Origin of the sequence: Amycolatopsis acidiphila, assembly GCF_021391495.1 — a bacterium.
GTDB classification, from domain to species: domain Bacteria; phylum Actinomycetota; class Actinomycetes; order Mycobacteriales; family Pseudonocardiaceae; genus Amycolatopsis_E; species Amycolatopsis_E acidiphila.
Map to the genome: position 1 here is coordinate 8,002,117 of NZ_CP090063.1, position 55,221 is coordinate 8,057,337.

Annotated in this window: 62 protein-coding genes (2 of these 62 cut by a window edge); 32 read left to right on the forward strand and 30 right to left on the reverse strand. The window is 70.7% G+C overall.

Features of this window, described 5'->3' with window-relative positions; genetic code table 11:
• The 4 genes from LWP59_RS39360 to LWP59_RS39375 all read right to left on the reverse strand — a co-directional run.
• Positions 1-1,519 carry the 5' portion of a Na+/H+ antiporter gene (locus LWP59_RS39360; RefSeq protein ID WP_144636889.1) on the reverse strand. 134 nt of this gene lie to the left of the window's left edge, so the window shows 1,519 of its 1,653 coding nt (coding positions 1-1,519); it begins with the start codon at positions 1,517-1,519; its stop codon lies beyond the left edge, outside the window.
• Between the two features lie 28 nt (positions 1,520-1,547).
• The gene (locus LWP59_RS39365; RefSeq protein WP_144636891.1) at positions 1,548-3,053 is read right to left on the reverse strand and encodes an amino acid permease; all 1,506 of its coding nucleotides are present in this window, start codon (positions 3,051-3,053) and stop codon (positions 1,548-1,550) included.
• Positions 3,054-3,124: 71 nt separating this feature from the next.
• Positions 3,125-4,636, reverse strand: coding sequence for a DHA2 family efflux MFS transporter permease subunit (locus LWP59_RS39370; RefSeq protein ID WP_144636893.1), 1,512 nt, complete (start codon positions 4,634-4,636; stop codon positions 3,125-3,127).
• Positions 4,637-4,797: 161 nt separating this feature from the next.
• Entirely contained in the window at positions 4,798-5,793 is a 996-nt protein-coding gene (locus LWP59_RS39375; protein WP_144636895.1) for a glycerophosphodiester phosphodiesterase, read from the reverse strand.
• 105 nt (positions 5,794-5,898) lie between these two features.
• Between LWP59_RS39375 and purD the strand changes: the two genes are divergently transcribed.
• The 9 genes from purD to LWP59_RS39420 all read left to right on the forward strand — a co-directional run bounded on the left by purD (position 5,899) and on the right by LWP59_RS39420 (position 13,628).
• On the forward strand, positions 5,899-7,161 hold the full coding sequence (purD, locus tag LWP59_RS39380; protein WP_144636897.1) for a phosphoribosylamine--glycine ligase: 1,263 nt from the start codon (positions 5,899-5,901) through the stop codon (positions 7,159-7,161).
• A gap of 87 nt (positions 7,162-7,248) precedes the next feature.
• Positions 7,249-7,632, forward strand: a complete 384-nt coding sequence (locus LWP59_RS39385; RefSeq protein WP_144636899.1) for a PE domain-containing protein — start codon at positions 7,249-7,251, stop codon at positions 7,630-7,632.
• Positions 7,616-8,197: a DUF3558 domain-containing protein gene (locus LWP59_RS39390; protein WP_144636901.1), complete on the forward strand. Its 582-nt coding sequence runs from the start codon at positions 7,616-7,618 to the stop codon at positions 8,195-8,197. The genes LWP59_RS39385 and LWP59_RS39390 overlap by 17 nt, the downstream gene beginning before the upstream one ends.
• Positions 8,198-8,270: 73 nt before the next feature.
• Positions 8,271-9,827, forward strand: coding sequence for a hypothetical protein (locus LWP59_RS39395; RefSeq protein WP_144636902.1), 1,557 nt, complete (start codon positions 8,271-8,273; stop codon positions 9,825-9,827).
• A complete protein-coding gene (locus LWP59_RS39400) occupies positions 9,824-10,597 on the forward strand; it encodes an ESX secretion-associated protein EspG (protein ID WP_144636904.1) in 774 nt (257 codons plus the stop codon). The genes LWP59_RS39395 and LWP59_RS39400 overlap by 4 nt, the downstream gene beginning before the upstream one ends.
• A 96-nt stretch (positions 10,598-10,693) precedes the next feature.
• On the forward strand, positions 10,694-11,035 hold the full coding sequence (locus LWP59_RS39405; RefSeq protein ID WP_229857371.1) for a hypothetical protein: 342 nt from the start codon (positions 10,694-10,696) through the stop codon (positions 11,033-11,035).
• Positions 11,032-12,153, forward strand: a complete 1,122-nt coding sequence (locus tag LWP59_RS39410; protein ID WP_144636906.1) for a transglycosylase SLT domain-containing protein — start codon at positions 11,032-11,034, stop codon at positions 12,151-12,153. Before LWP59_RS39405 ends, LWP59_RS39410 begins: the two co-directional genes overlap by 4 nt.
• A gap of 19 nt (positions 12,154-12,172) precedes the next feature.
• Positions 12,173-13,354, forward strand: coding sequence for a pyridoxal phosphate-dependent aminotransferase (locus tag LWP59_RS39415; RefSeq protein WP_144636908.1), 1,182 nt, complete (start codon positions 12,173-12,175; stop codon positions 13,352-13,354).
• Positions 13,355-13,445: 91 nt separating this feature from the next.
• Entirely contained in the window at positions 13,446-13,628 is a 183-nt protein-coding gene (locus tag LWP59_RS39420; RefSeq protein ID WP_144636910.1) for a hypothetical protein, read from the forward strand.
• Between the two features lie 4 nt (positions 13,629-13,632).
• Here the strand turns inward: LWP59_RS39420 and LWP59_RS39425 are convergent, their stop codons facing one another.
• Entirely contained in the window at positions 13,633-14,211 is a 579-nt protein-coding gene (locus LWP59_RS39425) for an HAD family hydrolase (RefSeq protein WP_144636912.1), read from the reverse strand.
• A complete protein-coding gene (locus LWP59_RS39430; RefSeq protein WP_144636914.1) occupies positions 14,208-15,242 on the reverse strand; it encodes a threonine aldolase family protein in 1,035 nt (344 codons plus the stop codon). Before LWP59_RS39430 ends, LWP59_RS39425 begins: the two co-directional genes overlap by 4 nt.
• A gap of 99 nt (positions 15,243-15,341) precedes the next feature.
• Here LWP59_RS39430 and LWP59_RS39435 point away from each other — a divergent pair, with 99 nt between their 5' ends.
• From LWP59_RS39435 to LWP59_RS39455, 5 genes are all read left to right on the forward strand, one after another.
• The gene (locus LWP59_RS39435; RefSeq protein ID WP_144636916.1) at positions 15,342-15,851 is read left to right on the forward strand and encodes a SigE family RNA polymerase sigma factor; all 510 of its coding nucleotides are present in this window, start codon (positions 15,342-15,344) and stop codon (positions 15,849-15,851) included.
• Positions 15,844-16,509: a flagellar basal body-associated FliL family protein gene (locus LWP59_RS39440; RefSeq protein ID WP_191334792.1), complete on the forward strand. Its 666-nt coding sequence runs from the start codon at positions 15,844-15,846 to the stop codon at positions 16,507-16,509. The genes LWP59_RS39435 and LWP59_RS39440 overlap by 8 nt, the downstream gene beginning before the upstream one ends.
• 76 nt (positions 16,510-16,585) lie before the next feature.
• Positions 16,586-17,161: a TetR/AcrR family transcriptional regulator gene (locus tag LWP59_RS39445; RefSeq protein WP_144642869.1), complete on the forward strand. Its 576-nt coding sequence runs from the start codon at positions 16,586-16,588 to the stop codon at positions 17,159-17,161.
• A 9-nt stretch (positions 17,162-17,170) separates the two neighbouring features.
• Positions 17,171-18,598, forward strand: coding sequence for an adenylosuccinate lyase (purB, locus tag LWP59_RS39450; RefSeq protein WP_144642868.1), 1,428 nt, complete (start codon positions 17,171-17,173; stop codon positions 18,596-18,598).
• A gap of 75 nt (positions 18,599-18,673) precedes the next feature.
• Positions 18,674-19,420, forward strand: coding sequence for a DUF2334 domain-containing protein (locus LWP59_RS39455; RefSeq protein WP_186383427.1), 747 nt, complete (start codon positions 18,674-18,676; stop codon positions 19,418-19,420).
• Here LWP59_RS39455 and LWP59_RS39460 read toward each other — a convergent pair.
• Together LWP59_RS39460 and LWP59_RS39465 are read right to left on the reverse strand one after the other, a co-directional pair.
• On the reverse strand, positions 19,342-19,977 hold the full coding sequence (locus LWP59_RS39460; RefSeq protein WP_144642867.1) for an MBL fold metallo-hydrolase: 636 nt from the start codon (positions 19,975-19,977) through the stop codon (positions 19,342-19,344). The two genes, LWP59_RS39455 and LWP59_RS39460, sit on opposite strands and share 79 nt — an antisense overlap.
• Before the next feature lie 33 nt (positions 19,978-20,010).
• On the reverse strand, positions 20,011-20,229 hold the full coding sequence (locus LWP59_RS39465; RefSeq protein ID WP_191334791.1) for a hypothetical protein: 219 nt from the start codon (positions 20,227-20,229) through the stop codon (positions 20,011-20,013).
• A 287-nt stretch (positions 20,230-20,516) separates the two neighbouring features.
• On the opposite strand from LWP59_RS39465, the gene LWP59_RS39470 reads away from it, so the two are divergent.
• Genes LWP59_RS39470 through LWP59_RS39480 form a run of 3 tightly spaced genes read left to right on the forward strand, consistent with a single transcriptional unit; the run spans position 20,517 to position 23,258 of the window.
• Positions 20,517-22,004 (forward strand): aldehyde dehydrogenase family protein, encoded by a 1,488-nt coding sequence (locus LWP59_RS39470; protein ID WP_144642865.1) that lies wholly within the window; start codon positions 20,517-20,519, stop codon positions 22,002-22,004.
• An 8-nt stretch (positions 22,005-22,012) separates the two neighbouring features.
• On the forward strand, positions 22,013-22,441 hold the full coding sequence (locus LWP59_RS39475) for a L,D-transpeptidase (protein ID WP_144642864.1): 429 nt from the start codon (positions 22,013-22,015) through the stop codon (positions 22,439-22,441).
• Between the two features lie 40 nt (positions 22,442-22,481).
• Positions 22,482-23,258 carry an IclR family transcriptional regulator gene (locus LWP59_RS39480; RefSeq protein ID WP_144642863.1) on the forward strand — a complete coding sequence of 259 codons (777 nt, stop codon included), beginning with the start codon at positions 22,482-22,484 and terminating at the stop codon, positions 23,256-23,258.
• On the opposite strand, the gene LWP59_RS39485 is transcribed toward LWP59_RS39480, so the two are convergent.
• Entirely contained in the window at positions 23,217-24,098 is an 882-nt protein-coding gene (locus tag LWP59_RS39485; protein ID WP_144642862.1) for a U32 family peptidase, read from the reverse strand. The two genes, LWP59_RS39480 and LWP59_RS39485, sit on opposite strands and share 42 nt — an antisense overlap.
• Positions 24,099-24,241: 143 nt before the next feature.
• On the opposite strand from LWP59_RS39485, the gene purS reads away from it, so the two are divergent.
• Both purS and purQ read left to right on the forward strand, forming a co-directional pair.
• On the forward strand, positions 24,242-24,478 hold the full coding sequence (purS, locus tag LWP59_RS39490) for a phosphoribosylformylglycinamidine synthase subunit PurS (RefSeq protein WP_144642874.1): 237 nt from the start codon (positions 24,242-24,244) through the stop codon (positions 24,476-24,478).
• Entirely contained in the window at positions 24,475-25,149 is a 675-nt protein-coding gene (purQ, locus tag LWP59_RS39495) for a phosphoribosylformylglycinamidine synthase subunit PurQ (protein WP_144642861.1), read from the forward strand. The genes purS and purQ overlap by 4 nt, the downstream gene beginning before the upstream one ends.
• A gap of 96 nt (positions 25,150-25,245) precedes the next feature.
• On the opposite strand, the gene LWP59_RS39500 is transcribed toward purQ, so the two are convergent.
• Both LWP59_RS39500 and LWP59_RS39505 read right to left on the reverse strand, forming a co-directional pair.
• Positions 25,246-26,976 (reverse strand): ABC transporter ATP-binding protein, encoded by a 1,731-nt coding sequence (locus LWP59_RS39500; RefSeq protein WP_144642860.1) that lies wholly within the window; start codon positions 26,974-26,976, stop codon positions 25,246-25,248.
• Entirely contained in the window at positions 26,967-28,541 is a 1,575-nt protein-coding gene (locus tag LWP59_RS39505; protein WP_144642859.1) for an ABC transporter transmembrane domain-containing protein, read from the reverse strand. Before LWP59_RS39505 ends, LWP59_RS39500 begins: the two co-directional genes overlap by 10 nt.
• A 115-nt stretch (positions 28,542-28,656) precedes the next feature.
• Here LWP59_RS39505 and purL point away from each other — a divergent pair, with 115 nt between their 5' ends.
• The gene (purL, locus tag LWP59_RS39510; RefSeq protein ID WP_144642858.1) at positions 28,657-30,945 is read left to right on the forward strand and encodes a phosphoribosylformylglycinamidine synthase subunit PurL; all 2,289 of its coding nucleotides are present in this window, start codon (positions 28,657-28,659) and stop codon (positions 30,943-30,945) included.
• On the opposite strand, the gene LWP59_RS39515 is transcribed toward purL, so the two are convergent.
• The gene (locus LWP59_RS39515) at positions 30,942-31,442 is read right to left on the reverse strand and encodes a GNAT family N-acetyltransferase (RefSeq protein ID WP_144642857.1); all 501 of its coding nucleotides are present in this window, start codon (positions 31,440-31,442) and stop codon (positions 30,942-30,944) included. The two genes, purL and LWP59_RS39515, sit on opposite strands and share 4 nt — an antisense overlap.
• Before the next feature lie 31 nt (positions 31,443-31,473).
• On the opposite strand from LWP59_RS39515, the gene LWP59_RS39520 reads away from it, so the two are divergent.
• Entirely contained in the window at positions 31,474-32,061 is a 588-nt protein-coding gene (locus LWP59_RS39520; RefSeq protein WP_144642856.1) for a helix-turn-helix domain-containing protein, read from the forward strand.
• Here the strand turns inward: LWP59_RS39520 and LWP59_RS39525 are convergent.
• From LWP59_RS39525 to LWP59_RS39540, 4 genes are all read right to left on the reverse strand, one after another.
• On the reverse strand, positions 32,055-33,134 hold the full coding sequence (locus LWP59_RS39525) for a hypothetical protein (protein ID WP_144642855.1): 1,080 nt from the start codon (positions 33,132-33,134) through the stop codon (positions 32,055-32,057). The two genes, LWP59_RS39520 and LWP59_RS39525, sit on opposite strands and share 7 nt — an antisense overlap.
• A 124-nt stretch (positions 33,135-33,258) precedes the next feature.
• A complete protein-coding gene (locus tag LWP59_RS39530) occupies positions 33,259-34,128 on the reverse strand; it encodes a lysozyme (RefSeq protein WP_144642854.1) in 870 nt (289 codons plus the stop codon).
• Positions 34,129-34,319: 191 nt separating this feature from the next.
• Positions 34,320-35,126: a lysozyme gene (locus LWP59_RS39535; protein WP_144642853.1), complete on the reverse strand. Its 807-nt coding sequence runs from the start codon at positions 35,124-35,126 to the stop codon at positions 34,320-34,322.
• Between the two features lie 105 nt (positions 35,127-35,231).
• Positions 35,232-35,855, reverse strand: coding sequence for a type VII secretion system-associated protein (locus LWP59_RS39540; RefSeq protein WP_144642852.1), 624 nt, complete (start codon positions 35,853-35,855; stop codon positions 35,232-35,234).
• Between the two features lie 56 nt (positions 35,856-35,911).
• On the opposite strand from LWP59_RS39540, the gene LWP59_RS39545 reads away from it, so the two are divergent.
• Complete coding sequence (locus LWP59_RS39545; RefSeq protein ID WP_144642851.1) at positions 35,912-36,292, forward strand: sterol carrier family protein; 381 nt, start codon at positions 35,912-35,914, stop codon at positions 36,290-36,292.
• Positions 36,293-36,451: 159 nt separating this feature from the next.
• Here LWP59_RS39545 and LWP59_RS39550 read toward each other — a convergent pair whose 3' ends face one another.
• Positions 36,452-37,288 (reverse strand): SAM-dependent methyltransferase, encoded by an 837-nt coding sequence (locus LWP59_RS39550; protein WP_144642850.1) that lies wholly within the window; start codon positions 37,286-37,288, stop codon positions 36,452-36,454.
• A 176-nt stretch (positions 37,289-37,464) separates the two neighbouring features.
• Here LWP59_RS39550 and LWP59_RS39555 point away from each other — a divergent pair, with 176 nt between their 5' ends.
• The 6 genes from LWP59_RS39555 (at position 37,465) to arfB (ending at position 42,384) form a co-directional block, all read left to right on the forward strand.
• Positions 37,465-38,343, forward strand: a complete 879-nt coding sequence (locus LWP59_RS39555) for a helix-turn-helix domain-containing protein (protein WP_144642849.1) — start codon at positions 37,465-37,467, stop codon at positions 38,341-38,343.
• Between the two features lie 236 nt (positions 38,344-38,579).
• Positions 38,580-38,819: a DUF397 domain-containing protein gene (locus tag LWP59_RS39560; protein WP_144642848.1), complete on the forward strand. Its 240-nt coding sequence runs from the start codon at positions 38,580-38,582 to the stop codon at positions 38,817-38,819.
• The gene (locus LWP59_RS39565; RefSeq protein ID WP_144642847.1) at positions 38,806-39,189 is read left to right on the forward strand and encodes a hypothetical protein; all 384 of its coding nucleotides are present in this window, start codon (positions 38,806-38,808) and stop codon (positions 39,187-39,189) included. Before LWP59_RS39560 ends, LWP59_RS39565 begins: the two co-directional genes overlap by 14 nt.
• Before the next feature lie 92 nt (positions 39,190-39,281).
• On the forward strand, positions 39,282-40,805 hold the full coding sequence (purF, locus tag LWP59_RS39570; RefSeq protein WP_144642846.1) for an amidophosphoribosyltransferase: 1,524 nt from the start codon (positions 39,282-39,284) through the stop codon (positions 40,803-40,805).
• A gap of 30 nt (positions 40,806-40,835) precedes the next feature.
• Positions 40,836-41,906: a phosphoribosylformylglycinamidine cyclo-ligase gene (gene purM, locus LWP59_RS39575; RefSeq protein WP_144642845.1), complete on the forward strand. Its 1,071-nt coding sequence runs from the start codon at positions 40,836-40,838 to the stop codon at positions 41,904-41,906.
• Positions 41,836-42,384, forward strand: a complete 549-nt coding sequence (gene arfB / locus LWP59_RS39580) for an alternative ribosome rescue aminoacyl-tRNA hydrolase ArfB (RefSeq protein WP_373299415.1) — start codon at positions 41,836-41,838, stop codon at positions 42,382-42,384. Before purM ends, arfB begins: the two co-directional genes overlap by 71 nt.
• Before the next feature lie 121 nt (positions 42,385-42,505).
• Here arfB and LWP59_RS39585 read toward each other — a convergent pair whose 3' ends face one another.
• The 3 genes from LWP59_RS39585 to LWP59_RS39595 all read right to left on the reverse strand — a co-directional run bounded on the left by LWP59_RS39585 (position 42,506) and on the right by LWP59_RS39595 (position 44,586).
• Entirely contained in the window at positions 42,506-43,396 is an 891-nt protein-coding gene (locus LWP59_RS39585) for a Gfo/Idh/MocA family protein (RefSeq protein ID WP_144642843.1), read from the reverse strand.
• A 2-nt stretch (positions 43,397-43,398) separates the two neighbouring features.
• Entirely contained in the window at positions 43,399-44,259 is an 861-nt protein-coding gene (locus LWP59_RS39590) for a 3-hydroxybutyryl-CoA dehydrogenase (protein ID WP_144642842.1), read from the reverse strand.
• Between the two features lie 141 nt (positions 44,260-44,400).
• The gene (locus LWP59_RS39595) at positions 44,401-44,586 is read right to left on the reverse strand and encodes a DUF3073 domain-containing protein (protein WP_144642841.1); all 186 of its coding nucleotides are present in this window, start codon (positions 44,584-44,586) and stop codon (positions 44,401-44,403) included.
• 196 nt (positions 44,587-44,782) lie between these two features.
• Between LWP59_RS39595 and LWP59_RS39600 the strand changes: the two genes are divergently transcribed.
• Positions 44,783-45,676: a hypothetical protein gene (locus tag LWP59_RS39600; RefSeq protein WP_144642840.1), complete on the forward strand. Its 894-nt coding sequence runs from the start codon at positions 44,783-44,785 to the stop codon at positions 45,674-45,676.
• A 65-nt stretch (positions 45,677-45,741) separates the two neighbouring features.
• Here LWP59_RS39600 and LWP59_RS39605 read toward each other — a convergent pair whose 3' ends face one another.
• Both LWP59_RS39605 and ygfZ read right to left on the reverse strand, forming a co-directional pair.
• A complete protein-coding gene (locus tag LWP59_RS39605) occupies positions 45,742-46,320 on the reverse strand; it encodes an RsiG family protein (protein WP_144642873.1) in 579 nt (192 codons plus the stop codon).
• 64 nt (positions 46,321-46,384) lie between these two features.
• Positions 46,385-47,512 (reverse strand): CAF17-like 4Fe-4S cluster assembly/insertion protein YgfZ, encoded by a 1,128-nt coding sequence (gene ygfZ, locus LWP59_RS39610; RefSeq protein ID WP_144642839.1) that lies wholly within the window; start codon positions 47,510-47,512, stop codon positions 46,385-46,387.
• A gap of 31 nt (positions 47,513-47,543) precedes the next feature.
• On the opposite strand from ygfZ, the gene LWP59_RS39615 reads away from it, so the two are divergent.
• Complete coding sequence (locus tag LWP59_RS39615; protein WP_144642838.1) at positions 47,544-48,392, forward strand: aminodeoxychorismate lyase; 849 nt, start codon at positions 47,544-47,546, stop codon at positions 48,390-48,392.
• On the opposite strand, the gene LWP59_RS39620 is transcribed toward LWP59_RS39615, so the two are convergent.
• From LWP59_RS39620 to LWP59_RS39655, 8 genes are all read right to left on the reverse strand, one after another.
• Positions 48,383-49,234 (reverse strand): 5-oxoprolinase subunit C family protein, encoded by an 852-nt coding sequence (locus tag LWP59_RS39620; protein ID WP_144642837.1) that lies wholly within the window; start codon positions 49,232-49,234, stop codon positions 48,383-48,385. The two genes, LWP59_RS39615 and LWP59_RS39620, sit on opposite strands and share 10 nt — an antisense overlap.
• Positions 49,231-49,842 (reverse strand): 5-oxoprolinase subunit PxpB, encoded by a 612-nt coding sequence (gene pxpB / locus LWP59_RS39625; RefSeq protein ID WP_144642836.1) that lies wholly within the window; start codon positions 49,840-49,842, stop codon positions 49,231-49,233. The genes LWP59_RS39620 and pxpB overlap by 4 nt, the downstream gene beginning before the upstream one ends.
• Positions 49,842-50,471, reverse strand: a complete 630-nt coding sequence (locus LWP59_RS39630) for an FABP family protein (protein WP_144642835.1) — start codon at positions 50,469-50,471, stop codon at positions 49,842-49,844. The genes pxpB and LWP59_RS39630 overlap by 1 nt, the downstream gene beginning before the upstream one ends.
• 206 nt (positions 50,472-50,677) lie before the next feature.
• Positions 50,678-50,986, reverse strand: coding sequence for a DUF1416 domain-containing protein (locus LWP59_RS39635; RefSeq protein WP_144642834.1), 309 nt, complete (start codon positions 50,984-50,986; stop codon positions 50,678-50,680).
• Positions 50,983-51,822 carry a sulfurtransferase gene (locus tag LWP59_RS39640; protein WP_144642833.1) on the reverse strand — a complete coding sequence of 280 codons (840 nt, stop codon included), beginning with the start codon at positions 51,820-51,822 and terminating at the stop codon, positions 50,983-50,985. Before LWP59_RS39640 ends, LWP59_RS39635 begins: the two co-directional genes overlap by 4 nt.
• Positions 51,823-51,858: 36 nt before the next feature.
• Positions 51,859-52,299 carry a DUF4395 domain-containing protein gene (locus LWP59_RS39645; RefSeq protein ID WP_144642832.1) on the reverse strand — a complete coding sequence of 147 codons (441 nt, stop codon included), beginning with the start codon at positions 52,297-52,299 and terminating at the stop codon, positions 51,859-51,861.
• A 199-nt stretch (positions 52,300-52,498) separates the two neighbouring features.
• Positions 52,499-52,939 (reverse strand): TlpA family protein disulfide reductase, encoded by a 441-nt coding sequence (locus tag LWP59_RS39650; protein WP_144642831.1) that lies wholly within the window; start codon positions 52,937-52,939, stop codon positions 52,499-52,501.
• Between the two features lie 4 nt (positions 52,940-52,943).
• Positions 52,944-53,804 (reverse strand): LmeA family phospholipid-binding protein, encoded by an 861-nt coding sequence (locus LWP59_RS39655; RefSeq protein ID WP_229857390.1) that lies wholly within the window; start codon positions 53,802-53,804, stop codon positions 52,944-52,946.
• A 193-nt stretch (positions 53,805-53,997) separates the two neighbouring features.
• Between LWP59_RS39655 and LWP59_RS39660 the strand changes: the two genes are divergently transcribed.
• A complete protein-coding gene (locus LWP59_RS39660) occupies positions 53,998-54,750 on the forward strand; it encodes a winged helix-turn-helix transcriptional regulator (protein ID WP_144642830.1) in 753 nt (250 codons plus the stop codon).
• Positions 54,751-54,771: 21 nt separating this feature from the next.
• Positions 54,772-55,221, forward strand: partial view of a mycothiol synthase gene (gene mshD / locus LWP59_RS39665; RefSeq protein WP_144642829.1) — the start only. 468 nt of this gene lie beyond the right edge of the window; only the first 450 of its 918 coding nucleotides appear in the window; its start codon is at positions 54,772-54,774; the stop codon falls past the right edge of the window.

Below are 55,221 nucleotides of genomic sequence, written 5' to 3' on the forward strand. Positions count from 1 at the left end.
CCAGCAGTTCCCGGCGCGCCTGCACGAACGCCGCGTGCGGGCTCGCCTCGCGTTCCTCCGTGGACAGTGAGATCGCGGCGATCGCGCCCTGGTAACGGGATTCCACCAGGCCGCGCAGCCGGGAGATCAGCCGGTCGGCGCGCTCCTTCGAAATGTCCACCTTGGACAACATGTCCGGCATCAGCTCGTCGAGACGTTTCATCGCCGCGTGCATCGCCTCCTCGCGCGCGTGCTTCTCCTCCGCTTCGTCCCGTTCGGCCTCGGCGTCGCTGCTGATGCCGAGCTTGCGGATGAGCACCGGCAGGGTCGTGCCCTGCACGAGCAGCGTGCCGATCGCCACGACGAACGCGAAGAACTGGATCTCCTCGCGCCCGGGGAACGGGGCGCCCGTGCCGGTCACCAGCGGCACACCGGTCGCCGCCGCCAGGGTCACCACCCCGCGCATGCCCGTCCACGACAGGACCGCGAAATACCCCCACGGCGGCGCCGCGCGCTCGCGCCCGAACAGGCGCACCGCCTGCGGCAGCATCCCGGTGAGGAACACGTACGGGATGCGCACCGCGATCGTCACCAGCAGCACCACCACGGCGGCGACCGCGAGCGTGAGGTTGTTCGCCGCTGCGGCGTCCATGTTCTGCAGCACGAACGGCAGCTGCAGGCCCATCAGCGCGAACACCAGGGTCTCCAGCAGCACGTCCAGGGACGCCCAGAACGACGTGTCCTGCACCCGGGTCGCCGAACCGGCGTGCAGCGACTGGTTGCCCAGGTACAACCCGGCGGCGACGACGGCGAGCACCCCGGAACCGCTGAAGTCCGCGGAGAACGGGTGGAGGTGCTCGGCGACGACGTACACCGCGAAGGGCACGATGATCCCGAACACCGACTCCATCAGCGGGTCGTTCAGCTTGCGGCGGACGAACCCGACGAGCACCCCGGCGACCAGCCCGACCGCGATGCCGAGCACGGCCGCCACCAGGAAGACCAGGAACCCGTGCCCGATCGACCCGGCGGTGCCGAGCACCGCGGCGATCGCGATCTTGTACAGGGTCAGCGCGGCGGCGTCGTTGACCAGGCTCTCCCCGGTGAGCACGGTCATCAGCCGCCGCGGCAGCCCGAGTCTGCGCCCGATCGCCACCGCGGTCACCGCGTCCGGCGGCGCGACCACCGCCCCGAGCACCAGCGCCGAGGACATCGGCAGCTCGGGCAGCAGCAGGTGCACGACGAACGCGACGACGAGCGCGGTCACCACGACGAGCACGACGCCGAGCGCGACGATCGGCCGGGACGCGGCCCGGAACTGCGAGAACGAGCTGTCCAGCGCGGTCGAGTACAGCAGCGGCGGCAGCACGAGCGTCAGGATCAGCTCCGGTTCGAGCTCGATCCTGGGCACGCCGGGGATGAACGACACCGCCAGCGCCACCACGACGATCAGCAGCGGCGCCGACAGGTTGAACCGGCGGGCCAGTGCGGTCAGGCCGAGCGCGACGGCCAGCACGCCCATCAGGGTCAGCAGCTCCATGCCCTGATCCTTACCCAGCAGGAGCCGATCACACCGCGCGAAGGTCCTCTTCGACCGCCTCCAGCTCCGCCACCGAGCCCTGCACCTTCGGCCCGGTGAACCACTTGCGTGCCGAGAGGAACCACCAGACGGCGGCGCCGCCGAGTACGACGAGGAACGCGACGGGCGTGTAGTTGAACGTGCTCACCGTCACGGGCGAGGCCTGGGGCAGCATGAACAGCACGAAGATCACCACCACCCACGCCGTCGCGATGATGCCGACCGGCCGGCCCCACCGCCCGAGGTGCCACGGCCCGCGCTCGAACGCGTCGCCCTTGCGCACCCGCAGGAACACCGGGATGACATACGCCACATACAGCCCGACGGTCGCGATGGAGGTCACCGCGGCGTAGGCGGTCTCGCTCCACAGGTAGGGCAGCGCGAGGATCAGCGCGCCGACCGCCGCCAGCCACACCGAGTTGGTGGGCGTCCGGGTGCGCTTGTTGATGCGGTGCCAAAGGGCCGACCCCGGGATCGCGCCGTCACGGGCGAACGCGTAGATCATCCGCGAGTTCGCGGTCACCGACGCCATCCCGCAGAACAGCTGCGCGCCGATCGCGATCAGCAGCAGGAACTTGCCGGTGGTCGCGCCGGCCGCGTCGATGAAGATCTGTGCGGGCGGCACGCCGGTGGCGGAGTTCACCGCGCCGTCGTAGTCCTGGATCGCGAAGGTGAGCCCGATCAACAGGATCCAGCCGGCGACGAGCGACACGAGGATCGAGTTGACGATGCCCCGTGGACCCGCCTTCGCCGCGTTCCTCGTCTCCTCCGTCATGTGCGCCGACGCGTCATAGCCGGTGAGGGTGTACTGCGCGACGAGCAACCCGAGCGCGAACACGTACGGCGCGAAGCCCCAGCCCGTGTTGTTCACGAAGTGGCCGAACACGAAGGACGCCGACTGGTGCCTGGCGGGCACGAACACCAGCACGCCGACGATCACCAGCACGCCGATCAGGTGCCACCACACGCTGACGTTGTTGAGGACGGCCACCAGCCGCACGCCGAACGTGTTCAGCAGCCCGTGCACCGCGAGGATGATCGCGAGCAGCAGGATCGTGTGCCCCGGCGTCGCGCTGAAGCCGAACTGCAGGTCCAGGAACGCGTTGAGGAACAGCGCGGCGCCGAAGTCGATGCCCGCCGTCACCGCGACTTGGCCGACGAGGTTGAACCAGCCGGTGAACCAGGCCCAGGCCGCGGCGGCGCGGGGCGGCGCGAGCTTCGCCGCCCAGTAGTAGAGCCCGCCCGCGGTCGGGAAGCTCGAGCAGACCTCCGCCATCCCGAGGCCGACGAGGATCACGAACACCCCGACCAGCGGCCAGCCCCAGATCATGGCGGCCGGGCCACCGGTGTTCAGGCCGAACCCGTAGAGCGTCAGGCAGCCCGACAGGATGGAGATGATCGTGAACGACACGGCGAAGTTGGAGAACGCCGACATCGTCCGCTTGAGCTCCTGGGCGTATCCGAGTTGATGTAGCCGGGTGCTGTCCTCGTCCACGGGGCTCACCTCAATGGTCTAAGAACGCGCCAATGCGAGTTCGCAGAAGGTAGCCCCGTCGACGAAGGGCGTCAAGAAGCCGTGACGACCTCGGGCTCGACCGCCGGCGCGACGGGCTTCCTCGGCAGGAACAGCGCCGGGATCAGGCAGATCGCGATGAGTACGACGGCCCACAGGAACGTGCTCGCGAACGCGTCCGCCGACGCGCCCGCCGCGGCTGCGTGGGTCTGCGGGTTCGTCAGCAGCGCCGTCGCGGCGAGCTGGCCCTGGCTGGTCGGCACGCCGAACTTCCCGGCGAGCAGGCTGGCCAGCACGATCGACATCAACGCCGAGCCGATACCGCCCGCGGCCTGCTGCACGATGTTCATCGCGGTGGACGCGCGCGCCACCGAGCGCTGGGTGAGCGTCTGCAGCGCCGCCGCGCTGATCGGCATCATCGTGGCGCCCATGCCGAGGCCGACCACGAACAGCCCGGCCATCAGCACGAGATACGGCGTGTCCGCGCCGACCTGGGTGAACACCGCGAGGCCCGCGAGGATCACCACGATGCCCGGCAGCACGATCTTGCCCGCGCCGATCTTGTCCGCGAGGCGACCGCCCAGCGGCATCGTGAGCATCGCGCCGATGCCCTGCGGCGCCAGCAGCAACCCGGCCCGCAGCGCGGACTCCCCGCGCACCAGCAGGAAGTACGTCGGCAGCACGAGCATCGCGCCGAGGAAGGCCACCATGAAGAAGGTCAGGGTGATCATCGCGACCGCGAACGTCCTGTCCTTGAACAGCTTCAGGTCCACCAGCGGGTTCTCGATCCGGGCGGCGCGCAGCACGAACGCGACGATGAGCGCGAGCCCCGCGAGGCCCGGCAGCCACACGCCGAGCGACGAGACGCCGCCCTCCTGCGGGATCTTGGACACGCCGAAGATCAGCAGTGCGAGTCCGGGCGAGAGCATGAGCATGCCGGGGAAGTCGAACTTCTCGGCCGGGCGCGGCTGGTCCTTCGGCAGGATCCGCGAGGCCAGCAGCAGCGCGATCGCGCCGATCGGCACGTTGATGTAGAAGATCCAGCGCCAGCTCACCGCGTCGACCAGCCAGCCGCCGAGGATCGGCCCGCCGATCGGGCCGAGCAGCATCGGCACGCCGAGCACGGCCATCACGCGGCCGACCCGGTGCGGGCCCGCCGCCCTGGTCATGATCGTCATGCCCGCGGGCATCAGCATGCCGCCGCCGAGGCCCTGCAGGACCCGGAAGGCGATGAGCGACTCGATGTTCCACGCCATCCCGGCGAGCATCGAGCCGATCAGGAACAGCCCGATGGACAACAGGTAGGGCCGTTTGGTGCCGAAGCGGTCGCAGGCCCAGCCGGTGACCGGGATCACCGTCGCCAGCGCGAGCAGGTAGCCGGTGACGACCCATTGGATGGTGTCGAAGGATGTCTTGAACTGCAGCGTCAGCGCCTGGAGCGCGACGTTGACGACCGTCGTGTCGAGGATGGCCATGACGGCGCCGAGTACGACGACGCCGGCGATCTTGAGCACGGCGGGGTCGAGCTTGTCGGAGTCCGCCGGTCTTGGCTCAGCAGTAGTCATGAGATCCGTTTCAGGTGGGAAAAAGGCAAGGCGGCAGCCGAAGAAGTACCGCTGCCGTGCGAACCCCCTCAACCCGCTGTCGAGAGTATCGAAACGGAAAAAGCAGACGCTACAGTTTTTCGCCGAGAGCTGAGCAGAGCTAAGCGGCCACTGCCTCAGCGCTACGAATCCATTACCGCCAGCAACGCCGTATCCGGCTGATCGGCGAAGAAACCGTCGATTCCCGTGGCCAGGAAAGCCGATTCCTCCGCAAGCACTTCGCCCCATTCCGCCGGGTCGGCCGGGGAACGCAGGTTCGCCGGCAGGAAACCGTTCTCGTTGCGGAAGGTGTAAGGCGCCACCTTGAGCCCGGCATCGTGCGCGTCGCGTACGAGCGGCGTCGGCGTGGCCAGGTTTCCGGCCCCGTCCCGGGGAATGATCTGGTTCTTCTCCGGGCCGAGGTAGTCGGCGTAGGTGGAGATCTCCTTCAATCCGGCGGCCGTGACGAGATCCGCGTACGTGCGCTTGTCGCCCTTCGCGACGAAGTCCGCCGGAGCGCCGGTCGCCGACGTCAGCTGCAGCAGCGGCACGCGCACCTGCTCACTCAGCGCCTCGAGGTTCGACACCTCGAACGACTGGATGACCACGGGCGCATCCCGCCGGTTCAGCCCGTTGCGGTTCAGGACGTCGACCAGCTTCGGCTCGGTCGGGTTGCCGATCGAGGCGAAGTAGGTCGAGTGCTTGACCTCGGGGTAGGTGCCCAGCGTCCGGTGCAGCTCCCGGCCCAGCCGCCTGGTCAGCTCGAGCACCTCCTGGTAGGTCGCGATCTGCCAGCGCCCGTCGTAACGGGTGTTGTGCGGGCGCAGGTCCGGAATCCGCTCGGTCGCGCGCAGGGTCTTCAGCTCCGCGAGGGTGAAGTCCTCGGTGAACCAGCCCGTCAGCGAGACGCCGTCGACGACCTTCGTGGTCCGGCGTGCGCCGAACTCGGGGTGCCGTGCGACGTCGGTGGTGCCGCCGATCTCGTTCTCGTGCCGCGCGACCAGGTGGCCGTCCTTGGTCGGCACGAGGTCGACGTCGACCCAACTCACGCCCTGACGGTAGGCGAGCTCGTAGGACGCGAGGGTGTGCTCGGGGCGGTACCCGGGCGCGCCGCGGTGGCCGACGATCACGTTCCGCATGGGGCCACTGTCGCGAGGCAGGAAGGCCGATACGGCAAGACGGGTCGACGGCCCGCTGTCGGGCGGGTGAACTGCGCGTGCGAGGGCGCCAGCTAGTCTCGGGACGTGCGTGTCCTAGTCATCGGGTCGGGCGCCCGCGAACATGCCCTTGTCCTCGCCGCGTCCCACGACCCGGCGGTGACCGCGCTCGCGTGCGCCCCCGGCAACGCGGGTATCGCGGGCCTGGCCGAGCAGCTCGGCGTGGACGTGGCCGACCCCGCGGCGATCGCCGAGCTCGCCACGGGCTGGCGCGCGGACCTCGTGGTGATCGGCCCCGAGGTGCCGCTGGTCGCCGGTGCGGCCGAGGCCGTCCGCAAGGCCGGGATCGCGTGCTTCGGCCCGTCCGCCGCGGCCGCCCGGATCGAGGGCTCGAAGTCGTTCGCCAAGGACGTGATGGTCACCGCGAAGGTCGCCACCGCGCACAGCGAGACGGTCGACAACCCCGCCCGCCTCGACGACGCGCTGGCCCGCTTCGGCCCGACCTGGGTGGTCAAGGACGACGGGCTGGCCGCGGGCAAGGGCGTCGTCGTCACCACCGACTACGACCAGGCCAGGGCGCATGCCATGACGCTGCTCGACGGCGGCCACCCGGTGCTGCTGGAGTCCTTTCTGGACGGTCCAGAGGTCTCGCTGTTCTGCCTGGTCGACGGCCGCACCGTGGTGCCGCTGCTGCCGGCGCAGGACTTCAAGCGGGTCGGCGACGGCGACACCGGCCCGAACACCGGCGGCATGGGCGCCTACGCGCCGCTGCCCTGGGCGCCCGAGGGCCTGGTCGAGCAGATCGTGGCCGACGTCGTCCAGCCGGTCGTCGACGAGCTCGCCGCGCGGGACACCCCGTTCACCGGGCTGCTCTACGCCGGGCTCGTGCTGACCGCCGACGGCCCGCAGGTCATCGAGTTCAACTGCCGCTTCGGCGACCCGGAGACCCAGGTCGTGCTGGCCCTGCTGACGACACCGGTCACCGGGCTGCTGCACGCCGCCGCCACCGGCACGCTCGCCGAGCACCCGCCGCTGGAGTGGCAGCCGGGCGCGGCGGTCACGGTCGTGATCGCCGCCGACGGCTACCCGGGCGTGCCGCGGGCGGGCGACGTCATCACCGGTGCGGAGGCCGAGGGCGTGCTGCACGCCGGGACCCGTCGCCGGGACGACGGCGCCGTCGTCGCACACGGCGGCCGGGTGCTGTCGGTCGTCGGCACCGGGCCGGATCTGGCGGCGGCGCGCGAGCAGGCGTACGAGCGGGTGGCGAAGGTGCACCTGGCCGGCTCGCACCACCGGACGGACATCGCGTTGCGCGCGGCCGAAGGGGAAGTGACGGTCCCGGCCCGATAACCGGAACTCAGCCCGCCGTCACACGGACGTTGGTAGCCTGCTGAAGAGACTGGTCGGTTACCGTCCGTACCCAGGAGAGTGCGCACCATGGCAGAGACCACCGTGAGCGCCTTGAGCACGGCAGTGCCCGCGGTGCCCGCTGCGATGGACATCGCCGTCGAGCCGGGCCAGGTGCTCGAGGTCGCGAAGATCATCAATGACCAGGCCGACGCCCTGGCCGACCGCGTCCGCCAGCTGCTCATCGAGCTGACCATCGACGCCCCGGCACAGGACGTGGTCAGCGCCACCGCGGCCGACGCGTGGAACAGGCTGGTCGCCCGCGGCGACGGCTCGTACGCCCAGCGCGTGCAGAACTACATCGAGCAGCTGCGGGCGCTCGCCACTCAGCTGCGCACCGCGGCGGGCACCTACCAGGCGGGCGAGGACGAGAAGATCGCGGCGTTCGGGGACCGCCATGCCGCCGAGAAGTAGCGCGGTGGTCATCCTGGCGATGATCACGCTGGGTGGCTGCACCACGGACGTCGGCGGGGTGGCCGCACCCGCGTTCTCGACCTCCGCCGCGCCCGAGCTGCCCGCGCGGGCCAAGGACCTGTCCCTGCGGGGGGTCGATCCCTGCACGCTGCTGACCACCGCGCAGCTGGACCGGCTCAAGGAGAACGGCGCCCCGCGCCCGCTCGCGAAGGACGTCCAGCGGGACGGCCCGACCTGCGCCTTCGACGTCGACGCGGCGACACCGACGTACACGTACTACCTGGAGACGATCGACGGCGCCGACGTCCAGGACTGGCTCACCGGAAGCCGGCACAAGGCGAGCATGACCCAGCAGCTCGTCGACGTGCCCGGCTTCCCCGCGCTGGTCGACTTCGCGCCGAGCGACGGCGTGCAGGACTGCGAGACACTGGTCGGCGTCGCCGACGGGCAGACCCTGCGGGCGGAGATGGCGCCGGACGACCGCTCGTTCACCCAGCAGCAGCTGTGCGACATGTCCACCACCGTGGCGAAGATGGCGGTCGAGACCTTGGAGGCGGTCAAGTGAGCGAGCTTGCGAGCGAACAGTTCAACACAGCAGCACCTGCTCGCAGGCGCACCGAGCGCAGCGAGGTGCGGCTGTGAGCACCTTCGACAGCAGCCGCTACGACATCCCGACGCTCGTCGAGAAGCTGCACGACCAGCGCTTCGACGGCTACGACCCGGAAAGCCTCGCCCGCGAGGTGGAGAAGTTCCGCGAGGGCGGCGGCACGGCGGGCATGGGGGACGCGGTCGACGCGCTCAAGCAGGTCGCGGGCGCGCTCTCGCACACCGACACGACGTTGCGCGACCAGCTCGCCGCGCTCGGCGTGTCGTGGCACAGCGAGGCGGGCGGACAGGCCAGCACCGTGCTGGCCGACCAGGCCGGGTTCTCCGCCGACGCCAACACGAAGGTCGCCCAGGCGGCGCAGCTGATCTTCGAGCAGGGCGAGGCGTTCAACCGGACGAAGAACAAGCTGCCCGACCCCGAAGCGCTGCGCCAGGGCGATGGCGGCTACACGATGAGCGACACCCTGTTCAGCCTGTTCGGCTTCGAGACCGACCACGCGGCGAGCGTGAAGGCGAACACCGAGGCGAAGGCGCAGGCCGTGGACGCGCTCAACGCGTACGCGCACGACAGCGGCAACTACCTCGCGTCCTCGCAGCCGGTCGAGGCGCCGCAGTCGATGAACCTGCTCTCCGCGCCGGGTGCGGCCGCGGAGTCGGTCGCCGGGCCGACGATCGAACCGGTGCCGCCGGTGTCCTCGGTGCCCGACACGTCGCCGACCGTCGCGGCGGGCGCGAAGGACGCCCCGGTGCGGACGGTCCCGGTGGTCGCCGCGGCGCCGCCGCCCGCGCCTAGCGCGCCGACACCGCCGATCGGGATCCCGGCCGCACAGCACCCGGGTGCCGGTGCGACCGCACCCTCACAGACGACCACGCCAAGCTCGGCGCCGCCCGCGCGGACGCCGATGACGGAGCCGATCAGCGGGGTCGCCGGCGGGCGCCCGCGGTCGGGACAGCAGGAGACCATCGTCCGGCCCGGGCCCGGCCAGGCACCGCTCGCACCGGGACAGCAGGTCGGCGGAGTCGGTGGCGTTCCGGGAAACGTGCCGGGCGACGAGCGCTCGGCCGGCGCCTGGGGGAAACCCGGCAGCCCGGCCGAGGGCGCTCCGCGGGTGCCCGTCGGCAGCGGGGAAGCGTTGCTGGGCAAGGGAAAGGTGTTCGGCTCGGTGCCCGGCGGCGCGGCCGGCACGACGAACGTCGGGCCGGGGTTCGCCAACGTCCGCGCCGCCGGCGGGGTCGGCGCGCTCGCGGAAGGGGCGCCGGCGATCGGCGCCGCCGGCGTCGGCGGTGCGACCAGCGGCGAACGGGAACGCAACCGGCCGGGCCGGGGCGGTGACGCCTCGAAGCGCGTCCGGCAGCTGCCGGTCGGCGACCTGCCGGAGGAAGAGGAGGCGTTGCGCGCCCGCAAGGCGGCGCCTGAGCCGCCGACCCGCGAACGCACTCGCGCGATCCTCGAACCGGCCGCGACGCAGGACGGCGAGGAGGACGCCGAGCACGTGCGGCGGTTCGGCGTCGACGACCGGGACCTGTTCGCCGACCCGCGTGCGGTCTCGCCCCACCTCATCGGCGACAAGCCGCTGCCGGAAGAGTGAGCGCCCCCGGCGACAGCCTCGTGCTGTCCACTTTGGAGTTCGACGTGCTGTGGGAGGCCGAGCGGCTGCCGCCGCCGCATCCGGCTCTGCGGGTGCTCAGCCCCGGCCGCACGCACAGCGAACGGCGCGCGCTCGTCGAGAAGGCGTGGGCCTCGCTCGGCGAGCGGCAGCTGGCCCGCGGCACCCGCGCGTCGGCCGACCTCGTCGACCAGCTGAACCTGCTCGCCCATCCGAAGGTGAGCATCGACGTGTGGGTCTGGGCGGACCGGGAGATCAAGGGCCTCGCCGTCAGCATCGGCAGCCAGGCGTTGCTCGCCGTGGTCGACCGCGACGAGGTGTGGCTGATCCCGGCCCGCGACACGTCCCTGCCGGAGTCCGCGGTGTCGGTCGCCGGTGAGCTGCGTGCGGGGGTCGGCCGGTCGGTCAGCGTGCCGCACCGGATCGTGCTGGCCGCCGACGCCGACGCCCAGGGCGACCCGAAAGCACTGGTCACGGCGTTGGAGGACCGTAAGGTCGAGCTGTGGCAGGCGCAGGAGCTCGCCGGGATGATGGTCGGGACGACCGCGCGCGGGCAGTTCGGCGTGGAGCGCCTCGGCCGGGACGGGAGCATGCATCGCGGCGGCCGGGTCGTCGCGTTCCACGACACCGACGCGGGCCGGTACCTCGTGCAGCTCGGCACGGGCGCCGACGGGCAGGACTGGGTGACGGTCGCGCCCGCCGACAACCAGCTGCTCGCGACCCGGATCTGGGAGTTGCTGGAAGAGGTGTAGCGCCGGGGCGGCGGTGCTACAAAGATCTCGGAACCGCTGCCGCCGGGCAGGCGTCCGAACAGGTGGACCGAGTTTTCGCGAAGGGGGTTGACGAGGGTGCCGCACAGCGATCCGGACTCGTTGGACCATGTGGCGGGCAGGGTCGAGGTCCTGCACGACCACTTCAAGGACTCGAAGCAGAAGATGGTCGGTGTCTCGGGGCCGAACCCGTTCGGCGACATCAAGCACCCCGACAACCGGCCCGGCGAGCACCCCTCGGAGCACGCGGTCACGGCGCTGCACGGGTTCAAGGACCGCATGCACGGCCAGTTCGACGCGGCAGCCGAGCTGATGAAGTCCACCGGCGGTGCCCTCCGTGACGCCGCCCGTGCGCTGCGCGAGACCGACGCGGCGGCCAAGGACAGCATCACCGTCAAGGACGGAAGTCTGGACCTGTGAGTGCGAAAGCGGAGTTCCCGCCGAACTGGAACGACGTCGAGACCAAGACGCAGCAGGTGGAGAACGTGCGTCCCGCCTCGATCCAGGGCGTGGCGGACCAGTTCCGGCAGGCGTCGAAGGACTCCGCCGACCACACGGTCGCCCTGCGCAACGCGACCGCGGCGCTCGGCGGCGGCACCTGGACCGGCCCGCAGGCGGACGCGTTCTTCGACTACGTCAAGAAGATCGGCGACGCCGGCCAGAAGGTCAACGACCACCTCGACGAGGTCGCGAACGAGCTGGGCAACCTGCAGGGCTTCCTGGACCGCACGCAGAAGGAGGTCCAGCAGCTCCGCGACGACGCGCACACCAAGATCGACGGCCTCAACCAGAAGGCGCAGGCCGCCGCCGACGCGGCACAGGCGCAGCTCGACGCGGTGACCGCGCACAAGGACGGCGCGACCATGCCTGCGCAGACGCCCGACGCGATCATCGCCCAGAACACCCAGGCCACCACGGCCATCGCGACGGACGCGACCACCCAGATCGGCACCAAGCTCGACGCGGCCAACCAGGAGATCCAGCGGGTGATGGGCCTGGTGCAGAAGGACGTCGACGGCGGGTACTCGTCGGTGCCCCCGCTGGGCACCGCGCCGCAGTCCATGAAGAGCACCGGCGGCCTGCACGGCGGTGGCGGAGGCGGCTCGCACCACTCCGGCGGCGGAGGAGGCGGCGTGGGCGGGATGGGCCCCAGCGGCGGCCCGCCCGTCGGTCAGCCGCCGGGCAACGTGCAGCAGTGGATCGAGGAGGCCATCAAGGAGCTGCAGGCCGCGGGCGTCAACGTCACCGACGCGGACATCAAGAACATCTGGGCGATCATCCAGCACGAGTCCGGCGGCAACCCGCACGCGATCAACCTGTGGGACTCCAACGCCGCGGCGGGGCACCCGTCGAAGGGCCTGATGCAGTGCATCGACTCGACGTTCAACGGGAACAAGCTGCCCGGGCACGACGACATCTACAACCCGGTGGACAACATCATCGCCGGGGTGCGCTACACGATCGGCCGGTACGGCAGTATAGCGAACACCCCCGGCCTGCAGGCGATGTCCCATGGTGGTGGCTACGTCGGCTACTGACGGGTTTTAGTCTCGTGGCATGGTCGAATTCCCTGGTCCCTCCCAGCGCGCCGAGGTCGCCCCGTTCCACGTGATGGAGGTGCTCTCCGCGGCACAGGCGCGCCAGCGCACCCACGGTGACGTGATCTCGCTGGCGGCCGGCCAGCCGACGGCGGGCGCCCCACAGCCGGTGCGGGCGGCGGCGGAGCGCGCGCTGCGCGAGCAGAACCTCGGCTACACCGTGCAGCTGGGCATTCCCGAGCTGCGGGAGGCGATCGCGGGCCACTACGACCATCGTTACGGGCTGGAGGTCAGCCCGGAGGACGTCATCGTCACCACCGGCTCGTCCGGCGGGTTCATGCTGTCGTTCCTGTCGGCGTTCGACGCGGGCGACCGGGTCGCGATGGCGCGGCCGGGCTATCCGGCGTACCGGAACCTGCTGTCGGCGCTGGGTTGCGAGGTCGTCGAGTTCCAGACCGACGAGAGCACGCGCTTCCAGCCGACGGTGGAGCTGCTGGAGGAGCTGGGCCCGATCTCGGGCCTGGTGGTGGCGAGCCCGACCAACCCGGCGGGCACGGTCCTGCCGCCGGGCGAGCTCGCCGCCATCGCGGGCTGGTGCTCGGCCCGCGGCGTGCAGCTGATCAGCGACGAGATCTACCACGGCATCTCCTACGACACCGAGCTCGGCTGCGCGTGGCAGAGCTCGGCGGAGGCGATCGTGCTCGGCTCGTTCTCCAAGTACTTCGCGATGACCGGCTGGCGGCTGGGCTGGATGCTGGTGCCGCGGCGGCTGCACCGCGCGGTGGACGTGCTCACCGGCAACCTCAACATCTGCGCGCCCGCGATCGCCCAGCACGCCGCCGTCGCCGCGTTCGAACCCGAGTCCTACGCCGAGCTGGACGGGCACGTCGCGCACTACCGCGCGAACCGGGACCTGCTGCTCGACGGCCTGCGCGGCATCGGGCTGGACCGGGTCGCCCCGGTCGACGGCGCCTTCTACGCCTACGTCGATGTCGCCAAGCACACCACGGAGAGCCTCAGCTGGTGCCAGCGGCTGCTGGCCGACACCGGCGTCGCCATCACGCCCGGCATCGACTTCGACCCGGTGCACGGCGGCGAATACGTGCGGTTCTCCTTCGCCGGGGCGAGCGACGACGTCACCGAAGGGGTGCGGCGGCTGGGGGGCTGGCTCGAGTCAGGGGGAACCCCGGTCTTCCCCTGAACGTTTCCCGAACAGCGAGCTTCGCCGCCGGAAACCTGGGAGCCTTGCTCGTAGCGAGCTGCACGGCTCGCGAGGTAACCGGAGGGATGCCATGTTCTGGAAGATCGTCGGGGCACTCATCGTCGCCTGGGTGGCGTTCATGGTGATCGGGTCGGTGGTCGGCTTCCTGCTCAAGGCCGTGATTTGGATCGCCATCATCGGTGGCGCCGTGTTCCTCGGCACCGCCGCCTACGGCGCGATCAAGAACCGCAACGAACCGAAGCGGCTGCGCTGACGCGTCAGAGCACGGCCTGAGCCGAGTCGGCGCCCTGCCAACGGTGCGCCCGCAGCCCCGCCGCCCGTGCTCCATCCACATTGGACTGACGGTCGTCGAAGAACAGGCACTCGCCCGCCTGGGCCTGCAGGCGGGCGAGCAGCAGTTCGAAGATCGCCGGGTCGGGCTTCGCCACGCCCACGTCGCCAGAGAACACCCGGACGCGGAAGTGCTGCGCCCAGTCCTGCTTCTCGGCGAAGCGGGCGAACGAGGACGGCGCGTTCGACAGCAGGGCCAGCGACGCGCCGGCCTCCGCGAGCGCGGAGACGAGCTCCACCGAGGCGGGTTCGAGGCAGGACCAGCCCTGGATGTCGATCCGGGTCAGAGTGTCCGAAGTGGACTGATCGACCTGGACACCGAGAGCGTCGCCGACCGCGCCCCAGTACTCGAGATCCGATGCGCCGCGGTCGTACTTGTCGCGCAAGGCCCAGTAGTGCGGCTCGAACTCGGCCACGCCGACGCCCAGCGTCGAGGCCAGTTCGGGCAGCGCATCGGTCCGCCCACAGATCACTTCGCCGTAGTCGAACACGATCCAGTTGGTCACGGATGGCCCCCAGCCTTGATCCTGCGCAGCGCCTCTTCGACGCCGGCCATGGACAGATCGCGGTGCGTCACGAACCGTACCTTTCCGCCGAGCGTGGACGCCAGGATGCCCAATGCACCGAGCGAGTCCAGCGTCACCGCGAGATCCGCGACCCTGGCCAGCACGATGTTGGTCTCGGGGGTGTTCACCTCCCAGCCGAGCTCGGCCAGTCCGGTGCTGAGCTTGCGGGCCTTCTCGTGGTCCTCCGCCAGGTCGCCGATGCGGTCGAGGGCGACCAGCGCGGCCGCGGCGAGCACGCCGCCCTGCCGCACGCCGCCGCCGAGCATCTGGCGCATCCGGCGGGCGCGCTCGACGAAACTCGCGCTGCCCGCGACCACCGAGCCGACCGGCGCGCCGAGCCCCTTGCTGAAGCAGGCGGACACCGTGTCGACCCCGACGGTCAGCGCCGCGGGCGGCAGCCCGAGCGCGGCCGCCGCGTGCCAGATGCGGGCGCCGTCGAGGTGCACGCGCAGCCCGGCCTGGCGGGCGGTCGAGAGCAGCTGGGCGTGCTCGTGCGGCGGGATGACCGAGCCGCCGGACGCGTTGTGCGTGTTCTCCAGGCACAACAGCGTGGTGCGCAGGGTGAAGTACGGGCCCCCGCGCGCCCCGATCGCGGCGGCGACCGCCTCCGGGCTCGGCCTGCCGGGACCGGCGTCGTGCTCCAGCGGGTCCGGCATGCCCCCGGCGAGCCAGGCGGCGGACCCGAGCTCGTTCATCAGGACATGGGCGCCCCGCGGCGCGAGGAAGCGGTCACCACGCTCGAGGTGGACACTCAAGGCGATGAGGTTGGCCATCGTCCCGCTGGGCGTCCACAGCGCGGCCGGCATGCCGAGCACGCCCGCCGCCCGCTCCTCCAGAGCCCGGATGGTCGGGTCGCCGTCGAGGACGTTGTCCCCAACCTCAGCGGACGCCATCGCTCTCCGCATCGCTTCATCCGGCTGGGTGACAGTGTCGGAGCGAAAATCAAGCGACTGGGTGTCAGATGAGGTCACGGTTAGATCACATCACACCGTCTAGTTGATCTACAACCCGCTATGCAACCGTAGCGCGCAGTGCTTCCGTCTAACTCTTGAGAAACGCCCGGGAGGCCGGTGGACGAGCACGAGGAGCAGGAGTTCGCGGAGTACTTCGCCACCAGGCGGGACTCCGCGCGCCGAACCGCGTACCTGCTCTGTGGCGACTGGCATCGCGCGGACGATCTCGCGCAGACGGCGTTCGTGGCGCTGCACCGCAGGTGGAACCGCATCCGCGAGCGTGGCGCGACCGACGCCTATCTGCGCAAGACCCTGGTCCGGGCCTCGATCGACGAGTCCCGGCGGCCCTGGCGGCGCGAGCAGCAGGTCGAGCGGCTGCCCGAACCGGAGCCGGTCGGCGAACGGCTCGACGAGCAGGTCGCGCTGCGGGCGGACCTACTGGCCGGGCTGGCACAGGTGCCGCCGAAGCAGCGGGCGGTGCTGGTGCTGCGCTACTTCGAGGGGCTGGACGTCGCCGGGGTCGCGAAGGCGCTGGGCTGCAGCGAAGGAAACGTGAAGAGCCAGACGGCACGTGGGCTCGCGCATCTGCGCGCGGCACTCGGCGAGGAGGTGGAGACGCATGGATGAGAAGGAGCTCGAGACACTGTTCCGGGCCGCGCCGGGCGAGCCGCCTCCACCCGGGTTCAGCCTGAGCGACGTGACCGCCGCGTCGGCGCGGGCGAAGGAGCGGCGCAGGTCCGCGCTGCTGCTGACCGCGGCCTGCCTGGTCGCGGTGCTGAGCGCTGCCGGGATAGCCGGAGTGTCCTATTTTCGGTCTACGGAGACCTCGACGGCGCAACCGGTGACAGCGCCCGAGCGTCTTCCTGGAACCTCTCCTGTTCCCTCGCCCTTGCAGGGAAGCGGCGGGAACGGGAAGGACGGCCCCCGGGCCGAAGGCACCTCCGGGTGCGAAAAGGTCGACCGGGAGCTCGCCACAGCCCTCGCTGGCGAGCTCCCGGCGACCGGAACGACCGGGCCTTCACCTGGTCGCTTCTGTCCGACGGCCAGCCGATCGGCGGGGTTCCATGTCACTGACGACGACCGGAACGGGGTCGTCTCGGTGACGGTCTTCCCCGCTGGAGTGACTGCACGGCTTCCCGTGCTGACGGACGGCACGATCGCGGCGGAGCAGCTCGCGGCGAGCGGCGGGACGGTGCTGGTGCTGAGCACGCCGGACCTGGGTAGCGCGCCGCCGTCCGAAACCGACCTGCCCCGGATCGCGGCCGCCCTGGCAGGACGTTTCTGACGAACGGCTGAGGCCGGCCCCGCACCCGACCGCCACCCCTCATCGAGACCCCGCGCGCCGCGATTATGTTCAACGCATGACCGCCGCCAGCACGCCGAAAGGCGAGCGCAGGCGCGCCACCCTCGTGGAGGCCGCCGCCGAGCTGCTCGTCGAGGGCGGCTTCGACGCGATCCGGCATCGGGCCGTGGCCGAGCGCGCCGGCCTGCCGCTGGCCTCCACCACCTACTACTTCGACTCCCTCGAAGAGCTCATCACCGCGGCGGTCGAGCTGAGCGGCCGGCGCGAGCTGTCCCGCGGCCGCGAGCAGCTGGACCGGATCGGCACCGAGCCGCGCGGCGTGGACACTGTCGTCGAGCTGGTGCTCGACCAGCTGCTGGGCGAGGACAGCACGTACGACGCGGTGCTGGCGCGCTACGAGCGGCTGGTCACCACGGGCCGCAGGCCCTACCTGCGGCCCGTGGTGCACACGATGCAGGGCGAGTTGTACGGGCTGCTCAAGGAGATCTTCGCCCGTTCCGGCAGGCCCATCGACGACAAGCGCGTCCGCCAGCTGATCGCCTTGGTCGACGGCGCCGTGGTCAACGCCTTGATCGAGGCCGACCCGGACCCGCGCGCGGTCGCCAGTGCCATGCTTCGCGACGCCCTGACCTAGTCTTGTCCTGTGAACAAGCCCCGCATTCCCAACGTGCTCGCGTCGCGCTACGCCTCCGCCGAACTGGTCGCCCTCTGGTCGCCGGAACGGAAGGTGACGCTGGAACGCGAGCTGTGGATCGCGGTGCTGCGGGCGCAGCAGGAGCTGGGCGTCGAGGTGCCGGACGGCGTGGTCGAGGACTACGAGCGCGTGCTCGACCAGGTCGACCTCGCCTCGATCGCCGAGCGTGAGCGGGTCACCCGGCACGACGTGAAGGCCCGCATCGAGGAGTTCAACGCGCTCGCCGGGCACGAGCACGTGCACAAGGGCATGACCTCGCGCGACCTCACCGAGAACGTCGAGCAGCTGCAGATCCGCCGGTCGCTGGAGCTGATCCGCGGCCGCGTCGCGGCGGTGCTGGCGCGGCTTACCTCGCTCGCCATCGAGCACTCGGACCTGGTGCTGGCCGGCCGTTCGCACAACGTCGCCGCGCAGGCCACCACGCTGGGCAAGCGCTTCGCCACCGCGACCGACGAGCTGCTGGTCGCGTTCGAGCGGCTCGACGACCTGATCGGCCGGTACCCGCTGCGCGGGATCAAGGGCCCGGTCGGCACCGCGCAGGACATGCTGGACCTGCTCGGCAGCGAGTCCACGCTGGACCTGCTGGAGCGGCGGATCGCCGAGCACCTCGGCTTCAGCCGGACGTTCACCAGCGTCGGCCAGGTGTACCCGCGGTCGCTGGACTTCGACGTGCTCTCGGGGCTGGTGCAGCTGGCCGCCGGGCCGTCGAGCCTCGCCAAGACGATCCGGCTGATGGCCGGCCACGAGCTGGTCACCGAGGGTTTCAAGCCCGGCCAGGTCGGCTCGTCGGCGATGCCGCACAAGATGAACACGCGCTCGTGCGAGCGGGTCAACGGGCTCGCGGTCGTGCTGCGCGGCTACCTGTCGATGATCGGGGAGCTGGCAGGCGACCAGTGGAACGAGGGCGACGTGTCGGACTCGGTGGTGCGCCGGGTCGCGCTGCCCGACGCGTTCTTCGCGCTCGACGGCCTGCTCGAGACGTTCCTGACGGTGCTCAACGAGTTCGGCGCCTTCCCCGCCGTGGTGGCCCGCGAGCTCGACCGCTACCTGCCCTTCCTGGCCACCACGAAGGTGCTGATGGCCGCCGTGCGCGCGGGGGTCGGGCGGGAGACCGCACACGAGGCGATCAAGGAGAACGCGGTCGCCGTCGCGCTGGCGATGCGCGAGGAGGGGCTGAGCCGCAACGACCTGCTGGACCGGCTCGCCGCGGACGACCGGCTGCCGCTGACCCGCGAGGACCTTGACCGGTTGCTCGCGGACAGGCTGTCGTTCACCGGCGTCGCCCCGGCGCAGGTCGCGGCCGTCGCGAAGCAGGTCGAGAGCGTGCTGTCGCGGTTCCCGGAGGCCACGAACTACGCGCCGGCGCCGATTCTGTAGGAAGTTGGTCGGTCCGGTAGCGGGGTGTAATTCGCCGGTAAGCGGAAAGCCACCTTCGGCTGCGCTAATGGCGTTATGGACGCCCGTCTGCTGGTCTCGCTGTCCGGCATCGGCCCCCGGACGCTGCATCGCTGCGCCGACCTGGCTGCCGAGCTGGACCGGCGGAAAGTACCGCTGTCCCTGCTGTTCGCCCCGCAACTGGCGGGCACCCCCGCGGTCACCGAGTGGGTGCGCACCCGCACCCGGCTCGGCAACGGCCTGCTCCTGCACGGGTTCGACCACCGGGTCGGGCCCGCACACCGCACCCACTTCGGGCGCAAGGCCGAGTTCGCCGCGCTGCCCGCGCACGAGGCACGGCTGCGGCTGATCGCCGCGCAGGCCGCGTTCGACCGCGCCGGGCTGGTCGCCGACGGGTTCGCCCCACCGCGCTGGCTCGCCTCCCGCGGCACGCTGGAAGCCTTGCGTGGTCAGGGTTTCCGGCTGTGCGCGGACCTCGCGGCGGTGCACGACCTGGACACCGGCACCGTGCACCGGGCGCGGGTGCAGGACTTCGCGAGCCAGCCGAACCGGACCGAGACCGTGCGCTGTTTCGCACTCGTGCTCGCCTCCGCGCGGGCGGCGAAGCGGGGCGGCCTGGTCCGGCTCGGGATGGACGCGGCAGACCTCGTCCGGCCCGGCCTCCGGCAGGCGCTGCTCGACGCCGTCGACGTCGCGCTGGAGAACCGGGCCTTCGGCACCACCTATCAGAGCTTGGCGGCCTCGCCCCGCGGCGCGACGCGGACCTCGGTGCCCTCGGGCGCGAGGTTGGTGAACAACCCGTAGTGCATGGCCGGGTTCGCGAGCACCGCCTCGTGGATCGGCACGGCGACCCGCGGCGCGACCGCGCGCAGGAAGTCGACCGCCTCGCCGGCCTTGAGCCACGGCGCGCCGGTCGGCAGGCCCAGCACGTCGACCTTCTGCTCCGGCACGTAGAACGAGTCGCCCGGGTGGTAGAAGCCGCCGTGCTCGAACAGGAAGCCGACGTTCGGGATCACCGGGATGTCCTGGTGGATCACGGCGTGCTCCCCGCCGACGGCGTTGACCGCGGTGCCGGCGATCTCGAAGGCGTCCCCCGGCCGCGCGACCTGGAACTCGAGGCCGAGCTTGGCGACCGTCTCCTCGGTGCCCGGGTCGACGATCAGCTTCGCGTCCGGGTTCGCCTCGAGCAGCGCGGGCAGCTTCTCCGAGTCGATGTGGTCGAAGTGCTGGTGGGTGATGACCACCGCGGACAGCTCACGCTCGGTTTCGAAGCCCTCGGAGAACGAGCCGGGATCGAGCAGGATCCGCGCGGTCCCGGTCTCCAGCAGTACACAGGCATGTCCATAGTGGACGATTCGCATTGGTTCGCTCCTCTGCACGAGTCAGGGCCCACCCTATTCCCGCCAACAAATTCTCGCCAAGATCGGTTCGCCGGTATCGCACCTCGTGTCCGGTCCGGCTCGCGGTAGAGCGGTGTCCTCGGCGAGCGCGGCTCGCAACCGTAGCCAGTGCGGCTCGACCAGTTCCGCCCACACGATCGCCATCTCGTCCGCGAGCCGGTCCCGCGCGCGCCCGGGACCGGCGGTCAGCTCGCCGAGGTCGGCGTGCACCATGGCCGGCTCGGCGGCCACCTGCGCGGGCGGGGTCCCGGGCCCTTCCGGCGGCGGGCTGAGGAAGTCGGTGATGGAGAGCCGGGCCGAAAGGACCCGCCGCAGGCCGTCGATCGGCAGCTCCTTCGCCCGGTCTCGTGCCGTGGCCGGCCACGGCAGGTACGCCGGTTGCAGGGTCGGCCCGGCCCGCGGCCTGATGCTGCCACTTCAGGCGGCACCCGCGCTCGGGGTGGTGAGCTCTGCCCTCGCTTGTGCCATGCTGGCCTTACTGACCAGTAGGAGGGTGCGGTATGACGGCAGTGGAGCCGAAGCCGGCGGTGGGACAGGAGACCTTCGACTCGCTGAACCCGGCCACTGACCAGGTCGTCGGCAGCTACCCGGTGCACTCGGTCGAGCAGGTCTCCGACACCGTCGCGAAGGCGCGGGAGGCCGCCGCCTGGTGGGCCTCGCTCGGGTTCGACGGCCGGGGCGCGCGGTTGCGCCGCTGGGCGGCGAACGTGACCAGGCGGATGGACGAGCTGTGCGAGGTCGTGCAGCAGGAGACCGGCAAACCGCACGGGGACGCGCAGCTGGAGATCGTGCTCGCGATCGAGCACATCGCCTGGGCCGCCAGGCACGCGCCGAAGGTGCTGGGCCGCAAGCGCCGCTCCGCCGGGCTGCTGCTGAGCAACCACACCGCCTCCGTCGAGTACCTGCCGCTGGGCGTGGTCGGCGTGATCGGGCCGTGGAACTACCCGGTCTACACGCCGCTGGGCTCGATCACCTACGCGCTCGCCGCCGGCAACGCCGTCGTGTTCAAGCCCAGCGAGTACACGCCGGGCGTCGGCAAGTGGCTGGTGGACACCTTCGCCGAGGCCGTGCCGGAGCAGCCGGTGTTCCAGCTGGTCACCGGCTTCGGCGCGACCGGCGCCGCAATGGTCTCGGCCGGGGTGGACAAGATCGCGTTCACCGGGTCGACCGCGACCGGGAAGAAGATCATGGCCGCGGCGGCCGAGACCCTCACGCCGGTCGTGATCGAGGCCGGCGGCAAGGACGCCCTGCTCGTGGACAGCGACGCCGACGTCGCCGCCGCCGCGGACGCCGCGGTGTGGGGTGCGTTCTCCAACTCCGGCCAGACCTGCATCGGCGTCGAGCGGGTCTACGTGCACGAAAACGTCTACGACAGCTTCGTGGACAAGGTCGTGGAGCTGACCGGCAAGGTCCGGCCGGGCACGGAGTACGGCCCGATCACCATGCCTTCGCAGCTCGACGTCATCCGCCGGCACATCGCCGACGCACTGGCGCGCGGCGGCCGCGCGCTCACCGGCGGCGAGGTGGGCGAGCGGTTCGTGGAGCCGACGGTGCTGGTCGACGTCCCGGAGGACGCCGAGGCCGTGGCCGAGGAGACCTTCGGCCCGACGATGACCGTCGCGAAGGTACGGGACATGGACGAGGCGGTCGAGAAGGCCAACGCGACCCGTTACGGCCTCGGGTCCACCGTGTTCTCCAGGCGCAACGGCGCGGCGATCGCCGCCCGGCTGAAGTCCGGCATGACCTCGATCAACGCGCCGTTCTCGTTCGCCGGGATCGGTTCGCTGCCGTTCGGCGGGGTGGGCGACTCCGGTTTCGGCCGGATCCACGGCCCGGAAGGCCTCCGCGAGTTCTCGCGACCGAAAGCCGTTGCGCGGCAACGCTTTTCCGCGCCGATCCAGTTGACCACCTTCCGCCGGACCGAGAAGACGGACAAGCTCGTCGGAAAACTTGTCACTCTGCTGCATGGCCGTGGCGGCGTTGGGTAACCACATGTATGGCTACCTTGCGAAAGATAACCGGAACCGCGATAGGCGCGGCGGCGGCGATCGGTGCGCTCGGGTTTGCCGCACCGGCCGCCCAGGCCGCAACGACACCGTGTGAGCCGCAGGCGAAAGCCTGTGTGCAGCTGAGCACGGGACAGGCGTGGCTGAACGGCGCCGGCCCGGTGCCGGTGGCACCGGGTTTGCCCAGTTATCCGACACGCAAGGGAATTTTCCACGTCCAGTACAAGGACATCGACCACTACAGCAGGCAGTACAACGGTCCGATGCCCTATTCGGTGTTCTTCACGAACACGGGCGTGGCGTTCCATGAGGGCAGCTTGACGCGGAAGTCCCACGGCTGCGTGCACCTCTCGCGCACGGACGCGGTGACCTTTTACAACTCGCTGCATCCGGGTGACGAGGTCCAGGTCGTCGCGTAAGCGGCGTCCGGTATTTCGGACAGCGGGGTATGTTGTCGGCATGCCCCGCCTCGTCCCGGCCGTGCTCAGAGCGGCCGACGTGCTCGAACTGTTCTTGGGCCCGGACACGACGCTGTCCGCCGCGGAGATCGTCGAACGGCTGGACCTGCCGCGTTCCACCACCCACGAACTGCTGACCACATTGGTCGCCCGCCGTTATCTCGACCGGCAGGTGAGCGAGGAGACCACGTACTCGCTGGGGCCGGTCCTGCTGGAGCTGGGTTCGCGCTACCAGCAACGCCTCGAGTTCGCGAAGGAGGCCGACGCGACCGCGCGTTCCGTCGCGGCGCAGTGCGGCGAGACCGTGCACGTCGGTGTCCTGGACGGGCTCGACGTCGTCTATGTGTCCAAAATAGACTCAACGCATTCGGTGCGGCTGATCTCCGCGGTGGGGCGACGGCTGCCGGCGCATTGCACCGCGGTCGGCAAAGTGCTCCTCGCCGGGCTGCCGCGCGAAGAACTGACCGCGCGGCTCAAGGGACGGAAGCTGGCCGTGCTGACCCCGCGCAGCATCACGTCGCGCTCCGCGTTGCTGGCCCAGCTCGACGACGTGCGCAGGACGGGAATCGCCCACGAGCGCAGCGAGTCCAATCCGGACGCCGGCTGTGTCGCCGCGGCGGTGGTCGACGCGCGGGGCGACTGGACGGCGGCGATGAGCATCTCGATCCCCACCTCGCGCCACTCCGAAGAAGCCTGGCCCCGCTGGGAAAAGCTGGTGCGCGAGGGCGCGGCGCGGCTAACCCTCCGCCTTGGCGGCGTACCGGTCCAGCAGCTCTAGGCCGATCTCCGCGCGCCGCACGCGCTCGCGGCCCAACGCCACCGCGGTCGGCGTCAGATGAGTGCCGCTCGGGTAGATGTTGGGCGCGTTGCGGAGGCCGAACTTCAGGTACACCGGCGCCGCCACACGCACGATCTCCGCGATCTCGAAGTGCCGGACGAAGCCGCCCAGGTCGTCGGGCGACTCGACGTAGATGTCCAGCGGGATGTCGATCGCGGCCCGGATCGCGGCGAGCTGGGCGAGGCTCAGGTCGGTGGGCACGTTGTAGGTGGTCGCGCCTGCCTGCTCCGCGAGCCGGATCGAGGCGGGGTTCGCGAGCCCCATCTGGACGCTGACCTTGAACTTCATGTCGTCGGGCAGGTCGCCCTCGGCGCGCATCCGGTCTGCGACCGTGAGCACGCCCAGGTCGGTGACCAGCACGCTGCGGATACCGGCCTCGGCCGTGCGGCGGATGTCCTCGAGCACATGGACCAGCTGCTCGGTGCCCCTGGCCTGCGCGGCGACCGGGCCGGTGAGCGACGCGGCGCCCGTGTCCCAGGCCGCGACCGGACGCGCGAACAGGCAGACCTCGATCGACCGCGCGCGCTCGAAGGCGACGATCCGGGCGAGCTCGCGCTGCGTCAGCAGCATCCCGCCGCTGCCCTGTGAGACGCGATGCACAGTGACGCCCCGCGCGTCGGCCTCCTCGTAGACCGCGGCGAGCGCCTCCGGTCCTTCGACGCTGGGGATCTCGACCCGGTACTGCGCACCGTCGGGGAAACGCTTTGTGCTGGTCGGCAGGTTGCCGAGGTCCTCGCCGGGCAGGCCGAGCGAACGCAGGAACTCACGGGTTCGGCGCACCGGTGCTCCGTTCGATATTTCGGACATCGATCGGTATCACGGACGAGACTAGGGAGCGGCGCGGCCGCGGTCAAGGCTGTGGACGTCGCCGTTGGTAAACTTCGCAAGTACCGCCTACCTGCGAAGACATGGGAGCGCCCACCGTGGCCCGAGTCGTGGTCGACGTCATGCCCAAACCCGAGATCCTGGACCCGCAAGGTCAGGCCGTGGCAGGCGCGCTGCCACGCCTGGGCTTCACCGGGGTGTCCGAGGTGCGTCAGGGCAAGCATTTCGAGCTGGAGGTCGACGACTCGGTCGACGACGAGACGCTGGCCAAGATCGCCGAGGGCTTTCTCGCCAACCCCGTGATCGAGGAGTGGACCGTGCGGAGGATCTCGTGAAGATCGGTGTCATCACCTTCCCCGGCACCCTCGACGACGTGGACGCTGCCCGCGCGGCGCGCTACGCCGACGCCGAGGCGGTGTCGCTGTGGCACGGGGACGAGGACCTGCACGGGGTCGACGCGGTGATCGTGCCGGGCGGGTTCTCCTACGGGGACTACCTGCGCTGCGGCGCGATCGCCCGGTTCGCGCCGGTGATGAGCTCGGTCGTCGAGGCGGCGGGCAAGGGCATGCCGGTGCTCGGCATCTGCAACGGCTTCCAGATCCTGTGCGAGGCCGGGCTGCTGCCGGGCGCGCTGGTGCGGAACAAGAACCTGCACTTCGTGTGCCGGGACCAGTGGCTGCGGGTGGAGAACAACTCGACCGCCTGGACCACCCGGTACGACAAGGGTGCGGAGATCCTGGTCCCGCTGAAGTCCGGCGAGGGCGGCTACGTGGCGGACCAGTCCACTCTGGACGAGCTGGAGGGCGAGGGCCGGGTGGTGTTCCGCTACGTCGGCGAGAACCCGAACGGCTCGCGCGCCGACATCGCGGGCATCACCAGCGCCGACGGCCGGGTCGTCGGCCTGATGCCGCACCCCGAGCACGCGATCGACGCGCTGACCGGCCCCTCCGACGACGGCCTCGGGATGTTCTACTCGGCCGTCGACGCACTGGTGGCCAGCGCCTGAGGCGGTGGGCCGTCCAGGCTCTCCGTGCACGCATCGACGACAGCGTGCTCCGCGAACCGGCGGCACGCACGACGACCGGCACCGGCCGCCAACCCGTCAAACTCCGACCGCCGCCGCCTGGACCAGCCTCGCGTACGCACCTCCGGCCGACAGCAGCCGCGCGTGCGGCCCCAGCTCCGTGATCCGCCCGTCCTCGACCACCGCGACGCGGTCGGCCGCCGCCGCCGTGTGCAGGCGGTGGGCGATGGCGATCACGGTGCGGCCTTCGAGCACGCCGTTGAGCGAGCGCTCCAGCTGCCGCGCGGAGGACGTGTCCAGCAGCGAGGTCGCCTCGTCGAGGACGACGGTGTGCGGGTCCGCCAGCACCACGCGGGCCAGCGCCAGCTGCTGCGCCACCGCCGCCGGGACCGCGAGCGAACCGGCGCCGAGGCGCGTGTCGAGCCCGTCGGGCAGCGCCGAGAACCAGCCGGTCAGCCCGGCCACCGACAGCGCCCGGACCAGGTCCGCGTCCTGCCACTCGCCCGCGGGCAGGGTCAGGTTCTCCCGCAGCGAACCCGCGAACACGTGGTGCTCCTGGGTCAGCAACAGCACCTCACCGCGCAGCACGTCCTCCGCCAGCGAAGACACCTCCGCGCCACCGATCGTCACCGAGCCCGAGCCCGGCGCGGCGACCCCGGCCAGCAGCCGGCCGAGGGTCGACTTGCCCGCACCCGAGGGCCCGACGATCACCAGCCGCTCACCCGGCGGGATGCGCAGGTCGATGCCGTGCAGCACCTCACGCTGCGCGGAGTAGCCGTACCGCACGCCCCGCACCACGATCTCCCGGCCGCGCGACCGCCCGGCCCGCCCGGCGCGCTCCGCGCCACGAACGCCGAGGACGCGACGCAGCGCCGTGCCCGACACCTGCACGTCCTCGGTCCACCACAGCAGCTCTTCGAGCGGCCCTGCCAGCGCCTGCAGGTAGACGACCATCGTGGTCACCGTGCCCAGGCCGACCAGCCCGCGCGCGTACGCCCACGCACCGAGCAGGAGCAGCACGGCGATCGGCAGCACCTGCGACAGCTGCACCCACGGCACCCATTTCACCGTCAGCCGCCGCAGCTCGCGCTCGCGGTCGACCGCGCCACCGAGCGTCCGGCGCCCGAGCGTGACGCGGCGCCCGATCAGACCCAGCGCCTCCGCCGTCCGCGCGCCGTCCGCCGTCTCGTGCAGACCGGTCTGCACGTCCGCCCACGCGTCGAGCATCCGCTCGATCGTCGACGGCACCCGTGCCCAGTACCAGCGCGAGGAGAAGTACAGCAGCGGCACGGTGACCAGCAGCCCCAGCGCGAGCAGTGGCGAGGTCACCACCATCGCGACGACCGTGAGCAGCACGGTCATCCCGGCCACGGCGATCTGCGGCACGGCGTTGCGCACCGCGTGGTCGATCCGGTCGGCATCCGTGGTCGCCCGGCTGAGCAGGTCACCCGTGCCCGCCGCCTCGACGGTGCTCAGCGGCAGCTGCAGCGCCTGCCCCACGAACCGCTCCCGGGTCTCGGCCAGCACCTGCTCGCCGAGGATGCCCGCGTGCACCCGCGCGATCCGCTTGAGCACGGCCTGCACCACCAGCAGCACCACGAACAACACGGCGGGCAGCTCGATGTCCGCGTGCCCGGCCGCGACCGAGTCCACGAGGTGTCCCAGGATCTGCGGGCCCGCCAGCCCGGTCACCGCGGCCAGGCTGAACAGCCCGACCACGGTGGCGAAGGACCCGCGATGCGCGCGCAGGGTGGTGCGCAGCCACGCCCTGGCCGCTTTCGCGGTCGCGAGCGGCAGTCTCACCGGCACGAGATCACCTCATCCGCCACGAGTGTCCACAAGGGACTCTCGGTGAACACCACTGTCGTCCTGCCCCGGCGGGTTTCCGCGATGCGCTCGGTGATCCGTGCCTCGGTGTGCGTGTCGACCGCCGAGGTCGGCTCGTCGAGCAGCAGCGTGTCCGGGTCCAGCGCCAGTGCGCGGGCCAGGCTCAGCCGCTGCCGCTGACCACCGGAGACCTCACGGCCCCGCTCGCCGATCAGCTCGTCGAGCCCCGCCGGGAACCCGGCCACGATGTCGTCGGCGTCGGCCGCCCACAACGCGTCCTCCGCCTTGTCCGCGGGCACCAGCTGCTCGCGCAGCGCGCCCGAGAACCACAGGTCCTGGTTGTGCGCGTAGACCACCCGCTCGCGCAGCTGCCCCAGCGCGACGTGGTCCGCGGGCACGCCCGAGACCAGCACCTGCTCACCGGGCGCCGGGTCGGCGAACCGCGCCATCCGCGCGGCCAGCGCCTCGGCCTGCGGGCCCGCGTCGATCACGGTCAGCTTCCCCGCCACCGCGGTGAAGCCGGTCTCGCTGTCGTGCAGCTCCAGCGGCCCGTCCGGCAGTGCGACCGGCTGCGCCGGCTCGGCCAGGAACGGCCGCAGGCTCAGCACGCCGCAGATCTTCTTCGCCGACACCAGCGCCGAGGCCAGTGCCCCGGCGAACTCGGTCGCCGTGCTCACCGGCACCACCATGAAGGCCGACGCGGCGTAGAACGTGACCAGCTCGCCCACGCTGATCGTGCCCGCGACCGCGAGCCGCGCGCCCAGGTACGTGATGACCACCGTGACCAGGCCCGGCAACAGCACCTCCGCGGCCATCAGCCAGGACTCACTGCGCGCCACCCCGACACCGGCCCACCGCACCCGCTGGCTCGCCGCCCGGAAGCGCTCGAGGAACTGTCGCTCGCCGCCGATTCCACGCAGGATCCGCAGGCCGGACACGATGTCCGAGGCGATCGCGTTGACCTCCGACAGCTCCTCGCGCTGCACCCCCTTGCGCCTCTGCAGCGGCGCGATGAGCTTGCCCATACTCAGCACGGCGAGCGGCACGCCGACCATCGCGACCACGCCGAGCAGCGGCGAGGAGAACAGCAGCACGACGGCGACCGTGAGGAACGCCACCACCGCGCCGAACAGCCGGCCCATCGTCTCCAGCACGTTGCCGATCCGGCCGATGTCGCTGGAGGAGATCGCCATCACGTCACCGGTCGCGGCCTGGGCGCGCAGCGAGGCGCCGAGCCGTGCGGTGTGGTCGGCGACCACCCGTTGCGCCGAGGCCGCGCCGTGCAGCCAGATGCCGTGCACCGCGAAGATCATCGCCGCGCCGAACACCGCCTGCACCACGGCGAGGCCCGCGATGAGCCCGGCCTCGGCCCAGATCGGCCGCCCCTGCGCGATCGCCTCGACGGTGTTCCCGATCACCACCGGCAGCAGTGCGGCCGGCAGCAGCCACACCGCGCCCAGCACACAGGCGGCCACGGCCAGCAAGGGCCGGGCCCTGAGCAGGGCGCCGAGGAAGCGCAGCGGGGTGAGCCGGGACGGCAGACGCATTCCGTCAACGGTATGGATCCGCCGTGTCCGAAGCGACCGATTTTCGGCGCCCGCCCGCCGACGGCCCGACCACCGCCCCCGACGGACGCGCTTCGCGCCCGGTTACCCTGGGGGCGTGACGGAAACGCTGGTCATCGACACCACCGCCCGTGCCGCGGACACCCCGGAGACCCCGCAGCCCTACCGCGAACTCGGCCTCGCCGAGGACGAATACGCCCGCATCCGCGAGATCCTCGGCCGCCGCCCGACCGACGCCGAACTCGCCATGTACTCGGTGATGTGGAGCGAGCACTGCTCGTACAAGTCCTCGAAGAAGCACCTGCGGTACTTCGGCGAGACGACGACCCCCGAGATGAAGGCCAAGATGCTGGCCGGCATCGGCGAGAACGCCGGCGTGGTCGACATCGGCGACGGCTGGGCCGTCACGTTCAAGGTCGAGAGCCACAACCATCCGTCCTATGTGGAGCCGTACCAGGGTGCGGCGACCGGCGTCGGCGGCATCGTCCGCGACATCCTCGCGATGGGCGCCCGCCCGCTCGCAGTCGCCGACGCGCTGCGCTTCGGCCCGGCCGACGCCCCCGACACCCGCCGCGTGCTGCCCGGCGTGGTCGCCGGTGTCGCCGGGTACGGCAACTGCCTCGGCCTGCCGAACATCGGCGGTGAGGTCGTGTTCGACCCCAGCTACGCGGGCAACCCGCTGGTGAACGCCATGTGCGTCGGCGCGATGCGCACCGAGGACCTGCACCTGGCCTTCGCGTCGGGCACCGGCAACAAGATCATCCTGTTCGGCGCGCGCACCGGCCTCGACGGCATCGGCGGCGTCTCCGTCCTCGCCAGCGACACCTTCTCCGGCGAGGAGTCGGCAGGCGGGCGCAAGAAGCTGCCCAGCGTCCAGGTCGGTGACCCGTTCACCGAGAAGGTGCTCATCGAGTGCTGCCTGGAGCTGTTCGCGAAGAAGCTCGTCGTCGGCATCCAGGACCTCGGCGGCGCCGGGCTGTCCTGCGCGACCTCCGAGCTCGCCGCGGCCGGTGACGGCGGGATGCACATCGAGCTGGACAGGGTGCCCCTGCGCGCGACCGGGATGACCCCCGCGGAGATCCTCTCCAGCGAGTCGCAGGAGCGCATGTGCGCGGTCGTCGATCCGTCTCAGGTGGACGAGTTCATGGCGATCTGCCGGAAGTGGGACGTGATCGCCACCGAGATCGGCGAGGTCACCGACGGCGAGCACCTGGTCATCGACTGGCACGGGGAAACCGTGGTCGACGTGCCCCCGCGCACCGTCGCGCACCAGGGCCCGGTGTACGACCGGCCGGTCGTCCGTCCGTCCACTCAGGACGGTCTGCAGTCGGACGGCACCGCGGGCCTTGCCCGGCCGTCGAGCCCCGAGGAGATCCGCGAGACCGTGCTGCGGGTGATCTCCTCGCCGAACCAGGCGGCGAAGGACTTCGTCACCGAGCAGTACGACCGCTACGTCCGCGGCAACACCGTGCTCGCACAGCCCGCGGACTCCGGGCTGATCCGGATCGACGAGAACACCGGCCGCGGGGTCGCCGTGTCGACCGACTGCAACAGCCGGTTCGTCTACCTCGACCCATACCTCGGCACCCAGCTCGCGCTCGCCGAGTCCTACCGCAACGTCGCCACCAGCGGCGCAATGCCGCTCGCGGTCACCAACTGCCTCAACTTCGGCGCGCCCACCGACCCTGGCGTGATGTGGCAGTTCGAGCAGGCCGTGCACGGGCTCGCCGACGGCTGCGCGCAGCTGGGCATCCCCGTGACCGGCGGCAACGTCAGCTTCTTCAACCAGACCGGGGACACCGCGATCCTGCCGACCCCGGTGGTCGGCGTGCTCGGCGTGCTCGACGACGTCAAGCGCCGCATCCCGACCGGCATCGGCGCGGAGGCCGGGGAGACCCTGCTCCTGCTCGGCGAGACGCACGACGAGCTGGACGGCTCGGTGTGGGCGCAGGTCGCGCACGACCACCTCGGCGGCCGCCCGCCGAAGGTCGACCTGGAGCGGGAGCGGCTGCTCGCCGAGATCCTGGTCGCCGGTTCGCGCGACGGCATGATCTCCGCGGCACACGACCTGTCCGACGGCGGGCTCGCGCAGACGCTGGTCGAGACCGTGCTGGTGGGCCAGTGTGGCGCCAGGGTGGTGCTGGACGAGGACGCCGACCCGTTCGTGCAGCTGTTCTCGGAGTCCTCGGGACGGGTGCTGGTCGCCGTGCCGCGGACCGAGGAGCTGCGGTTCACCGAGATGTGCACCGCACGCGGCCTGCCCTGGCGCAGGACCGGCGTGGTGGACCCGGAGTCCGACTCGCTGGAGATCCAGGGCCTGACCACGTTCCCGCTCACCGAGCTGCGCGAGGCGTGGGAAGGCACGCTGCCGAAGCTGTTCGCCTAGTCCGGGACGGTCAGGCTGCGCTGCATCAGCAGGGTGTCCAGCCGGCGGCCGTGCTTGAAGCCGACGCCGGTGAGGCGGCCGGCTTCGGCGAAGCCGCGGCGGCGGTGCAGGAACGGCGACGCGTTCGCCGGCCCCGGATCCGCGATCACGGCGATCACTTCGCGGATGCCGGCGGCCGCGCACCGCGCGAGCAGCTCGTCGAGCAGCAGGCCGCCGATGCCGCGACCCGCCGCGGCAGGCGCGAGGTAGATGGAGTCCTCCACGGTGTGCCGGTAGGCCGGCCGCGTCTTCCACGGCGAGCAGTAGGCGTACCCCACCACCGCGTCGGCGTCGCGCGCGACCAGGAAGGGCAGGCCGGCGCCGGTCACCGCGGCGAAGCGCTGCTTCCACTCGGTCTCGTCCGGAGCGACCAGCTCGAAGGTGGCGACGCTGCGCTCGACGTAGTGGGCGTAGATCTCCGCGATCGCCGGCAGGTCGGCTTCCGTCGCTGTTTTCACTATAGAGGAATTATCCACTACTATAGGATAGATGAACCTCGCGGCACTGGGCGAACGGATTCAGGCGGCACGCACGGAACGGGGGCTGACCCTGCAGACGCTCGCGGACCGCTCGGGGGTCAGCGTCAGCATGTTGTCCTCGGTCGAGCGGGGTGCGAAGGCGCCGACGGTGGTGGTGCTCGACCGGATCGCGGACGGCCTCGGTATCGCACTGGTGCAGCTGCTCACCAAGCCGGAGCGGGTGATCGTCCGGCGGGCCGCCGAGCAGGACACCGTGCACGAGCCCGGCGGGTGGCAGCGCACGATCCTGACACCGGTCGTGCCGGGGGTGAACTTCGAATGGATCCGCTCGACGCTGCCGCCGGACTGTGCGGCCGGTACCTATCCGCCGTACGCGCCGGGCTCCCACGAGTTCATCGTGGTGCAGCGCGGCACCCTGACGCTGACCGTCGACGGCGAGGTGGTGATCCTCGGCGAAGGCGACTCGCTGTACCTCGCCGCCGACGTCACGCTCTCCTACGCCAACCACTCCGACGCCCCCTGCACGTACTACGTGGCGGCGTTGGTCATGCGGCCGAGAAGCCCCGGCCTCGGCCGCATGGCCAGGGTCGATCAGTAGAAGTCGAAGTTGTCGATGCAGGCCTGGCCGCCGTCGACCTCGTCCGTCGAGATGAAGCCGCCGCTGATCTGCTCGCCGCCGATGGTGCCCTTGAGGTCACCGAGACCGATGCCGTCGATGCCCGACATGTCCGCGGTCAGCTGCGAGCCCTGCGAAGTCGCCTTCGACACGTTGGGCTGGATGTCGCCCGTGTCGGCCTGGCACACCAGCGCCATCGCGCCCGCGCTGTCGCGGCCGTTGACCTTGGTCAGGAAGTTCTGTGCGGTCACGTTGTAGGCGTCGCTGCTGCCGGAGCCCGAGCTGGAGGTCGGTGAGCTGCTGCGGCTGCGCGAGGAAGTCGAGGGCGACCGGGTCGAGCTGCCCGACGAGGACTTGAGCGACAGGTCGTGCCAGCACCACTTGTCGTTCTGCTTCTCCAGGCCGCCGGTGGCCGTGCCGTTCGTGCCCGAGGCGGTGACCGCGACGACCACCGTCGCCTTGTCGCCGTTGGCCTGCACGCTGGTGAGCTTCGCGTTCGACACGTCGTTGACCTCGTCGATCGCCTCGTTGACATCCGACTCGGCGTTCGCGCAGACCAGCGACTTGAGCGCGACCTTGTCGTGCTTGTTGAGCCCGTCCACGATCGACTGCGCCACCGGGTTCGGCCCGGAGCCGCTGCCGCCGACGAAGAAGCCCGGCTTCCAGAAGCCCGTGATGCCCAGCGCCGCGAGGATCACGACGAGCCCGACGGTCAGGCCGATCCACAGGCCCTTCTTGCTCCCGCCCCCGCCGGGCGGCGGGGCGCCGTACATGCCCGGCGGGTACTGGCCGTACGGCGGCTGGCCGCCGCCCCCGGACTGGTCGTAGGGATAGGGCTGGGTGTATCCCGGCTGGCCGTAGGGCTGTTGACCGTATCCGGGCTGTTGCCCGTACTGCGGCTGGCCGGGCTGCTGCGGGAAGTCCCCGGACGGGGGATAGCCCGGCTGCTGCTGGCCGTAGCCACCGGGCTGCTGCCCGTACCCGCCCGGCTGCTGCCCGTACGGATCAGGTTGCTGACCGTAGTCCGGCTGGCCCGGCTGCGGTGGATAGGTCATCGGCGTCGCCTTTCGCATGTCACTACGCCCGCTCGGACGTGCCGGCGCCGGGCCTGGTTCCAGGAAAATACGCGAGAAGGGCTCCTGCCCGGTGCGGACAGGAGCCCTTTCGTGATCGATTCGTTCAGTCGTGGTTGGTCGCGAGCACCACCAGGCGGTCGATCGAACCGTTGAAGGTGTCCTGGTCGATGGGGCTCGAGCTGTACTGCCAGAAGGTGTAGGTGCCCCAGTTGTACGGCAGGGTGCCGACACTCGAGGCGTACCGGGCGACCCACAGCGGGTTCGTCGAGCTGAAGTCGCCGTCCACGCACTGGCCCCACCAGCTCGTGCTCGAGTAGATGGCGGGGTACTTGTTGGTGCGCGCGTGGTAGGTGTCGCTGAAGTCCTTGATCCACGCCGTCATCGCGCTCTTCGACTTGCCGTAGCAGGTTGCGCCGTAGGGGTTGTACTCCATGTCGAGCGCCCCGGGCAGGGTCCTGCCGTCCGCCGACCAGCCGCCCCCGTGGTCGACGAAGTAGTTCGCCTGCGCCGCGCCGGTCGAGGTGTCGGGGGTCGCGAAGTGGTAGGCGCCGCGGATCATGCCCACGTCGTAGGAACCGTTGTACTGCTGGGCGAAGTACGGGTTCGTGTAGTTGGTGTTCTCGGTCGCCTTGACGTAGGCGAACCGGACGCCCTGCCCCCAGTAGCTGTTCCAGTCGACGTTGCCCTGGTGCCCGCTCACGTCGATGCCGGCGACGGTGGCCGTGGCGATCACGCCGTCGACGTCGAGCCCCTGTGGTCGCTGCGCGACGACCTTGGTGCCCGGATTGGACTGATCACCTTCGACCCGCTTGATCTGCGAGCCCATTTCGTGGTCGTACTGCGCGACGTACGCGTCGATCGACGTGGCGTCGTCGGCGTCCGCCGGGGTGATCAGGCCGGACAGCAGCGCGGCCGCCGACGCGGCACAGACGGCGGCCGCGATCTGACACCGTCTTCTCGGAGAAGTGGACATGGACGTATCCCTTTCGGTTGCCCTCGCGGTGTGGACGGCTTTTGCAGGGAGCCGTCCGCGCGTGATTCTTTATGACGACATACCGACTTGTCACCAACTTCCTCGAAGTTCGCGTGTCGCGTGAGGAATTTACGCACGTCGGACCGGAGAGAGCCGACTTTCGTCGTCCCCCCTATGGTCTAAACCGCCGGTCAGCGGCCGAGGGCGAAGCCCCGCAGCTGGTCCGCGGTGCCGTAGTAGAGGTTCTGGTCGCCGGGCAGCGTGCCCGCGGCCGCGTACTGCCAGATCAACTGGCTGTCCCAGCTCGTGGGCAGGGCGCCTGGGACCTCCTTGTACCGCGCGAGCCACAGCGGGTTCGCGCCGAAACCGGCGTTGCCGCCCGTACACCGGTTCCACCACACGGTCGAGGTGTAGATCGTGGGGAGCCGGCCGGTGCGGACGCGGTAGGTGTTGGAGAAGTCGGCGAGCCACGCGCTCATCGCCGCCGGATCCTTGCCGTAGCAGGCGTCGCCGTACGGGTTGTACTCCGCGTCGAGCGCGCCGGGCAGGGTCTTGCCGTCCGCCGACCAGCCCCCGCCGTGGTCGACGAAGTAGTTCGCCTGCTCGGCGCCGCTGGAGACGTCCGGTCGGGCGAAGTGGTACGCGCCGCGCACCATGCCGACCTGGAACGAGCCGTCGTACTGCTGCCCGAACTGCGGGTTGATGTACCCGGTGCCCTCGGTGGCCTTGACGTAGACGAACCGGGCGCCCGCCTGCCGCGCGGCGGCCCAGTCGACCGGCCCCTGGTGGCTGCTGACGTCGTGTCCGAGCGTGCCGTCGAGATCCTGGTAGGCCGGGGCGCTCCCCACGCCCTCGACCTTGGCGATCTGCGACCCGGCGGACGTGGTGTCCGCGAGGCTGTAGTCCGCGGCGGCCGCGGCCGGGGCGAACGCCACTGCCAGTCCGCTGGACAGGCACAGGGCTGCGCCCCAGCGCAGCCGGAAAATCCACGAACGCATAGCGACCTCCCTCTCCCTCAGAAGGTCACGATGCCTCTATCGAGCACACTTAGCGAATCGAATGTCACTCGCTGGAGTGATGTTGGGCGTGTCGTGTGAAGATCGTTACCGCTGCCCCTCCCGCGCGAGCGCCTGCTCCAGGTGCTCCGCGGGAACCACCGCGGTGATCATGTCGTGCGGGTTGATGGCCACCGGATGACCGGCCAGCAGGGGCACCATGTCGCGGCCGAGCACGGCACGGGCGTGCGGCCACTCGCGCGGCACCAGCGTCTTCGACGTGTACGCGGGCACCATGACCCGGCCGTCGGTGTTGTGGAAGCCGATGACCGTGCGCTGCAGCGGCGACATCGCGTAGACGAACAGGGTCGCGTTGAGGATCACCGGCGGCAGGTCCTCGGCGGGCCGGTGGTTCGTGCGGACCAGCTGCAGCAACCGCTCCAGCTCGTTGCCGGGCTCGGGGAAGCCGAGCGCCTTCGGCGAGGGGCGGTAGCGGTCGTTGGGGTGGAAGTCCTCGACGATGTTGCCGCGCCCGTTGACCGGGTAGGCGCCGACGACCGCCCACGAGGGCACCGGACCGTTGGGATCGAAGGCCTCGTCGATCACGTACAACCAGCTGTTGGGGTTGGCCCTCGCGTTCGCGCGCATCTCCTCGGTGATCTTCGGCTTGCCGGGCCTGATGGTGGTCTGGGGACTCGGTACGAGCCGGTCTGCGTCGTCCCGCTGCGCCATGTTCAACCCCACGTCTCGCGTGCCTTCGTACTGACGTTCACTCTACTGTTCCTCCCATGCCCACTTCGCGTTCGGTCGACCCCGCAGAGTTACGTGCCGCGGTGACGGCGGTCGCCGGCTGGCTGTCCGGGAACGAGGAGAAACCGGCGCGACCGGCCCTGGCCGCCGCCGTGCGGCTCAGCCTACGCGCTCTGGCGGCCGGGGCGCCGGGACGAAGTGTCGAGGTCCGCGTTCCGCCATTTGGTGCAGTGCAATGCATCGAAGGCCTCCGGCACACCCGCGGCACCCCGCCGAACATCGTCGAGACCGACCCGCGGACGTGGCTCGAACTCGCCACCGGCCGTCTCAAGTGGACAGACGCGATCGAGGCCGGCCGGGTCACCGCTTCCGGGACCCGCGCCGACCTCTCCCACTGGCTGCCGGTGGTCCGGGCCTAGGGAGCGTCCGCAAAGGCTCAATCGCGCTCTCCGCGCCCAGGCGGCCCCTGGACGGCACCGGGAATTCACCCGAGCACAACCCGGTACGAGGGCGAATCCCCGGCACCACCAGGAACCACCTGGATCACGAAGCCCATCGACCAGCCTTTGAGGACACCCCTAGGGCTTGCGCCCGATCCCGCCCGCGATGCAGTGCTGCACCTGGTTGAGCGGCTTGATCTGCGGGCCGTCCGGCCACCAGTTGACGCAGGCGGTGACCCCGGGGGGAACCATCTCCAGCCCGTCGAACAGCTCCTCGATCTCCGGCATCGTGCGGAAGGTCCCCGAGCCCATCATGCTGTGCCGGAACGCCTCCTCCATCTTCCTGGCGACCACGCTGTGCTCGTTCTCCGGATCGAGGAAGTGGCTCATCACGACGTAGGAACCGGGGGCGAGGCGCTCGATGTACTCGCGCACGATCTCCGCCGGCGCGCCCCGCTCGCCCTCGTAGTGGTGCAGCGTGCCCACCTGCAGCAGCGCCAGCGGCTGCGAGAAGTCGATGTGCTCGCGGACCAGTTCGTTCCCGAGCACGTCCTGCGGCTGGAAGATGTCCTCGGCGACGAAGTGCGTCAGCTCGTTCTCCTCCAGCAGCGCGCGCCCGTGGGCCAGCACGACCGGGTCGTTGTCGACGTAGACGACCTTGGTCTCGGGCCTGATCCGCTGCACCACCTGGTGCGTGTTCTCCGCGGTGGGCAGGCCGGAGCCGAGGTCGAGGTACTGCGTGATGTCGGTCTGCAGCGCCAGGAACCGGCACGCCCTGATCAGGAAGCCACGGTTCTCGGTCGCCAGCTCCTGTGCCTCTGGCGCCGCCTGCTGCACCCCCCGCAGCACCTCGCGGTCGATCTCGTAGTTGTCCTTGCCGTTGAGGAACGCGTCGTAGACCCGCGCGATGCTCGCACGCGTGGGATCGACGCCGACCGGGACCGCAGTGGGATACGGGCGGGCGGTTTCCGTCATCGAGGTTCTCCCTGGATTGGGATGGTCAGTGAAGTGGTGAAGGGCACACCCAGGGTAATGACCGCCGCCGTCCGGGTAAATGCGCCTGCGGGCTTGACCGCGCCGCGCCGCGGTGTACCTTCGGTAGTCGGGCGATTTCCGTAGACTTACACCCGGCACCCAGGAGGGTTCCACCGATGGCCCAGGTCGATCCTCCCGAAGTGGAGCAGGGCACCGGCCCGACCGCTCGCCGGATGATCCTCGGCACGCAGCTGCGCAGGCTACGCGAGTCCGCCGGCATCACCCGAGCGGCCGCCGCATGGGAGATCCGGGCGTCCGAGTCGAAGATCTCGCGGATGGAGCTGGGTCGCGTCGGCTGCAAGGAACGCGACGTCGTCGATCTGCTGACCATGTACGGCGTGCACGACCCGACCGAACGCGAGTGGGCGGTCGAGATGGTCAAGCAGGCCAACCGGCCGGGCTGGTGGCGCAGCTTCAACGACACGCTCCCCGGCTGGTTCGACAACTACATCGGGCTCGAAGAGGCGGCCACCCGGATCCGGACGTACGAGCTGATGTTCGTGCCGGGCCTGCTGCAGACCGAGGCCTACGCCCGCGCGGTGATCAGCCGCGGCAACCCCGACTCCAACGACCCCGGCGTCGAGGACAGGGTCGCGATCCGGATGCGGCGGCAGAAGCTGCTCACCGGGGTGAAGCCGCCGCGGCTGTGGGCGGTGCTCGACGAGGCCGTGCTGCACCGGCCGGTCGGCGGCATGGCGGTGCTCAAGGAGCAGCTGGAGTACCTGCTCGAGCTGCTCAAGATGCCGACCATCTCGCTGCAGATCGTGCCGTTCGACATGAGCGGTTATGCCGTGGAGAGCGCTTTCTCGCTGCTGCAGTTCGCCGAGCCCGAGCTGCCCAACATCGCGTACCTGGAGCACCTCAACGGCGCGAGCTACCTGGAGAAGCCGGACGAGCTGGAGCTCTACGGCCGTGCCTTCGACCGGCTGACCGTCGACGCGGAAACACCCGATCGAAGTAGGCAGATGCTGATCAAGCGGATCGCCGACATCTAGCACCTCGTTTCGTCACCCTCCGTGAATCCCCGACTCGGACAAATGTGGGGCTGTTCACCCGGGCAGGTGTGATCTGAATGGCCTAGGTACCCAGCGGTAGGCGCAGGCTGCGCAGTGATGCACGTGCATCGACCCGTGCATTTACTCGTGCACTGGCGGCTGGTAGCTTTCGGGATACAGTGCAGATGCACGTGCATTTGCACTACCGGGCCAGCCCGATCGGAAGGGTGCGGAAGATGGCGAAGCATTACTCGAACGGCATGCCGGCCGCCGAGCTGGCGGGCGTGAGCTGGCGCAAGAGCAAGTACAGCGGCGCGATGGGGAACTGCGTCGAGGTCGCGCCCCTGGCATCCGGCGAGATCGCCGTGCGCAACTCCCGCTTCCCCGACGGCCCCGCGCTCGTGTACACGCGCGCCGAGATGGCCGCGTTCCTCGCAGGTGCCAAGGACGGCGAATTCGACGATGTGCTCAGCTGACAAGAAGTCCGGCTGCCCGGTCGAGGCCCGGTTGAAGGACCTCGTCGACCGCGGCTACCGGTTCATCCACCCCTCTGACGACGACGGCCACGTGGTCGCTGTGGTCGGGATCCGCGCCCACGGCTCCGTCATCGACGTCATCCGGCTCAACGCCGAGGACGACGCGGTGGCCAGCCGGGTGCCGGGGGACGAGCCGGACATCCTCAGCCCGCGCAAGATGCTCTGGCGCCGGCGTGGCACGGCCCACGAGGTCCTGGCGGACCTGCTCGCACTCGCCGACGACTACGGGGCCGACCGGGCACGGCCCGTCGGCGGCTGCTGGGTGCCGGGCCGGTCTGGCCACGCGAAATGGCTCGCCGCTGCGGGCTGAGCGAGCCCAAGGTCACGTCGGGTCGGGCCTCGGCAACCCCGGAGGCGACCTACACTTGAGGTGGCCTGCCCTCGTCTTCAGGGAGCATTTTCGTGGTTTCCGACCACAATTCGCACGACGAACCCGAAAACGAACCTCGAGAAGAATGCGGCGTGTTCGGTGTCTGGGCGCCGGGCGAGGAAGTCGCGAAAATGGCCTACTACGGCCTGTACGCGCTCCAGCACCGCGGGCAGGAAGCCGCCGGGATCTCCGTGTCGGACGGCAAGCAGATCGTGGTGTTCAAGGACCTCGGGCTGGTCAGCCAGGTCTTCGACGAGCAGGTGCTCTCCTCGCTGCAGGGGCACATCGCCGTCGGGCACTGCCGCTACTCCACCACCGGGTCCTCGACCTGGGAGAACGCCCAGCCGATGTTCCGCACGACGGCCACCGGCAGCGGAATCTCCTTTGCCCACAACGGCAATCTCGTCAACACCGCGGAGCTGCGGGACCGCACCCGGGACGCGGGCATCAAGCCGCACGCCGGGCTGACCGGGTCGTCGAGCGACTCCGACCTGGTCTGCGGCCTGCTGGCCGCCACCGCGGCGGACAAAGGGATCGAGGCCGCCGCGCTGGAGCTGCTGCCGACCCTGCGCGGAGCGTTCTGCCTGACCTTCGCCGACGAGGAGACCCTGTACGCCGCCCGCGATCCGCACGGCGTGCGCCCGCTCGTGCTCGGCAGGCTCGAACGCGGCTGGGTCGTCGCGAGCGAGACCGCGGCACTGGACATCGTCGGCGCCTCCTTCGTCCGCGAGGTCGAGCCCGGCGAGCTGATCGCGATCGACGCCGAGGGGCTGCGCTCGTCGCGGTTCGCCAGCCCCGAGCCCAAGGGCTGCATCTTCGAGTACGTCTACCTCGCCCGCCCCGACACCTCGATCGCCGGCCGCAGCGTGCACGGCACCCGGGTGGACATCGGCAAGCGGCTCGCGAAGGAGAACCCGGCCGAGGCCGACCTGGTCCTCCCGGTGCCGGAGTCCGGTACGCCCGCGGCGATCGGCTACGCGCAGGCCTCGGGCATCCCGTACGGCCAGGGCCTGGTCAAGAACGCCTACGTCGGGCGCACGTTCATCCAGCCGTCGCAGACCATCCGGCAGCTGGGCATCCGGCTCAAGCTCAACCCGCTGCGCGATGTGATCCGCGGCAAGCGGCTGGTCGTGGTGGACGACTCGATCGTCCGCGGCAACACCCAGCGTGCCCTGGTCCGGATGCTGCGGGAGGCCGGCGCACTCGAGGTGCACGTGCGGATCGCCTCGCCGCCGGTGCGCTGGCCGTGCTTCTACGGCATCGACTTCGCCTCGCGCGCGGAGCTGGTGGCCAACGGCGCCGACCTGGACGGCATCCGCCGGCTCATCGGTGCCGACTCGCTGGGCTACGTCTCGCTGGACGGGCTGATCGCCGCGTCCGAGCAGCCGAAGTCGCGGTTGTGCACCGCATGCTTCAGCGGTGAGTACCCGATCCCGCTGCCCGACGACGCGCTCATCGGCAAACACCTGCTGGAGAGCCTCGAAGCCACCGACGGTCCGGCCCGCCCCGTCACCCAGGCCGGGTACGGTGCTGGGGATGCCGTCCGGCGTCCCTGAGCCGAATATCCAGTCTGGAGTCCGCTTGCCGTGAGCGAGTCCACCAACGCCACCTATGCCGCAGCCGGGGTCGACATCGACGCCGGCGACGAAGCCGTCGAGCTGCTGAAGCCGCACGCGGAGCGGACGAGCAGGCCCGAGGTACTCGGCGGGGTCGGCGGTTTCGCCGGGTTGTTCGCGCTCAAGCTCGACCGGTGGAAGGAGCCCGTGCTCGCGTCCTCCACCGACGGCGTCGGCACGAAGATCGCCGTCGCGCAGACGCTGGACAAGCACGACACGGTCGGTATCGACCTGGTGGCCATGGTGGTCGACGACCTGGTGGTCACCGGCGCCGAGCCGCTGTTCCTGCAGGACTACATCGCGGTCGGCAAGGTGCAGCCGAAGCAGATCGAATCGCTGGTCAGCGGCATCGCCGAGGGCTGCGTCCAGGCTGGTTGCGCGCTGCTGGGCGGCGAGACGGCCGAGCATCCCGGCCTGATGGGCGAGCACGACTACGACCTTTCGGCGACCGGCATCGGCGTCGTCGAGGCGTCCGGCGTGCTCGGCCCAGACCGGGTCCGCCCCGGTGACGTCGTGCTCGGGATGGGCGCGTCCGGTCTGCACTCCAACGGCTACTCGCTGGCCAGGCACGTGCTGCTGGAGATCGCCCGGATGCCGCTGGAGGGCCACGTCGAGGAGTTCGGCCGCACACTCGGCGAGGAGCTGCTCGAACCGACCCGGATCTATGCCAAGGACTGCCTCGCCCTCGCCGCCGAATCCGAGGTGCGCACGTTCGCGCACATCACCGGCGGCGGCCTGGAGGCGAACCTGGCGCGCGTCATCCCGCGGGGGCTGGCCGCGCACCTCGAACGCGGCACCTGGACCCCGGCGCCGGTGTTCGCGCTGATCGCCCAGCGCGGCAAGGTCGAGCGGGCCGAGATGGAGAAGACGTTCAACATGGGCGTGGGCATGGTCGCGGTCATCGACGCGGAGGACGTCGACCGCGCGCTGGCCGTGCTGACGGCACGGCACGTCCCGGCCTGGGTGCTCGGTGAGGTCCGCGCGGCGGAGGACGCCGAAGGCCCCCGCGCCGTGCTCGCGGGCGACCACCCCCGGTTCTGAAAACGGATCGTGTCGCGGGAGCGGTTCGGGGAACATGGGGAGCATGCCCATCGACACCGACCTCGCCGTCACCCGCCGGATCGTGATCCCGGCCGGGGAGCTGCGTGAGCGGTTCTCCCGGTCCTCCGGGCCGGGCGGGCAGGGCGTCAACACCACGGACTCGCGGGTCGAGCTGTCCTTCGACGTGGCGCGGTCGCCGTCCATTCCGGACGACGTGCGACCGCGACTGCTGGCCCGGCTGGCCACCCGGCTGGCCGACGGTGTGCTGACGATCGCGGCGAGCGGACAGCGGGCCCAACTCGCCAACCGGGAAGCGGCCAGGGCGCGGCTGGTCTCCCTGCTGCGGGACGCGGCGGCGCCACCACCGCCGAAACGCCGCCCCACCAAGCCGAGCCGGGGTGCCAAGGAGCGCAGGATCGCGGAGAAGAAGCGCCGCGGTGACATCAAGCGGGGCCGGGGCGGCCGTTACGACGACTGACCGGCCTCGACCAGCTCGCGCGGCGCGATCTGCGCCGGCCGGGTGCGGCCGCGCCAGTGCAATTGCGGGAGACCGAGGTCGCCCCCCCCCGTGGCGTTACGAGCAGGTGAACGCCGCCGTGCTAACCCGCCGCGGCCCGGCGACCCTGCGCCAGAATGCGCTGAACGTGCAGGCCACGGCGCACATCACAGGGATGCGTGGTGGTGTCCGTGGCGATCATCGCCGCGAAGTCGTCGAGCAGTGCGATGTACCGCTCGACTCCCGCTACCGGGCGACGGTTGAGCACCCGGTAGCCGTGCGCGCCGTACACCGCGATCTCCGCGACAGTGGGCTCGACCGCCAGTCGCATGGACATCGTCGCGGTGCTGGACGCACCGCCCTCATGGGCGAACACGAGATGCCACAGGTCCTCGGGCGACCGGTGCGCGCTGACGACCTCGGTGATCGGGCCGAGCGCGGCGTCGAGCAGATCCACCACGTGGGGTCCGACATCGGCCAGCGCGCCTTCTTCGTGCCGCCAGGCCGACGCGCTGTACGGGCCGGCGAGCAGCGCGCCCGACAACCAGCGGACGCCACCGCCGGCCCAGCCGCCCACGGCCGCGAGGTCGTCGAGCCATTCCCGCGTCTCGACCGCGTACCGCAGCGTGAACATCACGAGGCTCGCGACCTCGGCGGTGAGCACGGCGTCGGTGAGCCGTTCCGCGGATTCGACGTCCGGCGCGATCGGCTTCTCCAGGATGACGTGCTTACCCGCCCGCACGGCCTCGATCGCGAGCTCGGCCTGCACGGCAGGCGGCACCGCGAACGCGACCGCGTCCACCTGCCCGAGCAGCTCCTCGACGCTCTCCGAGACCGACGCGCCGTGCGCCTCGGCCAGCTCGCGGGCGGCTTCGGGACGGCGGGCCCAGACGGTGCTCAGGGTCGTGCCGGGATGGTCGGCAAGCCCCGGCGCGTGCACCTTGCTCGCCCAGGGGCCCGCACCGACCAGGCCGACCCGCAGCTGGTCGTCCACGCTCAGGAGTAGGAGTAGAAGCCGCGGCCGCTCTTCTTGCCGAGGAGCCCCGCGTCCACCATGCGCAGCAGCAGCGGCGGCGGCGAGTACAGCGGCTCCTTGAACTCCTCGTACATCGACTCGGCGATGGCCTTGATGGTGTCCAGGCCGATCAGGTCGGACAGCCGCAGCGGCCCCATCGGGTGCGCGGTGCCCAGCTCCATCCCGCGGTCGATGTCCTGCGCGGAGGCGAACCCGGACTCGATCATCCGGATCGCGGACAGCAGGTACGGCACCAGCAGCGAGTTGACGATGAAGCCGGCCCGGTCCTGCGAGCGGATCACCGTCTTGCCGAGCAGGCCGGTCGCGTGCTCCTCGGCGCGCTTGACGGTCTCCTCGCTCGTGAGCAGCGACGGCACCAGCTCGACCAGCGGCAGCACCGGGACCGGGTTGAAGAAGTGGATGCCGACCACCTGCGCGGGACGGCCGGTGGCCATGCCCAGCTTCATGATCGGGATCGAGGACGTGTTCGACGCGAAGATCGCGTCCTGCCGCTCGACGACCTTGTCCAGCGACCGGAAGATCTCGATCTTGGCGGCCTCCTGCTCGACGACGGCCTCGACGACCAGGTCACGGTCGGCGAACGCCGCGACGTCGGTGGTGAAGGTGAGCCGTCGCAGCGCTTCGTCCGCTTCGGACTCCGACAGCTTGCCGTTGCGGACGCCGCGCTGGAGCGACTTCTCGATCCGCGCCCGGCCGGAGTCCAGCGCAGGCTGGTTGACCTCGGTGATCATCACGTCGGCACCCGCTCGCGCGTGCACCTCGGCGATACCCGAGCCCATCAGACCGGCACCCACTACACCGACGCGCTGGATGTCCGCCACGAAAACCTCCTTGTTCAGGTGGCCCCGCAGCCGATCGTCCGCAGGGCACGATCGCCGCCACTCAGCAAACCCAGGGCACCACGAGGAACGAGGGCAGGCTCCGGAAGCTCCCCGGAGCCCACCCTCGTGCCTCGTCGGACCTCAACGACGGTAATCGTCGTACGGGTCCACGTAAGGGTCCTCGTACTTGTCGTCCTCGTCGTGGGAGTTCTGAGAGGAATTACCTGACAGCTCGCGCTGCAAAGCATCGAAGTCCGTGTCGTGAGTGCTGTATTTGAGCTCTCGCGCCACCTTCGTCTGCTTGGCCTTAGCCCGGCCGCGCCCCATGGCTCGACCCCCTCGCACAGGGACGGGGCGGCCGGGGGAAACGGCGGCCCCGCATGTCTCGACAACTATTTCCTGAGCACACCGTACCTTGTCGGAGGGGGAGAATGCGACGTGGCATCTGCTCCCGTGGCGAGTGTCTCCCCGCCTTCGTGTGGTCGGTGCACCGGGCGACCCGCCGACGTGCCACGATTCAAGAGTGCTCCGACCGTTCGTCGCCTACCTGAGGGTGTACGAGCCCCTGTCCGCTTTCGGCGAACCGCCTTCCGACCAGCTGAAGAAGGCCGTCGAAGCCGCCGCGCTGACGAGGGCCACGGCGGGCGAGCGTGAGCAGCGCATGTGGCTCAAATCACAAGCAGCGGCTCCGGTCCGGCTGCTGCCCGCGGAGCTCGCCAACGGCCGTGCCGCCCCCAGCACCGGTACCGACATGCTGGTGCTCGACCCGGCCGACGTGCCGGGCGAGGTCGGTCCCGGGCCGCTGGTGTGCCCGCTCGAACTGCGAGCCCGCTCGGCGGCGGCACTCGTCAGCTTCCTCGACGACGCGTCGCCCGCGCTGAAGGCGACCGTGCTCGACGCCGGTGGGGTCACCCCCGAAACAGTGCGGACGAGGACGAACCACGCACTCGGCGGCCTGCCGAAGGCGGCGGTGCACGTGCTGTCGACGACCTGGACCGTGCCGCTGCCGTGGTTCGCGCTCGTCGACCCGGCGCAGCGGCGGCTGAAGCTCGGCACCGGACAGGACGACCCCGAGCGGGAGCTGTCCTGGCGCATCACGATGGCGGATGCGCTGGAGCGCGCGGCCGAGGCGCGCGAGCTGGTGGAGAACACCCTCGGCGACTCCGGTCCGACGCGGATCCTCGAGGAGACCGAGCGGTGGCTGACGAACTTCGACCCCGGCTCGGCCGTCGAACTGGACTACGGCGGGCTGGTGCAGCTGATCGCGGATCCGATCCTGGAGTCGGACACCTCCGCCGAGGAGGTGCACAGCATCCTGGAGGCCCTGCGCTCCGGCAACGTCGAGCAGCTCGCGGAGCTGTTCAACGATCTGCGGGAGTACTGGAGCGAACTCGCCGCCCGCGAACACTTCAACTGAGAACTGTCGGGAACCGGCTTGCGTGCCGGTGCAGGCTGCTAGCGGCCCGCCGGTCATGGCATCGACTACTGCTGCGAGCCGTCGTCGTCCCGGGCTCGTTCCGCGGCCAGCAGGTCGTCGACCGAGGCGACGCGGTCGCGGTAGCGGGTGGCGATCTCGGAGTTCATCAGGTCGACCACCGCCTGGACCTCGCGGCGGCGGGTCGAGACCGAGGACTCCTCCTCGCCGTAGTCACGCAGGATCTGGGTCAGCTTCTCGTCGTCGAGCGCGCCGACGTCGGTCAGGTCCGAGTTGCCGACCAGCGCCTCCGCCTGGCGCCGGTGATCGCCGGCGCGCGAGGGCTCCAGTGCCTGGTGCCGGCCCGAACCACGCGCCGGGCGCAGGGCGTTGTCGGACAGGATGGTCGCCAGCTGGTCCACGATGCTGCTCTGCCCGCCGGTGCTGCGGCGCTGCTGCTCGGCCCGGACGATGTCGATCCGGGCGTGCAGGAGCCGGCGCAGGTAGGACAGGTCGGTCTCCTCCTGCGCAGCCTCGTCACGGCGCGCACGCAGCTGGTCGAGCGAGAGCTCGGCGAGTCCGCGCACGTAGTCGGGGTCCAGGACGCGGTCGATGCGGCGGCGTCCACCCGGCCGGACTTCGATCACGCGCACATCCTGCTCCATCGGGACCCGCCACGCCAGGGCGGGTGCATGTCAGCCACGGTGCATGTCAGCCACGGAGGCGCGCGGCTGCTTCGCGCCCGGGCGCCGCGTGCTCGCCAGGGACCGAATCGGGGTCGACGGCGGCCTGGACCACGCGGTCCTCGTCGCCGGCCAGCAGCTCCGCGTCCACCGGCGCGGAGCGCTTGAGCAGCGCGAGCGCGACGGGACCCAGCTCGTGGTGCTGGGCGACGCTGCCGACCCGGCCCACGAGCCGGTCGCCGAGCCGCACGGGGTCGCCGGTCTCCGGGTAGATCTCCGGGGACCCGTCGAGGTGCAGCAGGACCATCCGGCGCGGCGGCCGTCCGACGTTGAACACCTTCGCGACCGTTTCCTGCCCGCGGTAACAGCCCTTCGCCACGTGCGCGGCGCTGCCGATCCAGTTGACCTCGTGCGGGATCGTCCGGTTGTCGGTGTCGACGCCGAGGCGCGGGCGCAGCGACTCCACCCGCAGCGCGTCGAAGGCCCAGCTGCCCGCGGGCCGCGCACCGGCGTCGGTGATGCGCCGCCACCAGCCCGCCAGCTCGGCACGCGGCACCACCAGGTCCACGCTGGAGCGGCCGGGCCACGGCATCCGCCGGGCGAACCCGCCCTCGATCGGTGCCACCGCGTACGGCGGCACGGCGAGCTCGATGTCCAAAGTGGACAGGATCTGGTCGGCGTCCGGGCCCAGCAGCGTGAGCACGGCCAGCTCGCCGCTGACGTCGGAGATCTCGACCTGCGACCAGAACTTCATGGCCTCGAGGTACTCGCGCAGCGTCTGCGGGCCGCCCTTGGGCAGTGCGCTGGTGGCCTGCGCTCCGGGATCGGAGTCGAGGTAGACGGTTTCACCGAGGTGGGCGAGGACCATATGGGTGTCGATGTGCCCCTGGCTGTCCAGCACGAGCGCCTCGGTGCCCGTGCCCTCGGCCAGTTCCGTCACGTGCTGGGAGATGACCAGGTGCAGCCACGACAAGCGCTCGGGCCCCGTCACCTTCAGCACCTCGCGGTGCGAGCGGTCGACGACGGCGGCGCTCCGGGTGGCGGTGCGCTGCTCGGCGAAGGGATCGCCCCAGTGCCAGGGCACGCCTTGTTCCGGGTGGTCCTCCGGCGGCGCGACGGCGCCGGGGGCCTCGAGAAGCGGCGACTGATAGGTCATACCCCCGATGTTAGGTGAGTACGGTGACCTCATGCGCGTACTCGCTTTCCTGGACGGAACCCTCGCGAATCCCGAAGTCCCGCACATCCGGGTCGACGACCTCGGTCTGCTGCGCGGCGACGGCATCTTCGAAACCGTGCTGATCGCCGGCGGCAAGCCGCGGGAGCTGCGGCCGCACCTGGACCGGCTCGCCCGCTCGGCGTCGATGCTCGATCTGCCCGAGCCGGACGACGACGCGTGGCAGCGCGTCACCCAGCTGGTGCTCGACAACTGGACCGCGGGTGACGAGTTCGCGCTCAAGCTGGTCTACACCCGCGGCGTCGAAGGCGACCCCACTGCCGCGCCGACCGGCTTCGCGATGGGCCTGCCGATCGACGACAAGGTGATCCGCGCCCGCGCCGAGGGCGTCGCCGCCGTGACGTTGGACCGGGGCATCGACCCGGGGCTCGCCGAGCGGTCGCCGTGGCTGCTGCTGGGCGCGAAGTCCCTCTCGTACGCGATCAACATGGCCGCGGTGCGCGAGGCTGCCAGGCGCGGCGCGAGCGACGTCATCTTCACCGCGACCGACGGTTCGGTGCTGGAAGGCCCGACCTCGAACGTGGTCGTCGCGCGCGGCCGCACGCTGTACACGCCACCGGCGACGATCGGCATCCTGCCCGGCACGACGCAGGCCGCGGTGTTCCGGGGCGCCGAGCGCATCGGCTGGACCACCAAGATCGAGCCCTTGTCGGTCGAGGACCTGCGCGACAACGACGGGCTGTTCCTCGCTTCGTCGGTGCGCAAGCTGACCCGCGTGCACACGCTCGACGGCCAGGAGCTGCCCGACTCGAGCGGGGTGCACGCCGAGCTCGCGAAGGCCTACGAGGACGTCTACGCCTGAGGTCGGAAGCGGAGGGTGGTGCCGGGGCGGGCCTGCGCGAGAGCGGGCAGCGCGCTCGGCACCACCACGCCGATCACGGGATAGCCGCCGGTGGTCGGATGGTCGGCGAGGAACACCACGGGCAGCCCGCTGGACGGCACCTGGATCGCCCCGGTGACCAGGCCCTCGCTGGCCAGCTCGCCCTCCCGCGCGCGCCGCAGCGGGGCGCCGTCCAGCCGCAGGCCCACCCGGTTCGACTCGGGCGTGACCGTCCACGGAACGGCCAGCAGGCGCGCGGGTTCGTCGAACCAGTCGTCGCGCGGCCCGAGCAGCACCGGCACGACCAGCTCGGCAGGCAGGCGGGGCGCGGCCAGCTCGTCCTCGCCCGTCGGGGTGCCCCGCGGCGCACCGAGCGGCAGCACGTTCCCGGGTTCCAGCGGCTCCGGCCCGATGCCGGACAGCACGTCGCGGGAGCGGCTGCCCAGCTCCGGTTCGACGGCGACGCCGCCGGAAACGGCGAGGTAACAGCGCAACCCGGTGTCCGGCGTGCCGATCGCGAGCGTCTGCCCGGCGCTCACGTGGATCGGGGTGTGCGTGCCGTGCGCACGCTCGTCGACGGTGACGCGCACCGGCGGGCCGGTCACCGCCACCGTGCAGGACGTGCGTGCCCGCACTGTCAGCCCGCCGAACAGGGCTTCGATCCCGGCGCAGGTCTCGTCGTTGCCCACGAGCCGGTTCGCCAGCCGCAACGCCGGCACGTCGAGGGCACCCGAGGGCGGCACACCCAGATGCGCGAGTCCGGGGCGGCCCAGGTCCTGCACGAGCGCCGAGGGACCGGTCGCGACGACGTCGAGCGCCCTCACCGCGTCCTCCGGAACCGCACCCGGTCGCCGGGCGCGAGCAGCGCGGGCCGCTCGGCACGGGAGTCGAACAGGACGGTCTCGGTGTGCCCGAGCAGCCGCCAGCCACCGGGCGAGGACCGCGGGTAGACCCCGGTGAACTCGCCGGCGAGACCGACCGATCCCGCCGGCACCTTCGTCCTCGGAGTGTCCAATCTGGACTGTCGCAACGGTTCGGGCAGCCCGGTCAGGTAGGCGAACCCGGGCGCGAAACCGGTGAAGGCGACCGTGTACTCGGCGCCGGTGTGCAGCTCGACCACCTCGTCGGCGGAGATGCCCGCCGTCTCGGCGACCAGCTGGAGGTCTTCGCCGTCGTAGCGCACCGCCAGCTCGACCGCACGCGGGTCGGCGCCAGGGGGGTTCGCCAGGTCCGCCGCCTCGACCGCCTCGCGGGCCTCGCTCAATGCCGTCGAGCCCGGCCGGGCCACGACCAGCACCGTGCGCGCGCCGGGCACCACCTCGAGCACATCGGGCAGCCGCGCGGCGATGACGGTGGTACGGACCGCACTCATCTCACTCAGCGACTCGCATTCGACGAGGACCGCGTCCGTGCCGTACGGCAGCCAGCGCACTAGCCCACGACGCGCCGGAGGTGGGCGGAGGCGTGCGGCTGCATGGGCTCGCCGACCATCGCCCGCTCCTCGACGTAGCCGAGGTCGCCGTTGTTGATCAGGCCGTAGAGCCGCTGCGCGCCGGTGACCTCCTTGGCGGTGGTCGTGCGGACGACCGCGTCGGTGCCCAGCTCCCAGGAGGTCTGGTTGCGCGGCTTGCCGTAGAACAACTCGAGGATCCCGCTCGAGTGCGCGAGCAGCAGTTCGATCGTGTCGTCGGGCTGCGGGCGCCACCAGCCGACCTCGCGGGCGGCGGGCCGGATGACCTTGCCGTCCTCGTCGAGCAGCCAGGAACGCGCCTCGTGGAACAGGAACGGCCTGCCGTCGTGCGCGATGGTCAGCTGCTGACCGAACCGGACCGGCCGCTCCATCGTGGAGTAGTTGATCTCGCCCTCGCCCCGCCAGACCCCCACCAGCGGCAGCAGGGCCAGGCAGGCGTCGTTGAGGTCCGCGCCGAGGCGCAGGTTCGCCGTGTCGGCCGGGATCGGCAGGTCGTCGAACTGGGGGAGGTTGCGGTCGCGAGTGCTCGCCGCACGTTCCTCCGCGGCCTGGATGGCGTCAGAACCGCCGCCGCCGCTGTCCGTGCTCATTACCGCTGGTCGGCGTAGAGCCGGTAGATGACGTAGATCGCGAACCACAGGATGGCGATTCCGGCGATCACCAGCAGCGTCGTAAACAGGATCTCCACGCGAAGAGCTTAACTCCCTGGCCGGTGCGGCCGCGCTGCCACCTCGGGTGGCTCTCGACACGCCACGAGGCCGCCTCCGCGGGGGAGACGGCCTCGTGGGAACAGTGGTCAGGCGACCGAGATGGCCACCTGGTGCAGGCCCGGGCCCTCCGCCGTGACGGAGGCCTCGCCGTTGCCGGTGCGGTGCAGTGCACGCACCGTCCACGCGCCCGGCGCGGCATAGAACCGGAAGTCGCCTTCGGACGAGGCCTGGACCTCGCCGGCGAAGTCGCCGTCATCGTTGAGCAGGCGCACGTAGGCGCCGCCGAGCGGCCCGTCGCTGCCGCTCACCTTGCCGGCCACCACGACCTGGCCCTGCGTGTCGATGTCCGCAGGCGTCGCCGTCTGCGCCGGCGCGCCGCAACCGTCAGCACTCACTTGGCAGCTCCCGTCTCGATCGGCACGCCCACCAGCGAGCCGTACTCGGTCCACGATCCGTCGTAGTTCTTCACGTCCCCGAGCCCGATCAGCTCGTGCAGCGCGAACCAGGTGTGGCTGGAGCGCTCGCCGATGCGGCAGTAGGCGATGGTCGCCTTGCCGGTGTCCAGGCCCGCCTCGTTGTACAGCTCGGTGAGCTCCTCGGCGCTCTTGAACGTGCCGTCCTCGTTGGCGGTCTTGGCCCACGGCACGTTCAGCGCCGTCGGGATGTGGCCACCGCGCTGCGCCGACTCCTGCGGCAGGTGCGCCGGGGCGAGCAGCTTGCCGGAGAACTCGTCGGGCGAGCGGACGTCGACCAGGTTCTTGGTGCCGATCGCGTCGATGACCTCGTCGCGGAACGCGCGGATCTTGGTGTCCGGCTCCTTGGCGGTGTAGCTGGTGCGCTCGCGCTTGACCTCGTCAGCGGTCAGCTCGCGGCCGTCGAGCTCCCACTTCTTGCGGCCGCCGTCGAGCAGCTTGACCTTGTCGTGGCCGTAGAGCTTGAAGTACCAGTAGGCGTAGGCGGCGAACCAGTTGTTGTTGCCGCCGTACAGGACCACCAGGTCGTCGTTGCCGATGCCCTTCTCGGACAGCAGGGCCTCGAAACCGGCCTTGTCCACGAAGTCGCGGCGGACCGGGTCCTGCAGCTCGGTCTTCCAGTCGATCTTGACGGCACCGCGGATGTGGCCGCCGTCGTAGGCGGTGGTGTCCTCGTCCACCTCGGCGAAGACCACGCCAGGGGTGTCCAGGTTCTCCTCGGCCCACTGCGTCGTGACCAGGGCGTCTTCACGGCTCATTTGAGCGGCACTCTCTTTCTTCTTCTCTTGGGTGGACTACTGGGACGCTTGGCCCGCGGCCGGGACGAACCGCCGGATCAGCAGGTACATCTCGCAGCCGAGGCAGAAGTTGAACGCGGCGTTGAGGAACGCGGCGAACAGGGCGAACGCGGTCGCGACGATCCCCAGCGGGGTGACGCCGGTCGCGTAGCCGATCGTGCCGACCAGCGCGAAGACGAACCCAACGGCCTGGGCGAAGCGCAGCGGCGCCGCGTCCTCGCGTTCGCTGGTCGGGCCGAGCCGCGGCGCCAGGAGGTAGCGGTAGAGCAGCGAGTACGGCGCCGGCCGGAGCCCGACGAACGCGCCGATCGCGAACACCACGGTCTGCAGGGCGAGCAGCGGCCACCAACCGGTGACCAGCACCACCACCAGCACGACCGTCGTCACGACGGCGGCGAACCGCGGGCCGCGTGGGTCGACAGCGGGGCCTGCTGACATCGGACCTCCCGGATGAGCGCAGGGGCGCGCACGACGAACGAACTTCGGAATGCCGGGGAGAGACGAGCTACCGACGGCTCGTCAGAAAGGACACAGGCTGCTGCGCACGCGGCAGAGATCAACCGCGCGTCGTTGGGTCAGCAGAGTGGTCGTCACGCTGTTCAGAGTACCCAGGGCTCCCTCTTCGTGGGAACCACGTTCATCTGGTGGAACCAGTCGACGAGGCGGAAAGGTGCTCGTCCAGGGCTTCCAGTACGGCTGGGCCCTTCGGGACGCCGCTGATGCGCAGCAGTTCCGTCCCATCTGGTGAGAAAGCGAGCGTGGTGGGCGTCCGCAGCACGCCGAGCGCCTGAGCGACCTCGGGCTGGTCCGTCACGTCGAGCTCGACGTGCCGCAGCCCCTCGGTGCGCTCGGCCAGCGGCGAGAGGATCGCCTTCGTGTGCCGGCAGGGCGCGCAGAAGGTGGTGGAGATCTGGACCAGGGTGACCGCGGCGCCGGGGTCGAGCGCCTGCGCGACGGGCTCGGGCAGCGCCCGCTCCCGCGCCTTCGCGGTGCGGATCCTGCCGTTGCGGGCTCGCAGCGCGGCGCCGGCGATCCCGCCGACCAGCAGCACACCGAGCACGACCCAGACGCCGACCATCAGCTCACCTTCCCGCTCCCGCCCCGCTGAACGTCGCGTTCTGCGCCTCACCCTTGATCGTCACCGAGCCGCTGTTCACCTGGACGGCGGTCGGGGTCACCTCGAACGGCAGGCTGCCGGTGTCGATGGAGGCCTTGAAGTTGGGCAGCAGGGCTTTCTGTACAGCCTGGGGAACGACGGTGGTCTCCTTGTCATTCCCGTACTGCAGCCGCTGCGGGACGATGTCGATCGACGTACCGTGCAGTTCGATCATGGCGAAGCAGAAGACCTCGATCTTCTGGCCGGCGATCTGGACGTCGCCCGAGACCCGGATGCCTGCCTTGGACTTGTCCTGGTCCTCCTGCTGCTGGCCCCCGGAGCTGTCCGTGGCGTCCTGCCCGGTCTGCACGTAGGAGACGCTCGACGGCTCGATCCGCAGGTCCTCGATCTTGGTCAGCGGGTCGATCTTCGCGATGTCGCTGGCCTTGATGGTGACCTGTGCCTCGAGCTTGCCGATCTTGATCGCGTCGGTGTTGCCGTGCACCAGGTCCGACAGCGGCGCGGTCACGTCCGTCAGCTCGGCGTTGACGGCGACGTCCTTGAGGTCCTGGATCGGCACGCCGGAGGCCGAGAGGGAGATGTGACTGTAGTCACCGCTGATCGCCTGCGTCGTGAACGGGAAGCCGTGGATGGTGACCGACGGGTCGTCGGTGAGCTGAAGCTGCTCCCGCGCCTTCTGCGACACGGTGTGCTCGGCGAACGCGGCGAGCCCGAAGTCGGCCGCGACCAGTACGCCGACCAGTACCACCAGGCTGATGACGAGACGACGGGTCCGGCGGCCGCGGCGCTTGGCCGCCGCCGGCGATGCGGTGCGATCCTGGGTCACAGGCCTGCTCACTCTTCGTATCCGATCTGTCGGGAAGCTGCTTCGCGCGACGCTGAACGATATGGGTCCCCAGTGTGACGTCAGTGTGACGAGCACGGCAGGGGGGAGGTGTTTCCGGTGTTCACCGGCTATTCTTGGCGAAATCACCGGCCAGGGGCGCTCGAGGCTACGATCTGATGAAGGCGGTGTGGCAATGAGCCTGGACCTGCTCGTACTCACTCCCGAGGCGGAAGCTACCTCAGTTCTGCCCGCTCTGGACCTGTTGCCCCACACCGTACGCGTGCGTGCACCCGAAGTCACCGCACTTCTCGACGCCGGGCACCGCGATGTCATCCTGCTCGACGCCCGCACGGACCTCGCGTCCGCGAAGAGCCTCTGCCGCCTGCTCAAGGGCACCGGCGAGGACGAGGGCAGCACGCCGGTCATCGCCGTCGTCGGCGAGGGCGGGCTCGTCGCCGTGAGCGCCGAGTGGCGCACCGACGACATCCTGCTGCCGACCGCGGGCCCGGCCGAGGTGGACGCCCGGCTGCGGCTGGCCACCACCCGCGACGGCGGCTCGACCCAGGTCGACGCCGAGCTGCGGGTCGGCGAGCTGGTGATCGACGAGGCCACCTACACCGCGCGGCTGCGCCGGCGCACCCTCGAGCTCACGTACAAGGAGTTCGAGCTGCTCAAGTACCTCGCCCAGCACGCCGGCCGGGTGTTCACCCGGGCCCAGCTGCTGCAGGAGGTCTGGGGCTACGACTTCTTCGGTGGCACCCGCACGGTCGACGTGCACGTCCGGCGGCTGCGCGCCAAGCTCGGCCCCGAGCACGAGCAGATGATCGGCACCGTGCGCAACGTCGGCTACAAGTTCGAGCGGCCCGCCAAGGGCGCGCCGAAGCCCGGTGTCGCCTCGCTCTCGTTCGACACCGCCGACCTGCCCAGCGAGCTGTCGACGCCCTGACCGGCGGGTAGTTTCGTACCCATGCTGAACCTGGTGTGGGTCGACGAGCTGGACGGTTCCGCCCTCGACGAGGTCCGCGCGCTGTTGCTCGCGGCCCGCGAGGTCGACGGGCGCCCGGAGGTGGACGCGGGCGGGCCGTTGCCCGACGAGTTCTCCGGCGGCCTGCACCTGCTCGCACATGCCGAAAGCGACCTCGTCGGCTACGCGCACCTGGACACCACCGGTGACTCGTTCGGCCGTCAGGTGGCCGAGCTGATCGTGCGGCCCGACCGGCGGCACCGCGGGTTCGCCACTCAGCTGGTCGAAGCCTTGGTGGACAAGGCAGGCGCGGTCGTGTCGCAGGACAAGCTCCGCGTCTGGTCGCACGGGGACCACCCCGCCGCGGCCCGCATCGCCGAGCGCGCGGGCTTCACGCGTGCCCGCGAGCTGCTCGTCATGCACGCTCCCGTCGCGGAGTCCGACTGGCCCGAG

Bases quoted from the DNA above. Each gene is read 5' to 3' on its own strand.
- LWP59_RS39615 (WP_144642838.1), top strand. From the start codon at position 47,544: ATGCGCGTACTCGCTTTCCTGGACGGAACCCTCGCGAATCCCGAAGTC.
- LWP59_RS39640 (WP_144642833.1), bottom strand. From the start codon at position 51,822: ATGAGCCGTGAAGACGCCCTGGTCACGACGCAGTGGGCCGAGGAGAAC.
- LWP59_RS39535 (WP_144642853.1), bottom strand. From the start codon at position 35,126: ATGCGTTCGTGGATTTTCCGGCTGCGCTGGGGCGCAGCCCTGTGCCTG.
- LWP59_RS39520 (WP_144642856.1), top strand. From the start codon at position 31,474: ATGAACCTCGCGGCACTGGGCGAACGGATTCAGGCGGCACGCACGGAA.
- LWP59_RS39470 (WP_144642865.1), top strand. From the start codon at position 20,517: ATGACGGCAGTGGAGCCGAAGCCGGCGGTGGGACAGGAGACCTTCGAC.
- LWP59_RS39540 (WP_144642852.1), bottom strand. From the start codon at position 35,855: ATGGCGCAGCGGGACGACGCAGACCGGCTCGTACCGAGTCCCCAGACC.
- LWP59_RS39390 (WP_144636901.1), top strand. From the start codon at position 7,616: ATGCCGCCGAGAAGTAGCGCGGTGGTCATCCTGGCGATGATCACGCTG.
- LWP59_RS39550 (WP_144642850.1), bottom strand. From the start codon at position 37,288: ATGACGGAAACCGCCCGCCCGTATCCCACTGCGGTCCCGGTCGGCGTC.
- LWP59_RS39480 (WP_144642863.1), top strand. From the start codon at position 22,482: ATGCCCCGCCTCGTCCCGGCCGTGCTCAGAGCGGCCGACGTGCTCGAA.
- LWP59_RS39370 (WP_144636893.1), bottom strand. From the start codon at position 4,636: ATGACTACTGCTGAGCCAAGACCGGCGGACTCCGACAAGCTCGACCCC.
- LWP59_RS39595 (WP_144642841.1), bottom strand. From the start codon at position 44,586: ATGGGGCGCGGCCGGGCTAAGGCCAAGCAGACGAAGGTGGCGCGAGAG.
- LWP59_RS39440 (WP_191334792.1), top strand. From the start codon at position 15,844: ATGGATGAGAAGGAGCTCGAGACACTGTTCCGGGCCGCGCCGGGCGAG.
- LWP59_RS39525 (WP_144642855.1), bottom strand. From the start codon at position 33,134: ATGACCTATCCACCGCAGCCGGGCCAGCCGGACTACGGTCAGCAACCT.
- LWP59_RS39645 (WP_144642832.1), bottom strand. From the start codon at position 52,299: ATGTCAGCAGGCCCCGCTGTCGACCCACGCGGCCCGCGGTTCGCCGCC.
- LWP59_RS39530 (WP_144642854.1), bottom strand. From the start codon at position 34,128: ATGTCCACTTCTCCGAGAAGACGGTGTCAGATCGCGGCCGCCGTCTGT.
- LWP59_RS39455 (WP_186383427.1), top strand. From the start codon at position 18,674: ATGGACGCCCGTCTGCTGGTCTCGCTGTCCGGCATCGGCCCCCGGACG.
- LWP59_RS39460 (WP_144642867.1), bottom strand. From the start codon at position 19,977: ATGCGAATCGTCCACTATGGACATGCCTGTGTACTGCTGGAGACCGGG.
- LWP59_RS39660 (WP_144642830.1), top strand. From the start codon at position 53,998: ATGAGCCTGGACCTGCTCGTACTCACTCCCGAGGCGGAAGCTACCTCA.
- LWP59_RS39385 (WP_144636899.1), top strand. From the start codon at position 7,249: ATGGCAGAGACCACCGTGAGCGCCTTGAGCACGGCAGTGCCCGCGGTG.
- LWP59_RS39375 (WP_144636895.1), bottom strand. From the start codon at position 5,793: ATGCGGAACGTGATCGTCGGCCACCGCGGCGCGCCCGGGTACCGCCCC.
- ygfZ (WP_144642839.1), bottom strand. From the start codon at position 47,512: ATGACCTATCAGTCGCCGCTTCTCGAGGCCCCCGGCGCCGTCGCGCCG.
- LWP59_RS39475 (WP_144642864.1), top strand. From the start codon at position 22,013: ATGGCTACCTTGCGAAAGATAACCGGAACCGCGATAGGCGCGGCGGCG.
- LWP59_RS39630 (WP_144642835.1), bottom strand. From the start codon at position 50,471: ATGAGCACGGACAGCGGCGGCGGCGGTTCTGACGCCATCCAGGCCGCG.
- LWP59_RS39420 (WP_144636910.1), top strand. From the start codon at position 13,446: ATGTTCTGGAAGATCGTCGGGGCACTCATCGTCGCCTGGGTGGCGTTC.
- LWP59_RS39505 (WP_144642859.1), bottom strand. From the start codon at position 28,541: ATGCGTCTGCCGTCCCGGCTCACCCCGCTGCGCTTCCTCGGCGCCCTG.
- LWP59_RS39415 (WP_144636908.1), top strand. From the start codon at position 12,173: ATGGTCGAATTCCCTGGTCCCTCCCAGCGCGCCGAGGTCGCCCCGTTC.
- LWP59_RS39565 (WP_144642847.1), top strand. From the start codon at position 38,806: ATGTGCTCAGCTGACAAGAAGTCCGGCTGCCCGGTCGAGGCCCGGTTG.
- LWP59_RS39545 (WP_144642851.1), top strand. From the start codon at position 35,912: ATGCCCACTTCGCGTTCGGTCGACCCCGCAGAGTTACGTGCCGCGGTG.
- LWP59_RS39650 (WP_144642831.1), bottom strand. From the start codon at position 52,939: ATGGTCGGCGTCTGGGTCGTGCTCGGTGTGCTGCTGGTCGGCGGGATC.
- LWP59_RS39445 (WP_144642869.1), top strand. From the start codon at position 16,586: ATGACCGCCGCCAGCACGCCGAAAGGCGAGCGCAGGCGCGCCACCCTC.
- LWP59_RS39465 (WP_191334791.1), bottom strand. From the start codon at position 20,229: ATGGTGCACGCCGACCTCGGCGAGCTGACCGCCGGTCCCGGGCGCGCG.
- LWP59_RS39560 (WP_144642848.1), top strand. From the start codon at position 38,580: ATGGCGAAGCATTACTCGAACGGCATGCCGGCCGCCGAGCTGGCGGGC.
- LWP59_RS39555 (WP_144642849.1), top strand. From the start codon at position 37,465: ATGGCCCAGGTCGATCCTCCCGAAGTGGAGCAGGGCACCGGCCCGACC.